This window comes from Sphingorhabdus sp. (genome assembly GCF_044354325.1).
Lineage (GTDB): Bacteria > Pseudomonadota > Alphaproteobacteria > Sphingomonadales > Sphingomonadaceae > Sphingorhabdus_B.
Map to the genome: position 1 here is coordinate 1 of NZ_JBILAF010000005.1, position 44,640 is coordinate 44,640.

A 44,640-nucleotide genomic window follows, 5' to 3' on the forward strand; every position below is an offset into this window, starting at 1 on the left:
AAAATGGACTTAGGGCGGATTGACGCGCTGTTCCAGCAGCGTCGCGAAGGACACACCTTACCGCAGGGTCTTTACACCGATCCTGATAGCTTCGATTTCGATATGGCCGCTATTTTCGGCCAAAGTTGGCTTATGGCTGGTCTCGAATGCGAACTGCCCAAGGCCGGAAGCTATCTATCGATGATGGTCGGCAAATGGCCGGTTATCATCACGCGTGATCGGCAGGGTGATATCCGTGCCTTTCACAACAGCTGCCGCCATCGCGGCTCCATGATTTGCGCCGTCGGCAGCGGGACCGCGCCAAAGCTGGTGTGTCCTTATCATCGTTGGACATATGATCTGGATGGCTCTTTGTTTGCGGCAAACCGGATGGGCGATGATTTTGACAAAGCCGAACATGGCCTGAAACCTGTCGCTATCGAATGTGTTGCAGGGGCGATCTTCATCTGCCTGTCCGAAACACCGCCGCCCATTGACGACTTTAGCGCAAAGCTTGCCGAATATGCAGCGCCGCATAATCTGAAAGATGCAAAGCTCGCGTACGAAAGCGTTCTGGTCGAAAATGCCAACTGGAAACTGGTTATGGAAAATGGCCGCGAATGCTATCACTGCAGCACCGGCCACCCCGAACTGTCCAAAACATTTCCGGTCGGAATGTCGAAGCATTTTGATAGCGGCGAAGATGCGCGCGTCATGGCTTTCGAAGAAAAAATGGATGCGCTTGGCCTGCCGCAAACCCCGGTTGAGGGGCATTATTGGCAAATCGCACGCTTTGCATTGAACGAAGGCTGCGTTTCGATATCGGGCGACGGGAAGCACCTGTCCAAAAAGCTGATGTGCGACGCCAACGAAGGCGATATCGGTTCCATGCGCTGGGCGGTTGATCCGCACTGTTTTGTCCATTGCACCGCAGACCATGTTTTCATGTTCAGCGCTATGCCCGTTGGCCCCAATGAAACCCATGTCACCGGCAAATGGTATGTCCATAAAGATGCTGTCGAAGGCGTCGATTATGACGTCGAAAAACTCATTTCATTGTGGACCATGACAAATTTGGAAGACAAGATGCTGGCCGAAAACAATCAATTGGGTGTGAACAGCCCCGGCTACACCCCCGGCCCCTATTCGCAAGAAGCCGAAATGCTCGCTTTGCGTTTTACGGACTATTATTGCGACAAGGCTCGTGATTATATTGCAACCCATGGCAAAGGATAACATCAAGGGGTTGCGCCCCGAAACGCTGGCAGTCGCATTTGGTTATGACCCGGAAATGGGCATGGGATCGGTCAAGCCACCGATCTTCATGACATCCACCTTTGTCTATCCTTCGGCGCAACATGCCAAGAATGTGCACGAAGCATATTTTGACGGCACGGGGCCGCTGGTGGGCGAAACCAACCACATTTATTCGCGGTTGGGGCATCCAGGCTTGGACTTCCTTGAAAAACGCCTCGCGGCCATCGATGGCGCAGAGGAAGCGGTTGCATATTCCAGCGGCATGGCCGCGCATTCAAGCATTGCGCTTGCATATGTCCGCCCCGGCGACAGCGTGCTGCATGGCCGCCCAATCTATGGTGGCGTCGACATGCTCTACAACAGCATCATGCCGCAATTCGGATCGCATGTCGCTGCCTATACCGATGGCACGGATGAAGACGATGTCCGCAAAGCGGCTGATGAAGCGATGGCCAAGGGTCCGTTGAAGCTTATCATCGCCGAGACACCCGCCAACCCGACCGCAGCCGTGGTTGATCTTGATCTGATGGTACGGATTGCGGACGAAGTCGGTGCCATGCAAGGCCACCGGCCGCTGGTGGTGGTCGACAACACCTTGCTCGGGCCATTCGCGCAGCGACCCATCGAACATGGTGTCGACCTATGTATGACCTCGCTGACAAAATATTGCGGTGGGCATAGTGATCTGCTGGCAGGCGGGATTTCGGGTCGCAAGGAATTGATCGACCATCTGCGCATGCAACGCACGACGTGGGGCAATCACCTCGATCCCTATACGTCATGGCTTGTCCTGCGTTCATTGGAATCGGTCGCGGTGCGCACCGAGCGTGCGATGCAAAACGCGCGCGGTGTTGCCGAATTTCTGCGCGATCATCCCAAGGTCGCGGGTGTGACCTATTTGGGTTTCCTTGAACCCGGCACACGTCGGCGCGCAGTCTATGACCGGCAGTGCAAGGCAGCCGGTTCGACATTCTCGTTCCACCTGCACGGCGGTGAGGCAGAGGCCTTCCGCATGCTTGACCAATTAAAGCTGCTTAAGGTAGCGGTCAGTCTGGGCGGTTCGGAAACTTTAATCTGCCATTCGGCGAGCACGACGCATTATGCGGTCCCCCCCGCCCAGCGGTTGGCAGGCGGTATTACCGATGGCACGATCCGACTGTCGGTCGGGTTGGAACATGTTGACGATTTAATAGGCGATTTGCGCCAAGCGCTGGAGGCGGTGTAATGGAACTGAATTTTACCGGAACCGATTTATGCGCGATTAATGGAACGCGCAGCGCTCCTGAAACGCATTATGATACCGTGGTTGTTGGCGCGGGGCCAAGCGGCATAGCTGCGGCGATCGACGCGGCCAAAGCCGGAGCCAAAGTGCTGCTGGTTGATGAAAACCCCGTTTCGGGCGCGTTGATGGGCAATGATATACCGCTATATTTTGGCGGGCGGATGACCGCAGCGACCCAGAATACAGACCGCATGCTCGAAGCTATCTTCATGAGCATGCCCGCGCTTGAAACCGCAATGGATGCCGGCGTCGAATTGTTGCTCGGCACAACGGCATGGGGCGTTTACCGCAATGGACCCGGCGTCGCCAGCCTGCCGCAGCAAGTTGTCGGCCTCGCCGATTCCGAACGATCATATTTGGTCGGTTTTGATAAAATTATCCTCGCGACCGGCGCGCGCGATTTGGCGATGTCGTTCCCCGGTTGGAACCAGCCTGGCGTCATGGGCGCGGCGGCGCTTCAAATGCTGCTTACCCGTTATGAGGCATTTGCCGGACAGCGCATTTTGGTCTTGGGCTCGCATGATCTCGCGCTCGAAACCGCACTGCTGGCGCAGGCGCGCGGTATCGACGTGGTTGGCCTGATTGAAGTCCGCGATGCACCGCAAGGGAATGCCGAACTGGTCGCCCAGGTCGCAGCCGCTGGCATCGCCATCCATTGTGGACAGACCATTACATCGGCAACAGGCGGCATCAACGGCATTGAAAGCGCAACGCTATCAACCGGAGACGTGATCGCCTGTGACACGATCTGCGTCGCTATTGGCCTGATCCCGTCGATCGAACTGGTGGATGCGATGCACGGCCCGCGCGCGCTGAACGCCACGCGGGGCGGATACATTCCGGCCGGCGAACCTTCGGTCACGGCCGTGGGCGATTGTGCAGGGCTTGCAGATAGCGGTTTCGACCATATCGCCTACCGTATGGACTGGATGCGCGCGCTATCTGACATCAGCGCCGATGACACGATCATTTGCCAATGCGAAGAAGTCACGCGCGCCGATTTGATTGGCGTACAGCCACCAAATTACCTGTCGCGCCCAGCGCCAATGTGCGCCCGTTCGCTGGACACTTTGCTTCAGGACGGCCCGGCCAATCCGGACCAGATCAAGCGTCTGACGCGCGCAGGCATGGGCGTGTGCCAGGGTCGCCGTTGCCGCGACCAAGTTGCAATGTTGCTGGCGATTGAGGCGGACAAGCCATTTGGCTCAATCCCGCTCGCCAGCCACCGCGCACCCGTTCGTCCGCTGCCGCTCAAAATCCTTGCGGAATGGGATGAGCCTGCGGAAATGGACGCTGCATGGGATGTCTGGTTTGGTATCCCTACCCAATGGGTGCCGGTTGAGGATATCAACACGCCTTATCAGGATGAGCATCGCCAGATGCTTTACACGGGGATGTACACATGAGCGGTTCGGAAGTTGTCATCGTCGGCGGCGGCGTTACGGGCCTGAGCGCGGGCTGGTGGCTCGCGCGTTCTGGGGTCAAGGTCACAGTACTCGACAAGTTCATCGTCGGTTGGGAAGCCTCCGGACGTAATGGCGGCGGTGCATCGCATTATTCGAGCCCATTGTTTGACGAAGAGCAGCGCCTTTGGCCGCAAATGGACGAATTGCTTGGCTATCCGACCGAGCACCAAAAAGGCCGCATCCTGATTGCGATGACCGAGCGGCAGTGGGAACAATATCGTTTCATTGCCGAACGTCACACGCGGCTTAATCATCCGGTGGAATTGCTGGACGTCAAACAGGTGCAAGAGGCTGTGCCTTTGGCAGGCGACAACAGCTTTGGCGGTGTGCATTATAAATTTGGTGGACACGCAAACCCACAGCGCAGTGTTCAGGCTTATGCTTGGGCTCTGCAAGATCTGGGCGGAAAAATCGTTCAGCACAGCCCGGTAACCGGTTTTGAAACCGCTGGTGGCAAGGTGACGGCCGTGAAGACCGCGAACGCCACTTATGGCTGTGACGCCGTCGTGGTGGCGGCAGGACCGCAGATCCCGCAATTGATGGCACAGCTTGGCGTCGACGTGCCATTGGCAGCCGCCCGCGCGGAAATGATCATCACTGAACCTGCGCCAATGATGCCGCTTGGCGGCGTTGACGGCCACAAAATCTATGGCCGCCAAACGCTGCGCGGAAACCTCGCTTATGGCGGTGGCCCGCATGAATGGCTTGATGTGGACGCAACTGGCCCGGCCGCGCGTCCGTCAACGCCGTTGGCCCGCAACCTTGCGAAACGATTGGCAGAACTTTTGCCAAAGGCGGCGCATCTGAATGTCATCCGCAGCTGGGCTGGCATCATCGAAAACTCGCCCGATGGCCGTCCCATCATCGACCGCCTCACCAGCCCAGACAATGTCGTGGTTGCGTCGATGTCGAGCGTTGGCTTCGGCCTATCGCCAGCGTCGGGTCACGCGATCCGTGATCTGGTGATCGACGGGAAATGTTCGTTTGCCGATATCGATATCCTCAAACTATCGCGTTTCGACAATCTCGAGTCCGATTGGCGCGAAAAGCGCGGGTGGATGCCGATTTCATGAGCCAATATTCGGCTTTCGGATTGCTGCGCGGTGCTTTGAACGGGCAGAAGCATTGGCAACCTGCGTGGCGCGATCCGGAGCCTAAATCGCATTATGATATCATCATCATCGGCGGCGGCGGGCACGGTCTGGCGACGGCTTATTATCTTGCCAAGGTCCATGGCCTGAAAAATATCGCGGTTCTGGAAAAGGGCTGGATAGGCGGTGGCAACACCGGACGTAACACGACGATTGTTCGGTCAAACTACCGGCTAAAGCCATTGCACGACCTGTTCGAATTCGGCCTGAAAATGTGGGAGCATTTAAGCGACGAGTTGAATTACAACGTCATGTTCTCCCCACGCGGCGCAATGTTTCTGGGTCACAGCGACGCCGATATGACCAAGCTTGCCGAACGCGGCGACGCGATGCGGTGCGACGGGATCGATGCAGATTTAATGACCCGGGACGAAGTGCAAAAGCTGGAACCGTTGCTCGACATGTCACGCGATGCACGTTTCCCGATTGAGGGTGGCTTGATTCAGCGGCGCGGCGGTACTGCCCGCCATGATGCCGTCGCTTGGGGCTATGCGCGCGGCGCAGATAGCCTTGGCGTCGACATCATCCAGAAATGCGAAGTCACAGGCTTTGTCCGTGATGGCGATGCGGTGGTCGGCGTGGAAACCACGCGCGGGCGGATCAACGCCGGGCGCGTCGGCATTTGCGTTGCCGGTCATAGCGGCCATGTCGCAGGGCTGGCGGGCCTTAAACTGCCTGTGGAATCGCAAACGTTGCAGGCGATGGTGACCGAAGGCGTCAAGCCAATGATAAACAGCGTGATCATGTCGCAATCGCTGCATTGCTATATCAGCCAGTCTGACAAGGGCGGCATCGTCTTTGGCGGGGACCCTGATAACTGGCCAAGCTATGCCCAACGCGGCAATCCGATGGTCATGGAACGTGCCGTGGCACAGGGCCTGGCGCTCGTCCCGGCGCTATCACGTCTGCGCATGGTGCGGACATGGTCTGGCGTGACCGATATGAGCTTTGACGGCGCGCCAATCATTGGCGAAACGCCGGTGAAGAACCTCTTTCTCAACGGCGGTTGGTGCTATGGCGGGTTCAAGGCGACACCGGCGTCGGGTTGGACATATGCGCACACACTCGCAACCGGCAAACCACATGCCCTGAATGCGCCATTTGCGCTCGACCGTTTCGAACGCGGTGCGACAATCGATGAAACAGGGAGCGGCCCAATGCCGAACAGTCGCTAATGATGCAGTTCACCTGTCCCCATTGCGGCCCGCGCGATCAGGCGGAGTTTATATACGAACGCACCGTAGACGCGGTGGTGTCGCTTGATGCTGCACCCGAAGAGGCGATGAAAACGCTCTTCACACGCAACAATCCACGCGGTGTTGATGAAGAAATCTGGCGGCACACTTATGGTTGCCGTGCATGGATGGTGATCACGCGCAACCGTGTGACGAATGAAATCAGCGCCACCCGTGCCGTTGGTCCGGAGGCTCTGCCGTGATAAACTTCAGTTTCGACGGCAAGACCTATCAAGCAGAAAAAGGCGACACACTCGCTGCCGCGCTCTTGCGCAACGGCATTGGCCTTGTTGGCCGCAGCTTCAAATATCACCGTCCACGCGGGATTATGACAGCTGGCGTTGAGGAGCCAAACGCGCTCGTCACCATCGGCTATGGCGGACGCACTGAACCCAATACCCGCGCGACCGATGTTTTTGTATATGAAGGGCTGGTCGCCAAAAGCCAGAACCGCTGGCCGAACCTGTCATTCGATATCGGTTCTGTCTTTGGCTTGGCCGCGCCTGCCCTGTCTGCCGGTTTCTATTACAAGACCTTTTTCGGTTCGGCCAAACGATGGATGATCTACGAATATTTCATTCGTAAAGCGGCGGGCCTCGGCAATGCGCCGACGAAGACAGACCCCGATCATTTTAGCCACCGTGCGGCCTTTTGCGATGTGCTTGTGGTCGGTGCCGGACCAGCCGGACTTTCCGCCGCTCTCGAAGCCGCTGAAGCTGGCAAAAGCGTCATCCTCATCGAACAGGACAATATTCTGGGTGCCTCGTTAATCCGCGACGGCCAAGATCGCGATGGTGCCTGGGTGGAATCGACCCAAACCCGTATCCGCGCCGCCGGCGGACGCATCCTCACCCGCACCACCGCGTCTGGATATTGGGAGCATGATCTGGTCACGCTGACGCAGCGCATAGCCGAACCGGGTCAAATCCCGCCGCACGGCGTTGCACAGCGGCTTTGGCATGTGCGGGCGGGCCAAGTGATACTTGCGACTGGCAGCATTGAACGCCCTATGGCCTTTGCGCATAATGACCGCCCCGGCGTAATGCTGTCGCAAGCGGTGCGGACCTATCTGAATCGTTTTGGCGTCGTCCCGGGCAAACGCGTGGTGATCGCGACCAATAATGATGACGCGTATAAAACGGCCTACGCTCTGAAGGCGGCTGGAGCTGAGATCGTTGCCATCCTCGATGCACGGCCAGCACCGGCGGGCGCGGACAGCGGCCTGCCAGTCTATCACAACGCCGTTCCGCTTTCGACCAAAGGCGCGCGCCATTGCCTGAAAAGCGTGACCGCGCGTGTCAGTGGCCTGACGCAAAGTTGGGATGCTGATCTGCTCGCTGTTTCCGGTGGCTTCACGCCCGTGGTGCATCTGCATATGCAGGCAGGCGGCACGCTCGATTGGAACGATGCTGCGCAAGCCTTTGTCCCTGCGGCATCGCGTCAGAATGTGACGACGATCGGCGGGGCGGCCAATCCTGACCCCGTGTTCAATGTCGTCCCGGTTTCCACACCAAAGAAAAGCTTCATCGATTTTCAGAATGATGTGACGTTGTCGGATGTCGATCTGGCTTGGGCCGAGGGCTATCGCTCGGTTGAGCATCTCAAACGTTATACCACACTCGGAATGGCGACCGATCAGGGCAAGCTCAGCAATATGGCGGCGCTCGGGCGGCTGGCCGAAAAGCAGGGCGTGGCTATTCCCGAGGCGGGGCTGACCACATTCCGTCCGCCTTATACGCCGGTTACGATGGGCTTGTTGGCGGGCGCTGGCGCGAAAGACGCAGGCGCGCATGTTCGTCGCCTCGCGCTGTACGATGTGCACGCCGCGAAGAACCCGATCTGGCAGCCGCTGGGATATTGGTTCCGCCCCCGTGCCTATCCGGTGGGCAACGAAACTTTGGCGCAAGCGGCACTGCGTGAAGCCAAAGCGGTGCGTTCAAATGTCGGGATGACTGACGTTTCAACGCTCGCGAAGTTTGAAGTGTCCGGGCCAGATGCCGCCGCGTTTCTGGAAATCATCTGCGCAACGACGGTCGGCAAACTTGCGGTCGGACGTGGCCGATACACATTCATGCTGCGCGAGGACGGTTTTGTTTTCGACGACGGTACCGTTTGGCGGTTGGACGAGAACCGTTATCTGTTGACCAGCTCAACCGGCGGCGCGGACCGGATGGCGACGCATATTTCCTATGTCCGCCAATATCTCTGCCCGCATTTGCGCGTCTCCGCCGTCAATGTGCAGGAACATTATGCCGGGATTGCGGTCGCAGGGCCGCAAGCTAAGGCGACGCTGGCGACATTGATTGGCGAAGAACCACCGCGCCATATGTCGACGGTTCCGGCCATGATTGCCGGCGTTCCGGTGATTGTTCTCGCCGCCAGCTACAGCGGCGAACGCGCGTTCGAAATTTATGTCGAGGCAAGCCATGCCGCACCCGTTTGGGCTGCGTGCGAGGCAGAGGTCGCCAAGCAGGGCGGCGCACTCTATGGCCTTGAGGCAATGGAATTCCTGCGTATCGAAAAAGGCCATTTGGTCGTCGGCGGCGAAGTCGACGGGCGGATGACCCCGCATGATCTGGCGCTCGACAAGATGCTCAACAAGGCCGGTGGCTATGTCGGCGCGTCCGGCCTGTCGCGCCCTGCCTTGTCCGAAGCCGGACGGCGGCAACTGGTCGGGCTTGAAGCAATAGAAGGTAACATTCCCGAAGGCGCGATGCTTGTCACAGGCGAAGGCGTGTCCCCACAGGGCCATGTCAGCGCCGCTGCGTTTCGGATACTGGACGGCGGGTCGATTGCGCTTGGCCAATTGACCGACGGCTTTGCACGGCACGGGGAAGAGCTTATCGCAACCTCACCCACGCGCGGTCAAATGGCGCGGGTCCGCGTTGTGGCACCGCATTTCTACGACACGGCCGGGGAGCGTTATCGTGACTGATGTAACAATCACAATGCTGCCCGCAGCGCCGCTTCATGCTCTGGAGATATGGAGCAACCCAGCGGCTGTTGCAGCAAGGTTTAAGAAAGCTGCCGGCTTTGCCTTGCCCGCCATGGGTCGTTCTGGCGGCAATGATGCACTGCGTCTCATCCGTTATGAACCCACCGTCTGGCTGGTCGAAGGCGATGTGTCGGCCCTGCCCGGCATATTGGAGGATGACGGTGCGCTAACCGCAATTGGCGGCAGCATTGTGCGGGTGCAGCTTTCTGGAAAAGGCTGGCGCACATTGTTGATGGAAGGCGGCGTTTTCGATGCGGAAAACCCGAATTTCTCGTCCGGATGCAGCGCGGCAACAATCATCGACCACGTCAATGTTCGCCTGCATGTGGTGGATGACGATATCTGCCACGCCTATGTTCCGCTCAGCTACAGCGAAGCCATGATCCATTTTTGGAAGACAGCAGCGCTCAGTCTGACGCTTTAGGCGCATAACGAAGCGTCATACCGCGCGCATGCCGTTGCTGGAAACCCTTCCACAAGGTAACATTTTCGCCGCCCGGGCTATACGCACCCCATGGCGTCCCGGCGGGCGCATTCCACACGCCATCATCTGAATTTTCGGTGGCGACTTTAAGATACGCATTTTTGCTCTCGTCGCCCCGTAAATGCACGGCCAGAAACGCGGAAATAAAGTGCAGGTTGATGGCATTGATCCGGTCCCGCCGCCAAATCGGGTCTTCGAACCAGTCTATGTCCCACAGCGAACCACGCATTTCACGCGGCGCAGGGTTGAGCGCGATTGCATGGCCAGCTTGCTTGTAAGTGAGCAAATAGCGGTCGGCATTTACAGCGCCACCAAAGACGGCCAGCGCCCCCGTTTTATAGTCAACAGTAAAGTCGCTATCGCCGTGTATCAGAAACAGCGGCGCCGTCAGCGCGGCGAGGCCCTCGGCCCCCCATGCGCTGCTCGGTGCGCCGCCAGCCGGCGCCAGTGCCACCACAGCCTTGACGCCTGGCACTTTGATAGCGTCAGCATCCGCACTGCGGCGCGCGAATTTCTTCAGCCACCCACCCGCAACCGCATTCATATTCGGACCCGCAGGGTCAAGCGTTGCGCCACCCGCGGTGAGCACCCCATAACCACCTTGTGAATAGCCGATCAGCGCAACATTATCCGGGGCAATCAAATCCCCCAAAGTGGCGCGGAGCTGCGCCGCGGCAAATACAATGTCATGCGGCCGGTTGAAATTCGGCGCAGCACGCGTGGTTGGTGCAACGACATAAGGGTTTGGATCGCGATGATGGATCGCCGCAACGACATAGCCTTTTGACGCAAGATTCTCGGTCAACCACGTCATAACCGCCGGGTTGTTGCTATAGCCATGGCTTATAATGACCAACGGGTGCTTGCGGCCTGCGGCTGGCGCCCCCGCAACCGCGATACCCTTTTGCGTAAACGCGACCGGCGGAAGCGGTGGCTCTGCCCATAAGCTGCCGCGATACAAGACGGTTTTGGAACCCTTTTTCGCCGTGGCGGGATACCAAATATCCACCTGTACATTGCGGTCGACGAGGCGAACATTGCTGGGGTCCGCTTGTGCGTTTTCTACGTCGGGCTGGTCCCGATGCGTGAAGGTGACGGAACGAAAGCCAACGCCATATGCACCCATTGCCGCAAGCTCGGGCGCATCGGCGCCGGGAACACTGGGTGGGCTGGCGTAGATAGGGGCAGCCAGCAAGATCAATATGGAAGCGATAAGGTGCCGCATCATGCTATCAACTCCTCGTTTTCGGCCGAAGGCGACGGCCACGCCAATTGCTGTGCCATCCATGGATATTCATCGATGAGCGGCGGGAAGATTTTTTCCTGCAACACCTGCTGGCACAAAGCCGCGGTTAGGCTGGGGATATTGCCCAATTCATCGATCCGCGCGACGACTTGGACCGACCGTGAAAACCGCCCCCTCGTCATCGGTTCGGCGCGCAATTGGGAAAGCAGTTCCGGCACCGCCGCCAAGCAAACGGGCGTGGTAATCGCCCAACCGATCCCCGCCGCCACCAATGCCAATTGCTGATGCGACGATTCCACTTCAACCATCTGCGGCAGTTTCAGCTTCATCCGGACAATCTGGCGTTCAATCTGCTGCCCCGTTCCGGTAAGCCGCGAAAAGCGGATAAACGGCAATGACGATGGCAAGCCGACAAGATCCAGCGGCTCTCGAAAATCTTTGGGGAAAACGAGAATGAAGCTTTCTTCAAACACAGGGTGCAGCTCGACGGTGTCACGATGCTCAAGATTGAAGCTGCCGGTCACGAGCATATCAATGTCGCGCGCCAGAAACTCGCCCTGATGCTCCATGGAGATACCCGATCGGATATTCCACCGGTCGGCCCGCGCACCGAGGCTATGCAAAATCGGCGCGGTCAGTTGGTTGGCAAGGCTGAACGACATCGCGACCGTAATGCTGGATATGGGCAAGTTTGCGCCTTCACGCACTTCGTCATAGGCCAATCTGGCGTGCGCAATCAGCTTTTGCCCGCGCGCAAACAGCGACTTTCCGCTGGCCGTTAGGCCCAATGGCCGCATCGTGCGGTCGAACAGGGACGCGCCTATGCCGGCCTCAAGCTTCGCAATGGTTTGGGAAACCGCCGACTGCGTCACCTGCAAATGGGCCGCACATTGCGACATGCCGCCAAGTTCGACGGTCATCACGAATACTTCGAGCGCGTGCAGATCGAATTCTTGTGGCAGTTTCATGCAGCAACCCTCCCAAGCGTGCAGGTATAGCCCATGGCTAACATTACCTCAGCTAATGGCTATTCGAGACCGCCAGTAATAGTGCTATGCATTTTCGACATAGCCAGATTATCCGCCAGCGGCGTTGCAGGCTTGCATCACTTTTCTGGACGTCGGCGCAGCGGCAAAAGGTCCGCTTATGTGTTGCCGCTGCAGTCCGGATTGCGATGCAGCGCCAACAATCCTCTGAGCGTACCCAGACACATACACAGCAATATCAAAGCCAAGGGTAAACCGGTGGCGATTGCACCCGCCTGAAGCGACGTGAGGCCTCCACTAAGCAACAGAACGACGCCGATACCGCCAACCGCGACCAGCCAGATGGTCTTTTGCCGAAGCAATGTATCGGTGCGTCCGCCCGCAGTCATGGTGTCAATCACCAGCGTGCCCGAGTCCCAGCCCGTCACGAAAAAGATCAGGATCAGGCCAATGGCAACAAATGAGGTGAGCTGCGCCCAAGGCAACGTACCGAGCAGCACAAATAGCTGCGTATCCAGTGATGCTTTGGCCAAGTCCGCACCATTGCCCGCAACGATTTGCGCGATGCTTGCGTCCCCAAAAATCGTGAGCCACAATATGCCCAGCAGGCTCGGCGCGATCATGGCCCCGGCAATGAATTCACGCACCGTCCGGCCCAATGAAATGCGCGCCATGAACATGCCCACAAATGGGGCCCAGCTGATCCACCATGCCCAATAATAGACCGACCAATCATTGTAAAAGCCGGTGTCGGTGCGGCCAACCGGATTTGATAGTGCGGGAAGAAATTTGAGATAGTTGACGATATTGGTCGCAAGATCGCCGATAAGCTGAAGCGTGGATCCGGTGGTTAAGACAAACACCAGCAAGGCAAAGGCAACCCACATGTTGACCTCGCTCAAAATGCGGATGCCGCGATCAATGCCCCCCCGGATCGACAGAAACGTAATTGCGGCCATCACCGCTATCAACGCCAGTATGGTTAGTGACGAGCTCGTTACGCCGTAAAGATAAACGATCCCCGCCATCGCTTGCTGCGCTCCAAGCCCAAGCGACGTGGCCAGTCCAAAGATAGTCGCAAGGACCGCAAGCACTTCTATGACGTCGCCGGTGCGGCCCCAAACCGCCTTTCCAAATAAGGGGTAGAATGCCGACCGCATCGACAACGGCATTTTGAAATCAAAGCTGAAGAGCGCAAGCGCGAGACCGGTGACTGCGAAAATGGCCCATGGATGTAAAGCCCAGTCAAAGATGGTCGCCGCCATCGCGATGCTGCGTGCCGCTTGTGCGTCGCCAACAGCGCCGCCCAACGGCGCCGCAGGACCGCCTGCCATCGAAGACGTGAAATGGGTGACGGGCTCACCCACGCCATAAAAAACCAAGCCGATGCCCATGCCTGCGCCAAACAGCATAGCAAACCACGACAATCGCGAATAATCAGGCGTAGCGCCTTTGCCGCCCAACCGGATTTTCCCCAGCGGTGAAATTGCAACAACGACGCAAAATATCAGCAGAAGATTGCCCGACATCATGAAGAACCAGTCGAAATGGGCAACCGCACCACTCCGCAAGCCCGCAAAAAGGTCCGCCGACGCTTTAGGCGCGATCAGGCTGAATAAAATGACCGCGAACGCAATAATGGCCGTCGGGAAAAAGACAGCGGGGTTGATATGCATTCCACCCCAATGGCGATTGGATTGGCCATAGTTCCCCAGATCTATTGCTTTGTCCCAATCCGCCAATGAACTCTCCTTAAGGTCTCAAGCCACCATCAATGGCTGGCAGCCGCCGTGAACGCCGTCCACAGCCATGCGGCAAAACTGCGCCACACCTCAACATGAAAACGATCTTCACCGTCGCGGATGATGATGATTTCGACCGTTTCATAAATTGTTCGCGTGGCCCGGCCGACCGCAAAATTGTCGAGATCAAGCGGGCAGCCTGTCATCAGCAGTTCCGCTGCGCGTGGCCCTTCAAGGACAAGGCAGATCGACCGTTCGCTGATATCGGTGATGGCAACCGGCAATCCCGCGCCGGTTGGCATGGCCGTCTCCGCTGCCGTGCGCAGGAGCCATTCGTCCGGACCAAGGCACGCAATGCCACTTTCGGTCGCGCCGATTTTCTGTGGCACTTTTGCGTTGAGCACAGTTTCCAGAGCCTCGGCCGTCCGCGCCCGCAGCGAATAACGCTTCATCGGTGCAGCAAGGCTGATGCTGACACCATCGGCTACGTACGGCGTGGATGAAACGGGTTCGTTCCTGGAAAGGGCATCAGACATGCAGCCGCGCTCCTTCTGCATCATAAAAAACCATGCCGCTCACTTTCGCCTCATGCGTTTTGCCTGGCATCGGGATGTGCAGCGTGCCGCCCATCATCTCGTGCCCACCTGCCACTAAGGCAAAGGCGATCGACCGACCAAGCGTTTCGCTCCAGTAAGAAGAGGTCACATGGCCGATCATCGTCATCGGGATTGGCTGGCGCGGGTCGGCAACAATCTGCGCGCCTTCTTCCAGTACAACATTGGGATCATCGGTCAGTAGCCCGACCAATTGTTTCCGCCCCGGCGCAACGATGTCAGGCCGTGCCATGGACCGCTTGCCAACAAAGTCCGGCTTTTTCTTGCCCACCGCCCAATCGAGACCGGCATCAAACGGGGTTATGGTGCCGTCGGTATCTTGTCCGACGATGATGAAGCCCTTTTCAGCGCGCAGCACGTGCATAGCCTCCGTGCCATAGGGGGTGATGTCAAATTTCGCACCCTCTGCCATCAAATGTTCCCACAAGGCGCGGCCATAAGCGGTCGGCACGTTGATTTCGAAACCAAGTTCGCCCGTGAAGCTCACCCGGAAAAGGCGTGTTGGAATGCCGCAGATTGTGCCTTCGCGGATCGCCATATGCGGGAAAGCGTCGGCGGATAGGTCAATGCCCTCCACCAGTGGTTCCAACAATTTGCGCGCATTTGGACCTTGCAGCGCAATAACCGCATATTGCTCTGTCGTGCTGGTCAACCAGACGTCAAGGTCAGGCCATTCTGTCTGGAGATAATCCTCCATCATATTCAGCACGCGCGCGGCACCGCCAGTCGTGGTGGTCAGATGAAAGCGGTCGGGCGCCAACCGCGCCGAAACACCGTCATCGGTGATGAAGCCATCCTCTTTCAAAAGCAGCCCATAGCGGCAGCGGCCTGGCTCAAGCGCTTTCCAGGGGTTGGTATACATGCGGTTCAGGAATTCGGCGGCATCGGGGCCAACGACTTCAATCTTGCCTAAGGTCGATGCATCAAAAATGCCGACTGACGACCGCACCGCAACGCATTCGCGGTTCACCGCCGCGTGCATGTCCTCGCCCATTTTGGGGAAATAACGTGCGCGCCGCCACTGTGCGACCAGTTCGAACACTGCGCCATTTTCGGCGGCCCAGCCGTCGATATTGGTCGTCCGTGTCGGTTGGAACAATGCGCCCTTTGCATGACCTGCGAACGCACCGAAGGTCTGCGGCGTATATGGCGGGCGAAAGCTTGTCAGACCAATATCGGTCACCGGCTTGGCAAGTGCTGTTGATGCAATCTGCAAGCCATTGAGGTTCGATGTCTTGCCCTGATCGGTCGCCATGCCGTTGGTTGTGTAGCGCTTGATATGCTCGATAGAGCGGAAGCCCTCACGCACCGCCAGCTTGATATCCTTTGCCGTGACATCATTCTGAAAATCGACGAAGGCCTTTATCCGGCTTTGGTCCTTGGGCGTTGGCAACACATCAATAATCGCGCCGCTGCCAAAATCCCAACCGCCTGAACATGCCCCGACACAGCGCACATTTTCGTTCGGTTGATCGGGAACATAGGCGCCAATGTCATCACGCCATGCAAGCGATCCTTTGCTGTGCGACCATAGATGCACACTCGGCGTCCAACCGCCTGCCATCAACAGCGCATCGCAATCGATACGCGCGCCGACATAATCGTCATTATTGCAGATCTGGATGGATGTGACGCGGTGCCGGCCATTTACGCCAGTGACGCTATGGTTAAGGTGCACGTTGATGCCAAGGCGGTTGGCCTCGTCCAGCAGCGCAGAGGACACCTCGGTGCGCACATCGATGATCGCCTTTACGCCGACACCCGCTTTTGCCAAGGCGAACACATCATGCCAGCCGCTGTCATGGGCGGTCATCAACGCGACCGACTGGCCGACCGCGACGCCGTAGCGAAGGCCGAAAACCTTTGCGGCGGACGACAGCATCACGCCCGGCGTATCGTTGCCGTCAAAAACGAGCGGCCGTTCAATCGCACCTTGCGCAAGGACCACTTCACCGGCCCGCACGCGCCATAATTTTTCGCGCGGGCTGTCCGAATTGTCCGGCATGTGATCGGTCAACCGCTGCACCGCGCCAATAAAGTTGTCGTGATAATATCCGAACGCCGTCGTGCGCGTGAGTATCGTAACATTGGGCGCATCGTTTAGCGCTTTGCGACTGCGCTCCAGCCACGGCCATAGAGCCGGATCAGCAAGCGCACCGCCGCCAAGTTCATCCTGTTCATCGATCAGGATGATCCGCTTGTTCGAACCCATAGCTTCCAATGCGGCATCAATACCGGCGGGTCCCGCGCCAACGATCAACAGGTCGCAATGGGCATAAGTGGATGCATAAATGTCCGGGTCTTCTTGGGTCGGCGCATCGCCAAGTCCAGCCATCTTGCGGATCGCTGGTTCATACAGCTTTTCCCAAAAAGAGCGCGGCCACATGAAGGTTTTATTGTAAAAACCAGCCGGGAAAAACATACCCAACCGGTCATTTATCGCGCCAAAATCGCGCTTTAGCGACGGCCAACGATTTTGACTGAAGGCGTTGAGCCCTGCATGGATCTCGACACCGGTTGCACGCAGATTGGGCGTGAAGCGACCTGCCCCCCGATCCACCGAGATCAGCGCGTTCGGCTCCTCACTGCCCGCTGCCATAATTCCGCGCGGGCGGTGATATTTAAACGATCGGCCGAAAAGGCTGACACCATTGGCGAGCAAGGCTGAAGCCAAAGTGTCGCCAGCGAAACCTTGATAGGAATGTCCATCAAAGCTGAACATCACAGGTCGGCTGCGATCAATCCGCCCGCCATTTTCGAGACGATATCCGCTCATCGCCGCGGCTCCCCAGCCTTGTAAGTCGTTTCAAATTTGTCGGTCACTGTGTCGCGTACCGCGTTGAAAAAGCGACCGCAGCCATGCACATGCCGCCAGCGTTCGTGATGCCGCCCGCGTGGATTGGCGCGAATGAAAAGATAGGCTTCCCATTCTTCGTCGCTCTGGCTTGACGGGTCCAATGGGCGGGCAACATGCGCCTGCCCGGCGTTGGCAAATTCGATTTCGGGACGTTTCTCGTCACAATAAGGGCAGTGAATTAAGATCATTAGTGTGCCACCGCCGCTGCTGCTGCCTCGTCAATCAACCGTCCATTGCGGAAGCGGTCGAGATTGAAGGGCGCGTTGATGCGATGCGGCTCGTCCTTCGCCATGGTGTAGGCCAGCAAATCGCCGGCCCCGGGCGTCGCCTTAAAGCCGCCAGTGCCCCAGCCGCAATTGACATATAGCCCCTTGACCGGGGTCTTGCCCAATATCGGTGAGCGGTCGGGTGTCACGTCGACAATCCCGCCCCACGTGCGCAACATCCGCATCCGCCTGTAAATCGGAAAAATTTCGCAGATTGCAGCGAGCGTATGTTCGATAATGTGGAGCGCGCCGCGTTGCGAGTAGCTGACATATTGGTCGGTGCCTGCACCAATGACCAATTCGCCTTTGTCCGACTGGCTCATATAGGCATGGACTGTGTTCGACATAACGACGCAAGGGAACGTCGGTTTGACGGGCTCTGAAACCAGTGCCTGCAAGGGGTAGCTTTCCAACGGAAAGTCCAAACCAGCCATCTGCATAACAACAGACGTATTGCCCGCCGCCGACACGCCAATACGCTTTGTAGCGATAGGCCCGCGGGTGGTTTCAACGCCCTCAACCGCACCATCGGCACCGCGCCGGATAGCCGTAACCGCGCAATTCTGGATGATATCAACGCCCAAAGCCGCCGCGGCCCGCGCATAGCCCCACGCCACCGAATCGTGCCGTGCCGTGCCGCCGCGCCGTTGCAAAGCGGCCCCCAGCACAGGGTGCCGTGCATCGGGCGAAATGTTCAGGGGCGGACAATAATCTTTGGCCTGCTGCGGTGTCAGCCATTCATTGTCGACACCGTTCAGCCGGTTGGCATTGATATGCCGTTGCAGGCTCTGCACATCATGCACATTGTGCGCCAGCATCATGACGCCGCGTTTCGAATACATGACGTTGTAGTTCAGTTCCTGACTCAAACCATCCCACAGCTTCACCGCATGATCATAAAGATGCGCGCTTTCATCATAGAGATAGTTTGAACGGATAATCGTTGTGTTCCGCCCGGTGTTGCCGCCGCCGATCCAGCCTTTTTCAAGCACAGCGACGTTGGTAATCCCGTATTTTTTGGCGAGATAATATGCCGCCCCTAAGCCATGCCCGCCGCCGCCGACGATGATGGCATCATAAGCCGGTTTTGGTGCAGCATCGGGCCATTGTTCGGGCCAATCCTGATGTCCGCCAAGCGCTTTGGCGAAAAGACTGAAAGCACTGTGGTGGGTCATGATATTTTCTCAAGCGCGGCATTCGCGCGGCTCACATAGAAACTCTTAAAGTCGTCGACCAGCTTTTCTTCAACGGCATAAGGCCCCTGAATATAGCCATCGCTGGCGATCCCGCGATGGTTGATCGCAGAGAAATGCCCGTCCTGCTCATTTGTTTTGCGCCACAATGCGGCCAAACGTTCGGGATCGTAATCGACGCCCTCAACCGCATCTTCGTGCACCAGCCAACTGGTGCGCAGCAATGTCTTGTCCGGCGAAATCGGGGTCAGTGAAAATGTCACGACATGGTCGCAGCAGAAATGGTGCCAGCTATTGGGCTGAGTCCAAACAGACAGGCTGGACGTTTCAGGTGCAGTAAATGGCCCGATCAATTTTTGACACGCCAGCTTGCCGTCTATTGATTGCGTTACTGCGCCATTGGCCAGCGCCAACCGCGCGACCCGGTGCCACCAGCCGTCGGGAAATTCGATCAGATCATGGTCGATGCCGAGCGTTTTCCACTCTTCATGCTTTGCCGCATTGTCAGGCGCATCTTTACCAAAGCCTGTTGTCCCAAGCACACTAATCAGTTCAGGATGACCGACGTCGCAATGGTAACATTCGCGATTATTCTCCATCACCAATTTCCAGTTGGCGTCTTCGATATAATTGTCCTGAACAACGACCTTTAGCTTTTCGAGATCATAGACCGAAATCTGTTCGGATATGTCCGCCTTTACGCGGTCAATCGGCGGTGGATTGTCGCCCAAGCAGATAAAAATAAGTCCGCCGACATTTTCCAACGCCACAGGCGAAAGCCCATGATCTGCTTTGTCAAAATCCTCCGCCATGCTGCGCGCGGCAAGCAGCTGACCATCAAGACCATAGGTCCATTGATGATAGGGACACATTAAACGCGGCGCCCGTCCGCGCTGTTCGAGGCAAATTTTGGCCCCGCGATGTCGGCAGCTGTTCCAAAACGCGCGCACTTGCATATCGCGGCCACGCACAATGACGACCGAATTCTGCGCCAGTTCGAACACGAAGAAATCGCCCGGATTTTTCACATGCGCGACGGTACAGGCGTAAAGCCAAACCGACTTTAGCATGACTTGCGTATCAAATTCGAACGCGTCTTCGCTCACATATAATTCGCGCGGCAAGGTATGGCCCTTGCGATCCTGCGCAAGCAAATCGGCGATGGGGGCGAAACGAGACATCGGCTTAGCTCTTCAGTGCATTATTTTCAGGGTCGAACGGCGAGTCCGCAATGATCGTCGCCTTGTGGCGAACGCCCAAGATCGCAATTTCAAACTCTGCACCTGCCTGCGCCAAATCAGGCCGGACCATCGCGAGCGCTAGCGACTTGCCCACGCGCCAACCATAACCGCCAGAGGTCACGCGGCCAACGACATCATCGCCATGATAAATCGGCTCAGACCCGCGCGCATCGGCATCGGTTACGCCATGCACTTCCATCGTCACAAGCGTATTGGCACCGCCCCGTTCCTGCCATGCAAGCAATGCATCGCGGCCATGAAAGGTTGGTTTCTTTAGGCTGACAAAGCGGTCCAACCCGCTTTCAAAGGCAGAATATTCAACCGACAATTCACGCGGGATCAGCTTGTAGCTTTTTTCGAGCGCCATTGACGTCATCGCGCGGATACCGAACGGCTTAATCTCAAACTCCGCGCCAGCCTCCATCAGCCGGTCGAAAATATAATTCTGCATTTCGATGGGATGATGGATTTCCCAACCAAGTTCACCGATGAAATTGACCCGCAGCGCATCGACCTGCGCCAGACCAATGCTGATTTTCTTGCCGGTCAACCATGGGAAGGCGTCATTGGACAGGTCGGCATCGGTCAGCTTCGCCAACACATCGCGCGAACGCGGGCCCGCCAGAACGAGCACGCCCATCGCCGTGGTCAGCCGTTCAAAGCTAACGGATCCATCGCGCGGCAGGGCCTTTTTCAAATAATCATGGTCATGCCGCTCATAGGCGCCAGCCGAGACAAGATAATAACGCTGCGGCGCGACTTTATAGACGGTGAACTCACTGCGCACGCCGCCCTTGTTGGTGAGCAGATACGACAAAGTTACGCGTCCGACCTTTTTCGGCACCGCATTTGTCAGCAGCTGGTCGAGCCAGGCTTCCGCACCCGGGCCTGATATCTCGCATTTGGCAAATGCGCTCATATCCTGAATGCCCACTTTTTCGTGCACATGGCGACACTCATTGCCGACATGTTCGAAATAGTTGGACCGACGGAACGACCATTTTTCGCGAATGGGTTGATCGGCAACGACGGGATGATTGTCGTTCAAAAGCACGTCGGGCTTGTCGAGATCAGCCTCACTGAGCGCATAGCCTTCCGGCGCGAACCAGTTGGGGCGTTCCCAGCCGAACACACTGCCAAACACCGCGCCAAGCGCCTTCATCCGGTCATAGCAAGGGGTGCGCCGCAATGCGCGTCCCGCTTCACGCTCTTCATCGGGATAATGCACGGTGAAGACCTTGGCATAAGCCTCTTCGTTCTTTTCAATCAAGAAGCCGCGGCCAGCATAATCGCCAAAGCGGCGCGGATCGACGCCCATCATGTCGATCGTTGGTTCACCATCGACAATCCAATGTGCCAACTGCCAACCAGCGCCACCTGCTGCGGTAACGCCAAAACTGTGGCCTTCGTTGAGCCAGAAGTTTTTCAGTCCCCATGCAGGCCCGACAATGGGCGACCCGTCGGGCGTATAAGCGATTGCGCCATTATACACGCGCTTAATGCCAACCTCGCCAAAGGCTGGCACGCGCTTCATTGCGGCGAGAATATAGGGCTCAAGCCGTTCAAGCGCGTCAGGGAACAATTCATATTCGCTGGTTGCCGAAGGGCCATCAACATAGCAGGCCGGCGCACCCAGTTCATATGGCCCCAACAACAGTCCGCCCGCTTCCTCACGCATATAATAGCTCGCGTCGGATTCGCGCAGGACGCCCATTTCGGGCAAACCAGCTTTTTTCCGCGCCATGATGTCCGGATGCTGCTCGGTCACGATATATTGATGCTCGACCGGGATCACGGGGATATCGAGGCCGACCATTGCGCCTGTCTGACGCGCGAAATTGCCGGAGCATGATACGACATGCTCGCACGTGATGTCGCCTTGATCCGTTGAAATAAGCCATTCGCCGTTGGGCTGCTGCGTGATCGCGGTGACGGTTGTGTTGCGATAAATGGTCGCACCGCGTTGCCGCGCGCCCTTGGCCAATGCCTGCGTTAAGTCGGCGGGCTGGATATAACCGTCATCGGGATGCTGGATAGCGCCGATAACGCCATCCATATCCGCAAGCGGCCAAATATCTTTGACGTCGTCGGGGCTCAGGAAATTAACATCGACGCCAATGGTACGCGCAACGCCCGCATAATAATTATACTCATCCATCCGGTCTTTGGTGGTCGCCAACCGGATGTTCGTGACTTGCGAAAAACCGGCATGCAGGCCGGTTTCTTCCTCAAGCGTCGGATATAATCCTACCGAATATTGATGCAGCTTGCCGACGGAATAGCTCAAGTTGAAAAGCGGCAAAAGGCCCGCGGCATGCCAGGTTGAGCCGGAGGTTAACTCCTTACGCTCCAGCAAGACGACATCGCTCCACCCCATTTTTGCAAGATGGTACAACGTGCTTACGCCGACAACGCCACCACCAATTACAACTGCCCGTGCTGTGCTCTTCATAATATCCACCAATTTTCGTTATCGCGGCCCTATGTCAGACTAAAAGCTGGTGCGGCAATCGGATTGCGCCATGGAATCACAGCAACAGGTTTTTCTAATATTAAATATTAGTACTGTTTACTTGACGACCAAGCAAGGCCGGGAAGAGGCACGGATTTCCTTGGGCGTCGTGGCCGCGCAATATGCAGCTGTCACAGAACGGTTCGGTCCGCCCAATGCGCGTGGGTTCCGCTGCTGATCTTATGTGGCAGGGCGATTCTGCACACCGGTCCTTCATCAAAGCGTTTGCAGTCGATCAGGATGCATTCTGACGTTCCACGGTTTTCGTCGGTCACAAAGCTGACAAGATAGCCATCGTCTTCGTCTGTGGCGCCCACGCGCGGGGCAAAGGGCGCTTCGCTGGCATAGCGCCCATCGGTCAGCTGAACTTCCCACGACTCGCCAGTGACCAAATCATGTTTGACGAAGCCTGTGAACAGGAACCAGCCCGGCTTTGACGTCGTGCTATAGGCATAACGGTATGGCAGCCCCAAATAGCGTTGGTTCATCATGCCAAACTCTAAAATTCGGTCATCCAACCGCTCTTCGCGTGTGGTGCCATCTTTCAAGTTGAAGCGCCAACGGTGCAGCTTGGGCTTAAAGCTATGTTCGTCGACATAGGCCATCATATGCCCATAGCCGTCGGCATTTTCGATTGGTGGCGGATAGGGATCCTCTTCGAAATAGCCGTCGAGGATGACCTCGTCCCGTTCCTCATAGGCATTGATGAAGTGCAGGACAAAGGTCGGGTCCGCTTCAAACCAGCGGATATCTTCGGGCTGGCCATAACGTGGAATGAGCGCAAAACGCGATGGCAGCCCTTCGTGCAGCCGCGTCACATGGACATCGCGCTTCAACAGTTCCTCATCCCAGAACAAAGGGAAGTCGCATAATATTGACCAGTTTTCGGTGAACATCATGTCATGCGGCAAACGCGGCCCGGGAAGCGGGATGGGCACATAATGCGCAAGCTTGCCGCTGCGGTCCACCACGCCATAATGCATATAAGGCGCATGTTTGGAGTAGTTGAAAAACAGCAACTCGCCGGTGCGTTCATCAACCTTAGGATGCGCCGAAATGCCGTCCAGCGGCACCCAGGACGCAACGCCCTCTTGCTCGAGCGTTTCGGGGTCGAGCACATAGCCCTCGCCGCACTGGTAGAAAGTGGACACAGCCTTGCCAGCATGCACGATAATGTCCGTGCTTGATGAATCCTTAAGACTGCCATGCGCGCCAAAGCCGGGGCGTTTCGACACACTCACCTTGTCCATCAATCCGCCCCAGAGCGAGCCGCCGGCATCTTGCTCCGCCTGAAAACAACGGGTGCGCACAAAGCGATTGCGATAGCTTGCCTTGCCACCCGAAAAATCAATCTGGTGGATCATGCCGTCGCCGTCGAAGGGATGGTAGCGCCCTAGCGGTTGATGGATCTGGTTTTCGGTATTGCGCAAATAGACGCCGTCAATGTCGTCAGGAATGCTGCCTTCGATGACCGCAAGGTCCGTCGCGGTGACCTCTTCATGCTGCGGCGTCCACGCACCGTTGAGATAGGGGTGGTTGCTCGGCTGCAGCGTTGCTTTCACCGGTGGCAATTTGTCGACTAGCATTGCGTGCTCTCCTCAGGCCTTAGCCTAGGTCGAAAGTCACCCCTTGCGCAAGCGGCAGTTCGTTCGAATAATTAATCGTGTTTGTCGCGCGGCGCATATAGGCTTTCCAGGCGTCCGATCCGGATTCGCGGCCACCGCCCGTTTCCTTTTCGCCGCCAAATGCCCCGCCGATTTCAGCGCCGGATGTGCCGATATTGACATTGGCGATGCCGCAGTCGCTACCTTCTGCCGACAGGAACCGCTCGCACTCGCGGACGTCGGTCGAGAATATTGAGGACGAAAGCCCCGCGCCGACGCTGTTTTGAAGTGCGATGGCCTGCGCCAGATCGTGATATCGGAAGATGTAGAGTATCGGCGCAAAGGTTTCGCGCAATGCCGGGCCGTTGTGGGTGGGCATCTCCACGAGCGCAGGCCGGACATAGACACCTTTCAAGTCCATCCGTTCACCGCCAGTAATGCTTGCGCCAAGCGCGCGCGCTTCATTGAGGGCGACTTGCATGCCGTCATGTGCCGCTTCGTCAATAAGGGGGCCAGCAAGGTTGCTGCTGTCTAGAGGGTCGCCAACCGCCATGGATGTGCTGGCGGCTTTCAATGCCTCCACAAAATTGTCATAGATCGCGTCATGCACAAAGACGCGCCGTAGGCTCGTACACCGTTGCCCGCTTGTGCCGAACGCGGAGAACAAGACGCCGCGCAACGCCAATGCAAGGTCGGCCTTGTCGCTGATAATCGCGGCGTTATTGCCGCCAAGTTCCAATATCGTCTTGGCAAAACGCGCGGCTGCAACCTGTCCGACTTTGCGGCCCATTTGCGTGCTGCCGGTGGCAGAGATAAGCGCGATGCGTGGGTCCGCAACCAAAGCCGCGCCAACGTCGCGTCCGCCGTGCACCACTTGTGATACATGCGCTGGCGCATCACCAAATGCGGTCACCGCACGTTCAAAAATGGCTTGTACGGCCACCGCCGTCAGCGGGGTTTTTTCCGACGGCTTCCAGATAACGCTATTACCGCAGACAAGTGCCAACGCCGCATTCCATGCCCAGACGGCGACCGGGAAATTGAAAGCAGAAATGACCAGAACCGGCCCCAAGGGATGCCATTGTTCCATCATACGGTGGCCGGGACGTTCGCTGGCGATGGTGAGGCCATGTAGCTGGCGCGACAAGCCGACGGCGAAGTCGCAAATGTCGATCATCTCCTGCACTTCGCCCATGCCCTCAGACAAGGGCTTCCCACATTCGATGGTGACAAGGCGTGCCAGCTTTTCCTTATCTTCGCGTAAGGCATTGCCGAACACGCGAACGAGCTCTCCGCGACGCGGCGCGGGGACGGCGCGCCAACTGTGGAACGCATCGGTGGCTTTTGTGCACGCCGCATCCATATCCGAGACAGAGGCGGTTGGTACCGATCCGATAGTGCTGCCATCGACCGGCGAGTATGACGCCATATCCCCCGAACTTTGGGTTCCGAGGTTTTTCAGAATCGTCTCTACATCTGCTGCCAGCTTCACCGCTATCTCCTATGTGATTGCAAGGCGAATAGACGGGTTACAGACATTTTGCCAGCTTGCCCGCAGCACACAAAAAGTTTAGCGACCCAGGCAACATTGGAGAAAGTTTATGGCCGAATTGGCAGCATTTGATTGGTCCGACCCCTTCCGTCTGGATGCGCAACTTACCGAAGATGAACGCATGATCCGCGATACGGCACATGCCTTTGCGCAAAGCGAATTGCAGCCGCGCGTGATTGAGGCATACCGGACCGAATGTGATGCGCCCGAATTGTTTCCGCTGATGGGCCAAACGGGTTTGCTTGGCGCAACGATTCCGGAAGAATATGGCGGCGCTGGCGCGTCTTATGTCGCTTATGGCTTGATTGCGCGAGAGATTGAGCGCGTCGATTCGGGCTATCGTTCGATGGCGTCGGTTCAGTCGTCGCTCGTGATGCATCCCATCTATGCATATGGTTCCGAAGAACAGCGCCGCAAATATCTGCCCGGACTTGCGGCAGGAACGCTCATTGGCTGCTTTGGATTGACTGAGCCGGACGCCGGGTCCGATCCTGCGGGCATGCGCACCTTCGCCAAAAAAGTTGATGGCGGATATGTCATCAACGGTTCGAAGACGTGGATTTCAAACGCACCCTTTGCCGATGTCTTTGTCGTCTGGGCAAAATCGGAAGCACATGGCGGCGGCATTCGTGGCTTTGTGCTGGAAAAGGGCATGAAAGGCCTGTCCGCGCCAAAAATTCAAGGCAAATTGTCGCTGCGCGCATCCACCACGGGCATGATCATGATGGATAATGTCGAGGTTGGTGAGGACGCGCTTTTGCCCGACGTGCAAGGCCTGAAGGGTCCGTTCGGTTGCCTCAACCGTGCCCGCTACGGCATCAGCTGGGGCGCATTGGGGGCCGCAGAATTCTGCATGCATGCCGCGCGCCAATATGGCCTTGATCGCCATCAATTTGGCAAGCCGCTGGCCGCCAACCAGCTCTATCAAAAGAAGCTGGCCGATATGATGACCGACATTGCGCTTGGGCTTCAGGCATCGTTACGCGTCGGACGGCTTATGGACGAAGGCCAGCTGGCGCCCGACATGATTTCAATCGTGAAGCGCAACAATGTCGGCAAAGCGCTCGATATCGCCCGCGCCGCGCGCGATATGCATGGCGGCAATGGTATCAGCGAAGAATATCAAGTCATGCGCCACATGGCGAACCTCGAAACAGTTAACACCTACGAAGGTGCGCATGATGTCCACGCTTTGATTCTGGGGCGGGCCATCACGGGCATCGCGGCGTTCTGATAAAAAAATGGGCCGCCAAGCTGTACAGCGGCGGCCCAGTTATGGCTTTGCAGCCAACTAGGGAGGAAAGCGTATCTCTTAAAAGACACGCATCCCTTTAACGCAAAGATGGTAAATATTTCATGAACGCGGCGATAACGGCGATTGGCCTAGCAAGGGCCAGTCCTTCGGCCTTCGACCGAAAACGAAAACGGCGCATTATTGCGAATGCCCTGCGACTGAATGTGGATGATCCGGTTGGATTCCTTACGGATGGTCGTCAGACCTTGTCCTTGACCTTTGCATGTGTAGCTGACCGTCACCGAATTCACGGTTGAACGGACAACGTACCGCTCACACGCTGCGCCTGCATGCTGGATTTGGGTTAGCACCTCTGGATTGCCAAGACAGATTTTTGTCAATGGCGCCTCAGCCCCGGCTGCCCGCAAGCTCCATTGCCCGCGTTCGAGCGTGTTTAATAATGACAGATCATTTGCTGGCGTAAGCGCAATTGCGGCTGAAGTCAGCGACAGTAAAATGGTACCAGCCAGGCAATATTGGGCGTGTTTTAATGTCATAAGTATCAATCCAGAAACCAGCCATTTTCGTTGAAGCGGCCCGTTTATTTCCGAAACATATCACAAAATGCCGCATTTCGCATGATAGAATGTGGGCGATGAACGATGCGTGACCAGATTGGTCCACGCATTTCGATCAGTTGTTGAAGCTTGCCAAACTCACCGGAAAGCGGCGCGAGCAAAATTCGCAATCAACAACGATATCACCAGCATCATCGGCCATGTCAGCCCGGTCTTCTGCCGGAAATTTTGAGATGACATCGCGGATATGCACCGGATCACAGCGGCAGCCCTTGGACAGCGGGTCGCCTTGTTCAATGCGTACTTCCTGTTCCTCATGGAACAAGCGCCAGACGATTTCTTCCAGTGGCAATGATGGATCGGCAAGTTCAGCGCGGGCGATCGTGGAAGCAATGATTTCCACATGGTCCCATTCAGGATGGTCAAGCCGGACATGCAGGCGTTCACGGCCTTCTTCGCCTTCAGGCAAATGCTGGACGAGCAGCCCGCCAGCCACACAGCGGCCGTTCACATGGTCGACGGCAACGCGAATGAGCGTCGGAATTTGTTCAGACTGCACGAAATAGTTCGCGGCGGCATCGGCCAGCGTATCGCCCTCAAGCGGCACGATACCTTGGTACCGGCCACCGCCTTCAATCGCTGGCTTCATCCGGTCGAACGTTATGGCAAGATAGCCCTTGCCGAAGATGCCGAATAATGTGGAATCGTCCGGCAGCGCAGCGACAGTCGCTGGATCGAACTGCGCATATCCGCGCAACGCACCGTCCTTATAATCGCAGGCCAGCAAACGGATGGCACCCTTTTCGGTTTGCGTCTGCAATGTCAGCTGACTGCCCTTTTCCTTCAGCGAGGCGCCCAGCAGTGCCGTAAGCACCAGTGCCTCCGCGAGCGTTTTCTCAATGACGGGCGGATAAGCATGCGCGGCCAATATTTCAGCCAACACCTCGTCAAGCCGCACCAACCGTCCCCGCGCGTCACGGGTCGGAATGGAAAAGCGCAAAGGCTGATTACAAAAAGTTTCGGACTGCCCAGCCATTAAATTTGGCCAAAACACCAGCGTAAGATGGATTTTTGTGCGTGGAGTCGGTTTTCGGCTTCGTCCCAGATGACCGACTGCGGCCCGTCGATCACGGCGTCGGTGACTTCCTCGCCGCGGTGCGCAGGCAGACAGTGCAGAAATTTGGCATCGGCCTTCGCCATAGCCATAAGCTGCTCATTGACCTGATAGGGCATCATCGCGGCTATTTTATTGTGGGCGTGCTCTTGCCCCATCGACACCCAGGTGTCGGTGACAATCACGTCTGCGCCACGTACCGCTTCGGCAGCGTCGCGCGTGAGCGTAACGTTCGCACCCGCCGCGCGCGCGCTTTCAATGAAGCTATCGTCGCTTTCATAACCCTGTGGCACGGCAATCCGCACGTTGAACTGGAACAATCCCGCAGCCTCAACGATGGAGTTCAGCACATTGTTTCCATCGCCCAGCCACGCAAGCTCAAGCCCGGGCAACGCCTTGCCGTGCTCGGTTATTGTTAAAAGGTCAGCCACAATCTGGCACGGGTGCGACAAATCGGTCAGTCCGTTGATCACAGGCACGCTGGCGTGATGCGCAAGCTCTTCGACCTTGGCATGATCATCGGTGCGGATCATGATGGCATCGACATAACGCGACAAAACGCGGGCGGTGTCGGCGATCGATTCCCCGCGCCCCAGCTGCATTTGGCCAGACGCCATAAAAATGCTGTCGCCGCCCAGTTGCTTCATCGCCATTTCAAATGACGTCCGCGTGCGTGTCGAATTTTTTTCGAACACCATCGCGAGCGTATGCCCGGCTAATGGCGCATCCGCATCTGCCTTGCCCTTGGGCCAGCCTTGTCGTGCGGCTTTGCGGTCAATGGCGTCGTTAAGCATGGCCGCAATAGCATAGCCGCCAGCATCCGCCAGATTGAGGAAATGACGGGTCATGCCGCCTGCGGCACCTGGTAACTTGCCGCACCAGCCGAAAGCTTTTCCATGAAAATCTGGATTTCGGTATCGGTAATGTTCAACGGCGGCAGCACGCGGAAGGTGTTATCACCAGCGGCAACCAACAGCAGCCCATGATTGTCGCGCAAATGCGCGACAAACGCGCGCGTTTCGTGCGTCATCATGACGCCAAGCATCAAGCCCTTGCCACGCACGCCGGTAAACAGATCGGGATAGTTGCCAATGAACTGTTCAAGTGAGGTGCGCACTTTGTCGCCCGTCGCGCGCACATTTTCTAGGAATTCGTCATTTGCCACGACATCCCAAACCGCCTGGCATGCCGCCATCGCAAATGGGTTGCCGCCATAGGTCGAACCGTGCGTCCCGACGACCATGCCGCGGGCTGCCTCTTCGGTCGCCAAGCACGCACCCACAGGAAAACCGCCGCCCAAGCCCTTTGCCGTCGCCATAATGTCGGGTGTGATGCCATATTGTTCATAGGCATATAATGTTCCCGAGCGCGCAACACCGCATTGGACTTCGTCGAGGATGAGCATGATGCCATGTTCGTCGGCCAGCGCGCGCAGGCCCTTCAAAAACGCGTCAGACGCAGGGCGAACCCCGCCCTCACCTTGAATAGGTTCCACGAGGAAAGCCGCGGTCTTGGGCCCTAATGCAGCCTTAGCACCTTCAAGATCGTCGAAGTCGACATATTTGAAACCTTCGAGCAAAGGCAGAAAGCCTTTGTGCATCTTTTCCTGATTGCTGGCAGAAATCGTCGCCATCGTGCGGCCATGAAAGGCGTTTTTGAAGGTGATGATTTCAAAGCGGTCGCTGCCCTGGCTTTGGTGGTACGCGCGCGCGGTCTTGATTGCGCACTCGACAGCTTCGGCGCCGGAATTTGTGAAAAACACGGTGTCCGCAAAAGTCGTATCCACCAGCCGCTGGGCAAATGCCTCACCCTGCGGGCTGCCATAGAGGTTCGATACATGGATCAGCGTTGCTGCCTGATCCTGAATGGCTTTGGTCAAATGCGGGTGACCGTGCCCAAGCAAGTTCACAGCGATGCCCGCTGCAAAATCAAGCGCGCGGCTGCCGTCTTCGGAAATCAACCAAGCGCCTTCGCCGCGCACCGGTCGGAAACCGCAACGCGGATAGACGGGCATCAAAGGCGTGATCGACATGGTATATTTCCTTCCAACCAAATGCTTGGCATATTCCAAAAGCCAAAAAGCGGCCCCGCGGGACCGCTTGTTTTTGCCCTTCCGCTATAAGCTTGCAAATATGGCAAATCAACCCGTGCGACCGCGGCTGTATCACCCCTGATATCGGCGCATTGAGGCGCGCAGCGGCTACAGCCCCTTGTCGCGTTTTGCAGCAGCAATCTGTCGTTTAAGGTAACCGAACAACAGCAGATGCACCGCCACCCATAACAAAACGACAATCAGGATGATTTTGCCAGCGCTCATACGCGTTTCCTTTTTGCAGCCTAGGCAGTTTTAGCGACATAGCTGGCTGGCTGATGCAACGGCCTTTAGCATTTTGTACGAATGGACTTAAGGCCTAATCGCCGCCGCAGCCCCCGCCATCGCCCGTGCCGCAGTCTGCGGCGCTATCTGTGGCGGTCGCGCTGACGCCGCTATCGCTGTCTTCCCGTTTTCGAGGATTGGACGATTTGCCCGACCGAGCGCCAACGAAAGCCACGGCGAGAAAAATCGCGGCCGCAACCGCCGCTATTACAAACACGGACATATCATACTCCTTCTTCTGGACCGCCAATACCCCGATTCAAGGCATCGCTGGGCAGGTTAAGCGGCGGTATTACACGGCAGCTTTCAACGCGTTGCGCGCATCATCACTCCACCGTGACAGACTTTGCCAAATTGCGGGGCTGGTCGACATCCGTGCCTTTGGCACACGCCACATGATAAGCGAGCAACTGCACGGGCACAGCATAAACCAATGGCGCGATGAGCGGATGGACGCTTGGCATTTCGATAGTGGCAAGGCAGCCCTCGCCAGCTTCGGCTATGCCCTCGGCGTCGGAAATCAGCACGACCTTGCCGCCCCGCGCGCGCACTTCCTGCATGTTGCTCACGGTCTTTTCGAACAGCGGGCCGCTTGGTGCGAGGACGATGACGGGCACGGCTTCGTCGATCAGCGCGATTGGGCCATGCTTCATTTCACCCGAGGCATAGCCTTCGGCATGGATGTAGCTGATTTCCTTGAGCTTGAGGGCTCCCTCCATCGCCAATGGATAGTCGGGACCACGGCCAAGGTAGAGCACGTCGCGCGCAGGCGCGATAAGATGTGCCATCGCCGCAATATCGTCGTCATGCGCCAATGCGGCGTTCAAGGCAGCGGGCGCTTCGATCAGATGACGCACAATCTCGCGTTCTTCTTCTGCAGTCAGCTTGCCTTTGACGAGCGCAAGATGCGCGGCAAGCGCCGCGAGCACGGCAAGCTGGCAGGTGAAGGCCTTGGTTGACGCAACGCCGATTTCGGGGCCAGCATGTGTCGGCAGCAACAGGTCCGCCTCACGCGCCATTGATGATGTCGGCACATTGACCACGACCGCGATGGTCTGGCCATTTTCCTTACAGTGGCGCAGCGCGGCCAGCGTATCTGCGGTCTCACCCGATTGGGAAATGAACAGCGCCAGACCGCCTTCTTCCAACACCGGATCACGGTAGCGGAATTCGGACGCAACATCGATGTCGACGGGCACGCGGGCGAAGGTTTCAAACCAATATTTGGCGACCATGCCAGCGTAATAGGATGTGCCGCAGGCAACGATGGTAATGCGCTTCACGCCCGCAAGATCAAAATCCATCTGCGGCAGGGCAACGGTCTGTTCAACGGGGCGGATATAGCTGGAGAGCGTTTGGGCGACCACTGTGGGTTGCTCAAATATCTCTTTCTGCATGTAATGGCGGTAATTGCCCTTTTCGATCTGCGCCGCGGACACGCCGCTGGTGGTGACTTCGCGCGTGACAGGATTATTATCCTTATCGAAAATCTGCGCACCATCGCGGGTGACGACAACCCAGTCGCCTTCTTCCAAATAGGCAATTTTCTGTGTCAGCGGCGCGAGCGCCAATGCATCAGATCCCAAATAGGTTTCGCCGTCGCCATAGCCAACAACCAGTGGGCTACCGAGACGCGCGCCAATCAGAAAATCGGGAAATGCGCGAAACGCAATCGCAAGTGCAAAGGCACCACGCAAGCGGGGTAGCACGGCCTTCACTGCATCGGCCGGTGCATGGCCAGCCTCCACCTGTTCGGACACCAGATGCGCAACCACCTCTGTATCGGTTTCGCTTTCAAATGTCCGCCCGCGGGCGATGAGTTCATCGCGCAGCTGCTTGAAATTCTCGATAATGCCATTGTGCACGAGCGCGACTTCGCCCGTCGCATGCGGATGCGCATTGCTCGTGGTCGGCGCGCCATGAGTGGCCCAGCGCGTATGCGCGATGCCAATATTACCAGCGGCATCGTCGGTTTTCAGAACGTTGACAAGGTTCGCAAGCTTGCCCTCTGCACGGCGACGAACGAGCTGACCATCATGCACGGTGCAAACACCGGCGGAGTCATAACCCCGATACTCCATCCGCTTCAGCCCATCGACCAACCGGTCCGAAACAGCAGATTTGCCAACAATTCCGATAATTCCGCACATGGATTTTTTGCTTTCGTCAAATTGTGTAGGGGATTCGGATGCCCGGCATCTCTGCCGGAAAATCCTTTGTATTTCGTGTAATCAAGATCGCGCCATTCACCTGCGCGGTAGCGAGGATATAGGCATCCATCAATTTCATCGGCGATCGATATCGGATGTCAGCAGCGGCAGCGGCAATTCTGGCATCAATTTCGACCACTTCGAAGGGTGAAATGATTTGCTGGACAGTGTCGCGCCGCTCAAGCGGCTCCCCTGCCAATATTTCAGTCCAAACCACACGGCTGATCCTGTGTTTTTTATATCGTGAAAGCTCAGAGATAGCCTTGGGGTGATCTCTGAGCCAGTCGATCAATATATTGGTGTCAAAAAACGGGTCGGCCACAAATCATATATCTTCGTAAGGCCTGCGGTCTTCGCGCATTGTCCTTTGATATTCAACTGCGTCACCAATATCCGTCCGATTCTTCCAAAGACCAGCGCCGCGGGCGATCCAGTCTTTATTATCCGTGTTATGCACCAGGTACAGCTTAACAGCGTCACGAATTGCCGCCGCGCGTGAACGCTTTCCTTTGGCCGCCAGCGCATCCAGCTTCTCGATATCGTCGTCAGGAATGTCCGTAAGAATTCTCATGTGTCACTCGCTTCGTTCACTATCGAATCTGGATATTTACGTGCCGCCATATCGAGATACATCTGCCCTTGATGGTCGTCATATTCACCGAACATGTCCGGCGATTCGATTCATGATATATTGATATCATATCATGATATCATGTCAATGCAATCATAAGGGATTTGGGCACTTGCCCTTTGACATCAAGCGTCACTTCTTCTCCGCCTTCTTCTTCCGCATCGCATCGTGAAATCGATCCGCCCAGCCGGGCTTTACCAGCTGCTCGGCTCGGACCATGCGGAGTTCGCCGTCGGCGACGTCGCGTGATACGGCGCTGCCTGCCGCGACGATCGCATCGCGGCCGATTTTTACCGGCGCGATGAGGGCGCTGTTAGAGCCGATGAAAGCGCCTTCGCCAATCACTGTTTGATATTTGAAATAGCCGTCATAGTTGCAGGTAATCGTGCCCGCGCCGATATTTGCGCCTGCACCGATGGTCGCATCGCCAAGATAGGTGAGATGATTGGCCTTTGCGCCCTTGCCCAGATGGGCTTTCTTGGTTTCGACGAAATTGCCGATTTTGGCTTTTTCTTCCAACACCGTTCCGGGGCGCAAGCGTACGAAGGGGCCGACTTCGCAACCGCTGGCGATTTGCGCGCCTTCAATATGGCTGTTCGCGCGGATTTTGACGTTATCAGCGATGCGCACGCCGGGGCCGAAGAACACATTGGGTTCAATCAGGACGTCACGGCCAATTTGCGTGTCCCATGCGAACCAGACGGTGTCCGGCGCGATCAGGGTTGCGCCGTCGTCCATCGCCTGCACGCGGCGGCGCTTTTGCCATTCGGCCTCCATCTCGGCCAATTGTGCGCGGCTGTTGATGCCCGCAACATCAAAGGGATCCGTGGTGACTGCAACGCAAACACGGCCATCGGCGTTCGCGATGTTGACGATGTCCGTGAGATAATATTCTTTCTGCGCATTGTCGTCCGTCACGCGGTCGAGCAATCCAAACAGATCGCGTGACTTGACCGCCATCAAGCCGGAATTGGAGAGCTGCACCGCCTTTTCAGCGTCGGTCGCGTCTTTCTGTTCGACCATTTTAACGATGCGGCCGTCTTCGACAATCACGCGGCCATAGCCCGTTGGATCCTCCGGTTCGAACGCCAATACAACCACGGCAGGCGCGTCGGCGGCGTTCAGTCTTTCGACCATCGCCTGCATTGTCGCCGTCGGCACGAACGGAACATCGCCGTAAAGGATGAGGACATCGCCATCAAAGCCAGCCAGTGCGCCTTGCGCCTGCTGCACGGCATGGCCAGTTCCATGTTGCGGTTCCTGCACGGCCAATTCTGCGGACCCGGCCAAGGCAGCCTCCAGCTGATCCTTGCCGCTGCCGACGACCACAACCTTTTTGGCAGGACTTAAGGCATCAACAGACGCCATCAGGTGCATCAACATTGGCCGGCTGGCAATGGGATGCAGGACCTTGTGCAAGTCCGATTTCATGCGAGTGCCCTTGCCCGCGGCAAGGATGATGGCAGCTAATTCAGTCATGTGCATTGTCATGCCAGCAAATTGTTGCGGTTTCCAGAACTTGCAGCCATTTGGGAGTGATATGACAAAATTTCCTTTCGACATCATCGGCTTCGACCTTGACGGTACTTTAGTGGACACCAGCGGCGACCTCACCGCTGCGGTCAATCATGTGCTGTCCAGCGTCGGCAGGCCCACCCTTTCGGCCGAAACGGTCAAGCAACATATCGGCGGCGGGGCCAAGTTGATGTTACAACAGGGACTGGAGGCAACGGGCGGCATTCCCGACGGCGATTTTAAGCCGCTCTACCGCCAGATGTTGGCTTATTATGAAGCCAATGTGTCGGTCCACAGTAGGCCCTTTGATGGCGCACTCAATGTGCTGGATACGCTCGATGCGATGGGTGTGCGTTACGCGGTTGTGACCAACAAGTTCGAAAGCCTGGCGGTCAAATTGCTGAACGACCTGAACCTTGCGCACCGTATGGGCTGCATTTTGGGTGCGGACACGTTGGGCAAGGAAAATGCCAAACCATCGGGCGCGCCGATCTTTGAAATGGTCAAAAGATGTGGCGGCGGACGTGCGGCCTATATTGGCGATTCCATTTACGACATCATGGCCGCGAAAAATGCCGACGTGCCGAGTGTGGCCGTAAGCTTTGGTTTCCTGCACGGGCCCGTAGAGGATATGGGCGCAGATTCCATCATCGACCATTTTGATGATCTGATCGCGGCTTTGCAAAACCTCTCCTAATCAAATGTCCGTTATTTCATCGGCTATGCTTGCACGCAAAAACTGCGTCTATATGTGGGGCAATGTAGCCGGTAATAGCTGACACGGGATTGCCGCCGATTGGGATGACATGGACGGGTTGATATAGTGAACAGTTGGTTTTCTCCCCGCGTGCTTTTTGCCTTTGGGCTTGCTTTTGTGGGCGCCGTTTTTGCAGGGCAAATGCTTGGTGCGGCCGAACGCATCCTTGTGGTGTTCGTATCCATGCTGATTGCTTTGTTCGTTGTGGCCGAAGGGCATGACCATGATGAAGCCGTTATCGATACGCCGCGCGAAGAGGAACCGCCAGCTATCGATGCCGCCTCAATTACGTCGCACCCCCAGTTGCAGGCGTTCATCGATGCATCAACTGATGCGATATTGATGGTCGAAAATGCGCGCGTCACGGCTGCGAATATGGTCGCGTTGCGCTTATTGGGTAGCAATATTGTTGGTCAGAATGTCCGGATGGCATTTCGGCATGCCGGTGCAATCGAACGATTGTCTGACCCTGATGCCCAGCACAGCGGCCACCCCATAAAACTGACAGGCATAGGCCAGCAAAACCAATTGTGGGAAATGCGTATCCAGATGATGGGCCCGGGACAGAAGATTGTCCATTTGGCCGACCGCAGTGGCACGCAAGCGGCCGAAAAGATGCGCGTGGATTTCGTTGCCAATGCCAGTCACGAACTGTTGACGCCGCTCGCTGCTATTAAAGGATTCATCGAAACATTGGATGACCCCGCTGCTGGCGACGACCCAGCCACGCGCAGCCGGTTCTTAGGCATCATGGCGACTGAGACCGATCGCATGCAGGCGTTGGTGCGCGACCTTATGTCGCTTAGCCGCATTGAAGCCGAAAAATATGATCCGCCGCAAACACCCGTCGATTTTGCCCAGATCGTGATGGAAACGGTGGACCAGTTGCGCAACAGCCAGAAGGACCGCGGCGCAGATATTGCTTTTGATATCACCGCGGATTTGCCCGCAGTGATTGGCGATGCGGGCCAATTGCGGCAGCTTGCCAACAACATCCTGAATAATGCCATGAAATATGGAAAAGACGGCACCCCGGTTCTGGTCTCGCTCGTGTCGTCGCGATCCGGCGCTATGCTGAACTTGGCTGTAGCGGATGAAGGCGACGGGATTGCGCCCGAACATTTGCCGCGACTGACCGAGCGTTTTTACAGGGTCGATTCGGGACGCAGTCGGTTGGTTGGCGGAACGGGTCTGGGGCTTAGCCTGGTCAAGCATATTGTGGACCGGCACCGCGGCCATCTGGAAATCCGCAGCACGGTGGGAAAAGGCACAACTGTGTCGATTTTGCTGCCCGTTTCGCCGGCATGACCGTCACAATAGTGTAACACAAGAGTCATTTATCAGCCATCTGTGGCGTCTAATGGACCCCAGAGCGCAGTTCGTTCTGTGCCGAATCCACTATGGGGACAACAGTTATGATTAAGAAAATTTCACTTGTTGCCATCAGCGCGCTCGCGCTTGCGGCATGTAATGACCAGGCAAGCACTGGTGGGGCCGCTGGCGGCTCGCGTCAGGAAATCCGCATTGTGGGTTCGTCGACGGTATTTCCATTCGCAAAGGCCGCGTCTGAAGCGTTTGCAAAAGCGGATCCATCACGCAAATCACCCGTTCTGGAATCGACCGGAACCGGCGGCGGCATTGAACAATTCTGCAAAGGCGTAGGCGCAGAGACACCAGACATCGCAAATGCTTCACGTCGCATGAAGAAGAGCGAATTCGAAAATTGCCAGAAGAATGGCGTTAAGGACATTATCGAAGTTCAGGTTGGCATTGACGGTCTGGCACTTGCACAGTCGAACAAGGGCACCAAGTTCGAATTGTCGACCGCTGACGTCTACAAGGCGCTCGCAGCCAACCCGTTCGGTAAGCCACAGACTGCAAAGCTTTGGTCGGACGTGAACCCTTCGCTGCCTAAATTGCCAATCTCGGTATATGGCCCGCCAACGACTTCGGGTACGCGCGATTCATTCCATGAGCTGATCATGGAAGCTGGTTGCAAATCCGACGCTGCAACCAAGGCGTTGAAGGACACCGACGAAGACAAGTATAAAGCAATTTGCACCGAAATTCGCACCGATGGCGCTTTCAAGGAGCAGGGCGAAAACGATAACCTGATCGTGCAGAAGCTCGATTCCAACCCCAACATGGTTGGCATCTTCGGCTACAGCTACATGGAAGAAAATGCATCCAAGGTACACGGCATCGTGATGAACGGCGTCAACCCGACAGTCGCGACGATTTCGGACGGTAGCTACCCCGGTGCGCGCAAGATGTTCATCTATGTCAAGAAAGCCCACATCGGCAAAATTCCTGGCATCAAGGAATTTATTGTCGAGTTTCTTAAGGGCGGCGCAGTTGGCGGATATCTGACCAAATTGGGCATGATTGCATCGACTGAAGCAGACTATAAAGCTGCAAACGAAGCTGCAAACAGCCTCAATGCCATGACGGGCGCAGATTTGAAATAAAACTGCAACAATCATCGCGTCTATGGGCCTGGATCGAATCTCCGTTTGATCCAGGCCCATTGCTATTTTGGGTTCGGTATTCAGCGGAATTCGGCCAATTTTGGCCCAAGGGAGCAATGTTAAGTTTATGACCGGAACGGCTTTGCTCTTCCTTGTCCTTGGTCTCGGCCTCATTGGCTGGATCGTTGGGCGCGCCCGCGCGTCGGGTTTCGTCCGCAAGGCAAAGGGTGGCCCGCGTGGCACTGTGAACAGCCTGCCTTATTATCACGGTTGGTTTGTTGCGATCTGTGCCGTTGCGCCTGCGCTTTTGTTCATGGTCATTTGGCAGTCGCTTTCGCCATCGCTGGTCACCAATATGGTGCTGTCGGCACCGATCGCCGCTGAATTGCCACAAGACACCTTTGCCCGCGCAGCCATATTGTCTGAAGCACGCGCCATAGCGCAGGGTTTTCAAGCAACCGCATTTCAGGACATGAGCGACAAACTTGTTCCTTTATACAAAGGCGCGCTGTCTTATTATAAGTGGCTCGGCGTAGCCGCGACATTGTTGCTGTTATTCGCAGGCGGCGCTTTTGCATTTACCCGCCTAAAACCGGACTTTCGCGCGCGCAGTAAAGTTGAACGCGTCATTATGTTCGGGCTGCTTGTCGCATCGCTTATCGCCATCATCACCACGCTTGGTATATTTGCGTCGTTGATATTTGAATCCTGGCGCTTCTTCTCAATGGTGTCGCCATTTGAATTCCTGTTCGGAACCGACTGGAACCCCAAATCGGTTGTCACGCCTGGCGCGGACAATGGCTATGGCGCCATACCATTGTTCTGGGGCACGATTTTCATCGGTGCCATCATCGCGATGATCGTTGCCATCCCGCTGGGTCTGATGAGCGCGATCTTCCTGACGCAATATGCGTCCGCGAATGTGCGCAAATGGATGAAGCCCATTCTTGAAATCCTCGCTGGCGTGCCCACCGTGGTATATGGCTATTTTGCTGCCTTAACCGTGGCACCAGCTGTGCGTGACTTTGCGGTCATGCTGGGTGTCAGCAACGCAGCATCTGACAATGCGCTTGCTGCGGGTATCGTCATGGGCGTGATGATTATTCCATTGGTATCGTCGATGTCGGATGACAGCATTGCCGCAGTTCCCAACGCGATGCGCGATGGCAGCTTGGCCATGGGCGCGACCAAGAGCGAAACCATTAAACAGGTACTCCTACCAGCCGCACTTCCCGGCGTGGTCGGCGGCATATTGCTCGCCGTCAGCCGCGCGATTGGTGAGACGATGATCGTGGTGATGGCCGCAGGCTACACCGCGAACCTAACTGCAAATCCTTTCGACACGATCACCACCATTACAGTCCAGATTGTCGCGCTTTTGACGGGCGATCAGGATTTCGGCAGCCCGCACACGCTGGCCGCGTTCGCGCTTGGACTGGCGTTGTTCATAACGACGTTCTTCCTGAATTATGTCGCATTGCGGGTCGTCAAAAAATATCGGGAAGCATATGAATAAGGCCGTCATCGACCCAAGCCCGACCGACTGGAACGGGCACATTATGCAAAAGCGCATTGCCAGCCGTTATGCGGCTGAGCGGCGCTTTAAAGCGATGGGCTTTTTTGCGGTCGCGCTATCAACGCTTTTCCTCGCGTTTCTGTTGTTCACCATGCTTGGCCAAGGCCTGCGTGGTTTCCAACGCACAGAACTCGCCGTGGAGTTCGATTTTCCGGCACTGACCTCTGGCGCGACTGCAGCGTCCGTCACTGGTCCAAATGCCGATGCCGCGTTGAATTCGATGGACATTCCCGGCCTCGTCGAATTGGCTGTGGGGCAACAATATGCTGGCTTGGGCGACAGCCTACTGACCTCCGCCGCGGCAGCAAATGTGCGGCAGATGTTGATAGACAATCCGGAACTTGTCACATCCAAACAAACGCTTTGGTTGCCAGCGGACTCCCGATTGGACGTGGCATTCAAGCGCAAAGGCGAGCCAGCGGCTGAAAAGACGGTTGCTGCGCTTTCTGAAAAGGATGCTTTGCGCACTGGCTTTAACTGGACGTTCCTAGCAGGTGCAGATGCGACGGACCCATCTGCGGTTGGCATCTGGGCTGCGTTCAAGGGATCGCTGATGACGATGGCGATTACCCTGTTGCTCGCCTTTCCCGTCGGCGTCCTCGCGGCGTTATATCTTGAGGAATATGCGCCGAAGAACAGGCTGACGGACATGATAGAAGTGTCCATCAACAACCTCGCCGCTGTTCCGTCGATCATCTTTGGTCTTTTGGGACTCGCCGTGTTTCTCACGATCTTCGGCATGCCGCGATCATCCGCATTGGTGGGCGGATTAACACTCGCGCTGATGACAATGCCCGTGATTGTCATTGCCGGCCGCAACGCCGTCAAATCCGTTCCTCCGTCTATCCGCGAAGCGGCCTTGGGCATCGGCGCTTCACCTGTTCAAGTTGTTTTCCACCATGTTCTGCCGCTTGCTCTGCCCGGTATCTTAACGGGCACCATCATTGGTATGGCACGTGCGCTTGGTGAAACGGCGCCACTGCTGATGATCGGCATGCGCGCCTTCATTCCGGCTGCGCCAGAAGGCTTTACGGACGCCGCCACGGCATTGCCGGTGCAGATTTACCTGTGGTCGGATGAAGTCAATCAGGGCTTTGTCGAAAAAACCAGTGCGGCAATCATTGTGTTGCTGATATTCCTGCTGGGAATGAACGCTTTGGCCATTTATCTTCGCAACCGTTTTGAAACGCGGTGGTGATTTATGAACAAAAAGGACGTTAATGTGGGCGAAAACCCCGGAAATCCAAAAATATCCACGCGCAATGTGAATGTTTTTTATGGCGATAAACAAGCGATAAACAACGTATCCATTGACGTCGACCGCGAAAATGTGACTGCCTTCATCGGCCCGTCGGGCTGCGGTAAGTCGACCTTCCTGCGGTCACTGAACCGCATGAACGACACCGTCATTGGTGCGCGCGTCGAAGGCGAGATTTTGCTCGATGGGCAAGATATCTACGCATCGTCGATGGACGTCGTACAATTGCGCGCCCGCGTCGGCATGGTTTTCCAGAAACCCAATCCTTTTCCCAAATCCATTTATGACAATGTCGCTTATGGCCCCCGGATTCACGGGCTGGCGAGCGGCAAGGCAGAGCTGGATCAGATCGTCGAGGGATCACTGACACGTGCCGGTTTGTGGACCGAGGTCAAGGATCGGCTGAACGAAAGCGGCACTGCGCTCTCCGGCGGTCAGCAGCAGCGTTTGTGCATTGCCCGCGCCATTGCCGTTGATCCCGAAGTCATTTTGATGGACGAACCTTGTTCGGCGCTCGATCCCATCGCGACAGCACGGATCGAGGAGTTAATCCACGACCTGCGCGGAAAATATGCTATCATCATCGTGACGCATAATATGCAGCAGGCGGCACGTGTGTCACAACGCACCGCATTTTTCCATTTGGGCAATCTCATTGAATTTGGTGAGACATCCGAAATATTCACCAATCCACGTGAAGACCGCACCAAGGATTATATTACAGGCCGCTACGGTTAGGAATTAATAACATGAGCACAGGCACAAGGCACACCATTAGCGCGTTTGACGATGACATGGACGAAATCCGTGGCCTCATCGCCGAGATGGGTGCGCGCGCCGAGACTGCGGTCGTCGCAGCTATGAAAGCCTTGTCGGATCATGACATCGAACTGGCCGCCTCCGTTCGTGCCGAAGACAAAGTGATCGACACTCTTGAGACCGACGTCGAACGCTTGGTTGTGCGTACCATTGCCTTACGCGCACCGATGGCCGACGATTTGCGTGAGCTTATCGCCGCACTCAAAATGTCTGCAGTTATTGAACGCATCGGTGATTACGCGAAAAACATCGCCAAGCGTGTTCCGAAGATGGAAGGCAAAATCCACGCCTCCGCCAAAGAACAACTCGGACGCATGGGTGAAATCGTTGTCGAAATGATCCGCACCGCCATGGATGCTTATGCAAAGCGTGACATTGATCTGGCCCGCGCAGTGACCATTCGTGACGACGATGTTGACCAGCTTAACAAAGATCTGTTCGTCGACTTTGTCGCATATGTGGCGAAAAACCCCAAAAATGCGACGGAAGTCGCCCATCTGCTTTTTACGGCCAAGAACTTGGAACGGATTGGGGACCATACCACCACCGTTGCCCAGATGATTTATTTTACCGAAACGGGTGAAAACCTGCCCGACGCTTAACGCGGAGAAACATATGCCCAAGGCGCAATTGCTGTTGGTTGAAGACGATAGTGCTCTGGCCGAGCTGGTGCGCTGGCATTTTGAACGCGAGGAGTTCGACGTTCAGCATACCGGGGACGGTGAAGAAGCGCTGCTGATGGCCAAAGAACGCACGCCCGATCTGGTTTTGCTGGATTGGATGTTGGAGAATCTGTCGGGCATCGAAGTGTGTCGGCAATTACGCAAAGCGGACAACACCGCCAATGTGCCAATCATCATGTTGACGGCTCGCGGTGAAGAAGACGACCGTATTCGCGGACTTGAAATCGGCGCTGATGATTATGTCACCAAGCCTTTTTCACCACGCGAATTGGTTGCCCGTGCAAAGGCCGTTCTACGCAGGGTCCGTCCCGCGCTGGCAGGCGAAGCGCTGCGCTTTGGTGACGTCGAAATGGATACGGTCGCGCACAAGGTAAAACGTGGCGGAAAACAGGTTCCGCTTGGGCCAACCGAATACCGGTTGCTGAAGCATTTCCTCGAATATCCGGGCCATGTATTCTCGCGTGAGCGCCTTTTGGACAGTGTCTGGGGCCATGACAGCGATATCGAGATCCGCACCGTGGATGTCCACATCCGCCGTTTACGCAAGGCGCTCAATGAAGGCTTTGACAGCGATATCATCCGGACTGTGCGTTCGGCAGGTTATTCGCTTGATCAGGATGCTGTTTAGAAGGAAATCTGGCCACGTACGGCGAATTTATTGACGCCGTACGCCCTGCGCCCCGAGGCGGGAATATCAGCGTCGCTATAATTGAGACTGGAATATTGCCCCATAAGACGAAAGTTCTCGGCCGGCGTCCAAATCAGTGACGCAAGATAAGCATTTTGCACGCCGCCTATAACCGCCGAGCTGTTGAGGTCCAAAAAGTCATAGCGTAGATTGAATTGTAACGCGCCGATGCCTCCACCGCCTACCGGATTCCTTGGTTTGATGGCTCCGAACACGCCCCCCTTCAACGGGCGGCTGTCCTTGGTCAAAAAGACACCGACCTCTGCATAGGCCCCGAAAAAAATCGGGTCATGTAAGCCATCACGTTGCGCCTTTAACCAATGTACCTCAGATGCCACATGAAGCCGGCCATGAACGGCTGCGGCCTCTAAACCAAAGCGTTGCTCCTTCTCAACAGACAGCGCGGGTGTTCCAATATATTGCGTATCAGTGATGCGAAGCGCTGGGCGGCTGCGATAACGTATAGGCGTGTTTCCGATATCGTTCAGGTCGCGCCAGTGATAGGCTGCACCGAAATGCATTGTGGTCGTCGCAAATCGCGGAGACCAGTGCGCACGGACATCGACGGAATTGCTGTTTGTCGCAACGTCGTTTAATAAAATCAGCGGATCGGTATAAATCCCGCCCGAAACGCCAAAATCGCCCGATATAAAATGTCCCGAAATGCCGGTACGCCGCGAATAGCCAAATGCGCTTACAAAAGCTGCGCGTTCCAAAAAGCTGGTATTGAGCGTGGCTGTGTCCTCGTCGAGCGGAAGCTGCGCCTTCTGCTGGCCTAAGACGACCTTAAATCGGCTATTACTCCATTGGACATAGGCATCCGCCAACGTGATTGGGTCTGTCGAAAGCTCGGTGTCTAGCCGAGCAGCAAAACCATGGGGCATTTTCAGGTCCACGCCAACGCGTGCACGGCGAATATCCTCAAAATTGCCAGTGCCGATCAGGCCATTTGGTCCATCCAGCGCCGCGACATCATATTGCAAACGCAGACGCGGCGTTAATTGCCACTCTTTTTCCGGTTCTGTCTTTCTGGGTTCAGTTGGTGCTATTTCCCCAAATGTGGCTTCAGC

38 protein-coding genes are annotated in these 44,640 nt (G+C 56.5%); 17 read left to right on the forward strand and 21 right to left on the reverse strand.

All coding sequences use genetic code 11. The features are described 5' to 3' along the window. The 8 genes from ACIQ0G_RS01000 to ACIQ0G_RS01035 all read left to right on the forward strand — a co-directional run. Positions 1 to 1,215 (forward strand): aromatic ring-hydroxylating dioxygenase subunit alpha (locus ACIQ0G_RS01000; protein ID WP_397576295.1); only part of this gene is annotated, 1,215 nt, incomplete at its 5' end. After that, positions 1,202 to 2,461, forward strand: a complete 1,260-nt coding sequence (locus ACIQ0G_RS01005) for a cystathionine gamma-synthase family protein (protein WP_397576296.1) — start codon at positions 1,202 to 1,204, stop codon at positions 2,459 to 2,461. The genes ACIQ0G_RS01000 and ACIQ0G_RS01005, both read left to right, overlap by 14 nt. After that, positions 2,461 to 3,924, forward strand: a complete 1,464-nt coding sequence (locus ACIQ0G_RS01010) for an NAD(P)/FAD-dependent oxidoreductase (RefSeq protein ID WP_397576297.1) — start codon at positions 2,461 to 2,463, stop codon at positions 3,922 to 3,924. The genes ACIQ0G_RS01005 and ACIQ0G_RS01010 overlap by 1 nt, the downstream gene beginning before the upstream one ends. Beyond that, positions 3,921 to 5,057: an FAD-binding oxidoreductase gene (locus tag ACIQ0G_RS01015; RefSeq protein ID WP_324478377.1), complete on the forward strand. Its 1,137-nt coding sequence runs from the start codon at positions 3,921 to 3,923 to the stop codon at positions 5,055 to 5,057. Before ACIQ0G_RS01010 ends, ACIQ0G_RS01015 begins: the two co-directional genes overlap by 4 nt. Then, positions 5,054 to 6,310, forward strand: coding sequence for a sarcosine oxidase subunit beta family protein (locus ACIQ0G_RS01020; protein WP_324478379.1), 1,257 nt, complete (start codon positions 5,054 to 5,056; stop codon positions 6,308 to 6,310). The genes ACIQ0G_RS01015 and ACIQ0G_RS01020 overlap by 4 nt, the downstream gene beginning before the upstream one ends. Continuing rightward, on the forward strand, positions 6,310 to 6,573 hold the full coding sequence (locus ACIQ0G_RS01025) for a sarcosine oxidase subunit delta (protein ID WP_397576298.1): 264 nt from the start codon (positions 6,310 to 6,312) through the stop codon (positions 6,571 to 6,573). Before ACIQ0G_RS01020 ends, ACIQ0G_RS01025 begins: the two co-directional genes overlap by 1 nt. After that, positions 6,570 to 9,305 (forward strand): FAD-dependent oxidoreductase, encoded by a 2,736-nt coding sequence (locus tag ACIQ0G_RS01030; RefSeq protein WP_397576299.1) that lies wholly within the window; start codon positions 6,570 to 6,572, stop codon positions 9,303 to 9,305. The genes ACIQ0G_RS01025 and ACIQ0G_RS01030 overlap by 4 nt, the downstream gene beginning before the upstream one ends. Next, positions 9,298 to 9,789 (forward strand): hypothetical protein, encoded by a 492-nt coding sequence (locus ACIQ0G_RS01035; protein ID WP_397576300.1) that lies wholly within the window; start codon positions 9,298 to 9,300, stop codon positions 9,787 to 9,789. Before ACIQ0G_RS01030 ends, ACIQ0G_RS01035 begins: the two co-directional genes overlap by 8 nt. Here ACIQ0G_RS01035 and ACIQ0G_RS01040 read toward each other — a convergent pair. From ACIQ0G_RS01040 to ACIQ0G_RS01090, 11 genes are all read right to left on the reverse strand, one after another. Beyond that, positions 9,773 to 11,077 carry an alpha/beta hydrolase family protein gene (locus tag ACIQ0G_RS01040; protein ID WP_397576301.1) on the reverse strand — a complete coding sequence of 435 codons (1,305 nt, stop codon included), beginning with the start codon at positions 11,075 to 11,077 and terminating at the stop codon, positions 9,773 to 9,775. The two genes, ACIQ0G_RS01035 and ACIQ0G_RS01040, sit on opposite strands and share 17 nt — an antisense overlap. Beyond that, complete coding sequence (locus ACIQ0G_RS01045) at positions 11,074 to 12,063, reverse strand: LysR family transcriptional regulator (protein ID WP_397576302.1); 990 nt, start codon at positions 12,061 to 12,063, stop codon at positions 11,074 to 11,076. Before ACIQ0G_RS01045 ends, ACIQ0G_RS01040 begins: the two co-directional genes overlap by 4 nt. A 176-nt stretch (positions 12,064 to 12,239) precedes the next feature. Continuing rightward, on the reverse strand, positions 12,240 to 13,757 hold the full coding sequence (locus ACIQ0G_RS01050; protein ID WP_397576303.1) for a BCCT family transporter: 1,518 nt from the start codon (positions 13,755 to 13,757) through the stop codon (positions 12,240 to 12,242). Positions 13,758 to 13,852: 95 nt separating this feature from the next. Continuing rightward, entirely contained in the window at positions 13,853 to 14,359 is a 507-nt protein-coding gene (locus ACIQ0G_RS01055) for a sarcosine oxidase subunit gamma (RefSeq protein ID WP_397576304.1), read from the reverse strand. Continuing rightward, positions 14,352 to 17,213, reverse strand: coding sequence for a sarcosine oxidase subunit alpha (locus tag ACIQ0G_RS01060; protein ID WP_397576305.1), 2,862 nt, complete (start codon positions 17,211 to 17,213; stop codon positions 14,352 to 14,354). Before ACIQ0G_RS01060 ends, ACIQ0G_RS01055 begins: the two co-directional genes overlap by 8 nt. Continuing rightward, a complete protein-coding gene (locus ACIQ0G_RS01065) occupies positions 17,210 to 17,482 on the reverse strand; it encodes a sarcosine oxidase subunit delta (RefSeq protein ID WP_183942237.1) in 273 nt (90 codons plus the stop codon). The genes ACIQ0G_RS01060 and ACIQ0G_RS01065 overlap by 4 nt, the downstream gene beginning before the upstream one ends. After that, entirely contained in the window at positions 17,482 to 18,735 is a 1,254-nt protein-coding gene (locus ACIQ0G_RS01070; protein WP_324478398.1) for a sarcosine oxidase subunit beta family protein, read from the reverse strand. Before ACIQ0G_RS01070 ends, ACIQ0G_RS01065 begins: the two co-directional genes overlap by 1 nt. Next, positions 18,732 to 19,934, reverse strand: coding sequence for an aromatic ring-hydroxylating dioxygenase subunit alpha (locus ACIQ0G_RS01075; protein WP_397576306.1), 1,203 nt, complete (start codon positions 19,932 to 19,934; stop codon positions 18,732 to 18,734). Before ACIQ0G_RS01075 ends, ACIQ0G_RS01070 begins: the two co-directional genes overlap by 4 nt. Before the next feature lie 4 nt (positions 19,935 to 19,938). Continuing rightward, a complete protein-coding gene (locus tag ACIQ0G_RS01080; RefSeq protein WP_397576307.1) occupies positions 19,939 to 22,446 on the reverse strand; it encodes an FAD-dependent oxidoreductase in 2,508 nt (835 codons plus the stop codon). A 191-nt stretch (positions 22,447 to 22,637) separates the two neighbouring features. Beyond that, on the reverse strand, positions 22,638 to 24,092 hold the full coding sequence (locus ACIQ0G_RS01085; RefSeq protein WP_397576308.1) for a carotenoid oxygenase family protein: 1,455 nt from the start codon (positions 24,090 to 24,092) through the stop codon (positions 22,638 to 22,640). A gap of 19 nt (positions 24,093 to 24,111) precedes the next feature. Then, entirely contained in the window at positions 24,112 to 25,602 is a 1,491-nt protein-coding gene (locus ACIQ0G_RS01090) for an aldehyde dehydrogenase family protein (protein WP_397576309.1), read from the reverse strand. A 109-nt stretch (positions 25,603 to 25,711) separates the two neighbouring features. Between ACIQ0G_RS01090 and ACIQ0G_RS01095 the strand changes: the two genes are divergently transcribed. Then, positions 25,712 to 26,896, forward strand: coding sequence for an acyl-CoA dehydrogenase (locus tag ACIQ0G_RS01095; RefSeq protein ID WP_397576310.1), 1,185 nt, complete (start codon positions 25,712 to 25,714; stop codon positions 26,894 to 26,896). Positions 26,897 to 27,045: 149 nt separating this feature from the next. Here ACIQ0G_RS01095 and ACIQ0G_RS01100 read toward each other — a convergent pair whose 3' ends face one another. From ACIQ0G_RS01100 to glmU, 9 genes are all read right to left on the reverse strand, one after another. Further along, positions 27,046 to 27,453, reverse strand: coding sequence for a DUF3617 domain-containing protein (locus ACIQ0G_RS01100; protein ID WP_397576311.1), 408 nt, complete (start codon positions 27,451 to 27,453; stop codon positions 27,046 to 27,048). Positions 27,454 to 27,589: 136 nt separating this feature from the next. Further along, positions 27,590 to 28,510, reverse strand: a complete 921-nt coding sequence (locus ACIQ0G_RS01105) for an Hsp33 family molecular chaperone HslO (RefSeq protein ID WP_397576312.1) — start codon at positions 28,508 to 28,510, stop codon at positions 27,590 to 27,592. Then, on the reverse strand, positions 28,510 to 29,436 hold the full coding sequence (gene argF / locus ACIQ0G_RS01110; RefSeq protein WP_397576313.1) for an ornithine carbamoyltransferase: 927 nt from the start codon (positions 29,434 to 29,436) through the stop codon (positions 28,510 to 28,512). The genes ACIQ0G_RS01105 and argF overlap by 1 nt, the downstream gene beginning before the upstream one ends. Continuing rightward, positions 29,433 to 30,620, reverse strand: a complete 1,188-nt coding sequence (locus ACIQ0G_RS01115) for an aspartate aminotransferase family protein (protein ID WP_397576314.1) — start codon at positions 30,618 to 30,620, stop codon at positions 29,433 to 29,435. The genes argF and ACIQ0G_RS01115 overlap by 4 nt, the downstream gene beginning before the upstream one ends. Before the next feature lie 379 nt (positions 30,621 to 30,999). After that, positions 31,000 to 31,188, reverse strand: a complete 189-nt coding sequence (locus tag ACIQ0G_RS01120) for a hypothetical protein (RefSeq protein ID WP_397576315.1) — start codon at positions 31,186 to 31,188, stop codon at positions 31,000 to 31,002. 103 nt (positions 31,189 to 31,291) lie between these two features. Beyond that, entirely contained in the window at positions 31,292 to 33,115 is a 1,824-nt protein-coding gene (gene glmS, locus ACIQ0G_RS01125; protein ID WP_397576316.1) for a glutamine--fructose-6-phosphate transaminase (isomerizing), read from the reverse strand. Between the two features lie 16 nt (positions 33,116 to 33,131). Continuing rightward, positions 33,132 to 33,497, reverse strand: coding sequence for a type II toxin-antitoxin system VapC family toxin (locus ACIQ0G_RS01130; protein WP_397576317.1), 366 nt, complete (start codon positions 33,495 to 33,497; stop codon positions 33,132 to 33,134). A 3-nt stretch (positions 33,498 to 33,500) separates the two neighbouring features. Continuing rightward, positions 33,501 to 33,746, reverse strand: a complete 246-nt coding sequence (locus ACIQ0G_RS01135) for a ribbon-helix-helix domain-containing protein (protein WP_397576318.1) — start codon at positions 33,744 to 33,746, stop codon at positions 33,501 to 33,503. A gap of 192 nt (positions 33,747 to 33,938) precedes the next feature. Then, on the reverse strand, positions 33,939 to 35,285 hold the full coding sequence (glmU, locus tag ACIQ0G_RS01140) for a bifunctional UDP-N-acetylglucosamine diphosphorylase/glucosamine-1-phosphate N-acetyltransferase GlmU (protein WP_397576319.1): 1,347 nt from the start codon (positions 35,283 to 35,285) through the stop codon (positions 33,939 to 33,941). Positions 35,286 to 35,346: 61 nt separating this feature from the next. Between glmU and ACIQ0G_RS01145 the strand changes: the two genes are divergently transcribed. The 8 genes from ACIQ0G_RS01145 (at position 35,347) to phoB (ending at position 43,510) form a co-directional block, all read left to right on the forward strand. After that, positions 35,347 to 36,018, forward strand: a complete 672-nt coding sequence (locus ACIQ0G_RS01145; protein ID WP_397576320.1) for an HAD hydrolase-like protein — start codon at positions 35,347 to 35,349, stop codon at positions 36,016 to 36,018. A 126-nt stretch (positions 36,019 to 36,144) separates the two neighbouring features. After that, entirely contained in the window at positions 36,145 to 37,386 is a 1,242-nt protein-coding gene (locus ACIQ0G_RS01150) for an ATP-binding protein (protein ID WP_397576321.1), read from the forward strand. 107 nt (positions 37,387 to 37,493) lie between these two features. Continuing rightward, complete coding sequence (locus ACIQ0G_RS01155; protein ID WP_397576322.1) at positions 37,494 to 38,546, forward strand: substrate-binding domain-containing protein; 1,053 nt, start codon at positions 37,494 to 37,496, stop codon at positions 38,544 to 38,546. 127 nt (positions 38,547 to 38,673) lie between these two features. Then, positions 38,674 to 40,062, forward strand: a complete 1,389-nt coding sequence (gene pstC, locus ACIQ0G_RS01160; RefSeq protein ID WP_397576323.1) for a phosphate ABC transporter permease subunit PstC — start codon at positions 38,674 to 38,676, stop codon at positions 40,060 to 40,062. Beyond that, positions 40,055 to 41,320, forward strand: a complete 1,266-nt coding sequence (gene pstA, locus ACIQ0G_RS01165; RefSeq protein WP_397576324.1) for a phosphate ABC transporter permease PstA — start codon at positions 40,055 to 40,057, stop codon at positions 41,318 to 41,320. Before pstC ends, pstA begins: the two co-directional genes overlap by 8 nt. Before the next feature lie 3 nt (positions 41,321 to 41,323). Next, the gene (gene pstB / locus ACIQ0G_RS01170) at positions 41,324 to 42,118 is read left to right on the forward strand and encodes a phosphate ABC transporter ATP-binding protein PstB (RefSeq protein WP_183942222.1); all 795 of its coding nucleotides are present in this window, start codon (positions 41,324 to 41,326) and stop codon (positions 42,116 to 42,118) included. 11 nt (positions 42,119 to 42,129) lie between these two features. After that, entirely contained in the window at positions 42,130 to 42,801 is a 672-nt protein-coding gene (gene phoU, locus ACIQ0G_RS01175) for a phosphate signaling complex protein PhoU (protein WP_395628634.1), read from the forward strand. A 13-nt stretch (positions 42,802 to 42,814) separates the two neighbouring features. After that, positions 42,815 to 43,510 (forward strand): phosphate regulon transcriptional regulator PhoB, encoded by a 696-nt coding sequence (phoB, locus tag ACIQ0G_RS01180; RefSeq protein ID WP_183942220.1) that lies wholly within the window; start codon positions 42,815 to 42,817, stop codon positions 43,508 to 43,510. Here phoB and ACIQ0G_RS01185 read toward each other — a convergent pair. Then, positions 43,507 to 44,640: OprO/OprP family phosphate-selective porin (locus ACIQ0G_RS01185; RefSeq protein ID WP_397576325.1), on the reverse strand; the 1,134-nt coding region annotated here is incomplete at its 5' end. The genes phoB and ACIQ0G_RS01185 overlap by 4 nt on opposite strands.

Excerpts from the sequence above, each read along its gene's own strand:
- ACIQ0G_RS01005 (WP_397576296.1), top strand. The coding sequence starts at position 1,202 with ATGGCAAAGGATAACATCAAGGGGTTGCGCCCCGAAACGCTGGCAGTC.
- ACIQ0G_RS01010 (WP_397576297.1), top strand. The coding sequence starts at position 2,461 with ATGGAACTGAATTTTACCGGAACCGATTTATGCGCGATTAATGGAACG.
- ACIQ0G_RS01015 (WP_324478377.1), top strand. The coding sequence starts at position 3,921 with ATGAGCGGTTCGGAAGTTGTCATCGTCGGCGGCGGCGTTACGGGCCTG.
- ACIQ0G_RS01020 (WP_324478379.1), top strand. The coding sequence starts at position 5,054 with ATGAGCCAATATTCGGCTTTCGGATTGCTGCGCGGTGCTTTGAACGGG.
- ACIQ0G_RS01025 (WP_397576298.1), top strand. The coding sequence starts at position 6,310 with ATGATGCAGTTCACCTGTCCCCATTGCGGCCCGCGCGATCAGGCGGAG.
- ACIQ0G_RS01040 (WP_397576301.1), bottom strand. The coding sequence starts at position 11,077 with ATGATGCGGCACCTTATCGCTTCCATATTGATCTTGCTGGCTGCCCCT.
- ACIQ0G_RS01045 (WP_397576302.1), bottom strand. The coding sequence starts at position 12,063 with ATGAAACTGCCACAAGAATTCGATCTGCACGCGCTCGAAGTATTCGTG.
- ACIQ0G_RS01050 (WP_397576303.1), bottom strand. The coding sequence starts at position 13,757 with ATGCATATCAACCCCGCTGTCTTTTTCCCGACGGCCATTATTGCGTTC.
- ACIQ0G_RS01055 (WP_397576304.1), bottom strand. The coding sequence starts at position 14,359 with ATGTCTGATGCCCTTTCCAGGAACGAACCCGTTTCATCCACGCCGTAC.
- ACIQ0G_RS01060 (WP_397576305.1), bottom strand. The coding sequence starts at position 17,213 with ATGAGCGGATATCGTCTCGAAAATGGCGGGCGGATTGATCGCAGCCGA.
- ACIQ0G_RS01065 (WP_183942237.1), bottom strand. The coding sequence starts at position 17,482 with ATGATCTTAATTCACTGCCCTTATTGTGACGAGAAACGTCCCGAAATC.
- ACIQ0G_RS01070 (WP_324478398.1), bottom strand. The coding sequence starts at position 18,735 with ATGACCCACCACAGTGCTTTCAGTCTTTTCGCCAAAGCGCTTGGCGGA.
- ACIQ0G_RS01075 (WP_397576306.1), bottom strand. The coding sequence starts at position 19,934 with ATGTCTCGTTTCGCCCCCATCGCCGATTTGCTTGCGCAGGATCGCAAG.
- ACIQ0G_RS01080 (WP_397576307.1), bottom strand. The coding sequence starts at position 22,446 with ATGAAGAGCACAGCACGGGCAGTTGTAATTGGTGGTGGCGTTGTCGGC.
- ACIQ0G_RS01085 (WP_397576308.1), bottom strand. The coding sequence starts at position 24,092 with ATGCTAGTCGACAAATTGCCACCGGTGAAAGCAACGCTGCAGCCGAGC.
- ACIQ0G_RS01095 (WP_397576310.1), top strand. The coding sequence starts at position 25,712 with ATGGCCGAATTGGCAGCATTTGATTGGTCCGACCCCTTCCGTCTGGAT.
- ACIQ0G_RS01100 (WP_397576311.1), bottom strand. The coding sequence starts at position 27,453 with ATGACATTAAAACACGCCCAATATTGCCTGGCTGGTACCATTTTACTG.
- ACIQ0G_RS01105 (WP_397576312.1), bottom strand. The coding sequence starts at position 28,510 with ATGGCTGGGCAGTCCGAAACTTTTTGTAATCAGCCTTTGCGCTTTTCC.
- argF (WP_397576313.1), bottom strand. The coding sequence starts at position 29,436 with ATGACCCGTCATTTCCTCAATCTGGCGGATGCTGGCGGCTATGCTATT.
- ACIQ0G_RS01115 (WP_397576314.1), bottom strand. The coding sequence starts at position 30,620 with ATGTCGATCACGCCTTTGATGCCCGTCTATCCGCGTTGCGGTTTCCGA.
- ACIQ0G_RS01120 (WP_397576315.1), bottom strand. The coding sequence starts at position 31,188 with ATGTCCGTGTTTGTAATAGCGGCGGTTGCGGCCGCGATTTTTCTCGCC.
- glmS (WP_397576316.1), bottom strand. The coding sequence starts at position 33,115 with ATGTGCGGAATTATCGGAATTGTTGGCAAATCTGCTGTTTCGGACCGG.
- ACIQ0G_RS01135 (WP_397576318.1), bottom strand. The coding sequence starts at position 33,746 with ATGAGAATTCTTACGGACATTCCTGACGACGATATCGAGAAGCTGGAT.
- glmU (WP_397576319.1), bottom strand. The coding sequence starts at position 35,285 with ATGACTGAATTAGCTGCCATCATCCTTGCCGCGGGCAAGGGCACTCGC.
- ACIQ0G_RS01145 (WP_397576320.1), top strand. The coding sequence starts at position 35,347 with ATGACAAAATTTCCTTTCGACATCATCGGCTTCGACCTTGACGGTACT.
- ACIQ0G_RS01155 (WP_397576322.1), top strand. The coding sequence starts at position 37,494 with ATGATTAAGAAAATTTCACTTGTTGCCATCAGCGCGCTCGCGCTTGCG.
- pstC (WP_397576323.1), top strand. The coding sequence starts at position 38,674 with ATGACCGGAACGGCTTTGCTCTTCCTTGTCCTTGGTCTCGGCCTCATT.
- pstA (WP_397576324.1), top strand. The coding sequence starts at position 40,055 with ATGAATAAGGCCGTCATCGACCCAAGCCCGACCGACTGGAACGGGCAC.
- pstB (WP_183942222.1), top strand. The coding sequence starts at position 41,324 with ATGAACAAAAAGGACGTTAATGTGGGCGAAAACCCCGGAAATCCAAAA.
- phoU (WP_395628634.1), top strand. The coding sequence starts at position 42,130 with ATGAGCACAGGCACAAGGCACACCATTAGCGCGTTTGACGATGACATG.
- phoB (WP_183942220.1), top strand. The coding sequence starts at position 42,815 with ATGCCCAAGGCGCAATTGCTGTTGGTTGAAGACGATAGTGCTCTGGCC.